The organism is Marinobacterium ramblicola (assembly GCF_019084545.1).
Taxonomy (GTDB): Bacteria; Pseudomonadota; Gammaproteobacteria; order Pseudomonadales; family Balneatricaceae; genus Marinobacterium_D; species Marinobacterium_D ramblicola.
This window is the reverse complement of sequence record NZ_JAHREP010000011.1, coordinates 1-57,671: the sequence shown is the minus strand read 5'-3', so window position 1 is coordinate 57,671 and position 57,671 is coordinate 1. Positions and strand designations below refer to the sequence as shown.

55 protein-coding genes (1 of these 55 running past the window's edge) are annotated in these 57,671 nt (G+C 61.4%); 33 read left to right on the top strand and 22 right to left on the bottom strand.

Annotation, left to right across the window (positions count from 1 at the left end; genetic code table 11):
- Positions 1-1,433, bottom strand: partial view of a transketolase gene (tkt, locus tag KQ940_RS10095; RefSeq protein ID WP_217413430.1) — the 5' portion only. 562 nt of this gene lie to the left of the window's left edge; only the first 1,433 of its 1,995 coding nucleotides appear in the window; its start codon is at positions 1,431-1,433; the stop codon falls past the left edge of the window.
- A 264-nt stretch (positions 1,434-1,697) separates the two neighbouring features.
- Here tkt and metK point away from each other — a divergent pair, with 264 nt between their 5' ends.
- From metK to KQ940_RS10035, 12 genes are all read left to right on the top strand, one after another.
- A complete protein-coding gene (metK, locus tag KQ940_RS10090) occupies positions 1,698-2,888 on the top strand; it encodes a methionine adenosyltransferase (RefSeq protein WP_217413429.1) in 1,191 nt (396 codons plus the stop codon).
- Between the two features lie 161 nt (positions 2,889-3,049).
- Positions 3,050-5,212: a putative bifunctional diguanylate cyclase/phosphodiesterase gene (locus KQ940_RS10085; RefSeq protein WP_217413428.1), complete on the top strand. Its 2,163-nt coding sequence runs from the start codon at positions 3,050-3,052 to the stop codon at positions 5,210-5,212.
- A gap of 86 nt (positions 5,213-5,298) precedes the next feature.
- Positions 5,299-5,775: an ImmA/IrrE family metallo-endopeptidase gene (locus KQ940_RS10080; protein ID WP_217413426.1), complete on the top strand. Its 477-nt coding sequence runs from the start codon at positions 5,299-5,301 to the stop codon at positions 5,773-5,775.
- A complete protein-coding gene (locus KQ940_RS10075; RefSeq protein ID WP_217413424.1) occupies positions 5,776-6,369 on the top strand; it encodes a hypothetical protein in 594 nt (197 codons plus the stop codon).
- Between the two features lie 320 nt (positions 6,370-6,689).
- On the top strand, positions 6,690-7,418 hold the full coding sequence (locus tag KQ940_RS10070; protein ID WP_217413423.1) for a 16S rRNA (uracil(1498)-N(3))-methyltransferase: 729 nt from the start codon (positions 6,690-6,692) through the stop codon (positions 7,416-7,418).
- Positions 7,419-7,439: 21 nt separating this feature from the next.
- Positions 7,440-8,393: a glutathione synthase gene (gene gshB, locus KQ940_RS10065; protein ID WP_217413422.1), complete on the top strand. Its 954-nt coding sequence runs from the start codon at positions 7,440-7,442 to the stop codon at positions 8,391-8,393.
- A gap of 7 nt (positions 8,394-8,400) precedes the next feature.
- Complete coding sequence (locus KQ940_RS10060; RefSeq protein WP_217413421.1) at positions 8,401-9,360, top strand: energy transducer TonB; 960 nt, start codon at positions 8,401-8,403, stop codon at positions 9,358-9,360.
- A 50-nt stretch (positions 9,361-9,410) separates the two neighbouring features.
- Positions 9,411-9,983, top strand: a complete 573-nt coding sequence (locus tag KQ940_RS10055) for a YqgE/AlgH family protein (RefSeq protein ID WP_217413420.1) — start codon at positions 9,411-9,413, stop codon at positions 9,981-9,983.
- A 15-nt stretch (positions 9,984-9,998) separates the two neighbouring features.
- Positions 9,999-10,475 carry a Holliday junction resolvase RuvX gene (gene ruvX / locus KQ940_RS10050; protein WP_217413418.1) on the top strand — a complete coding sequence of 159 codons (477 nt, stop codon included), beginning with the start codon at positions 9,999-10,001 and terminating at the stop codon, positions 10,473-10,475.
- Entirely contained in the window at positions 10,456-10,965 is a 510-nt protein-coding gene (pyrR, locus tag KQ940_RS10045; RefSeq protein WP_217413417.1) for a bifunctional pyr operon transcriptional regulator/uracil phosphoribosyltransferase PyrR, read from the top strand. The genes ruvX and pyrR overlap by 20 nt, the downstream gene beginning before the upstream one ends.
- Before the next feature lie 20 nt (positions 10,966-10,985).
- Complete coding sequence (locus tag KQ940_RS10040; protein WP_217413416.1) at positions 10,986-11,999, top strand: aspartate carbamoyltransferase catalytic subunit; 1,014 nt, start codon at positions 10,986-10,988, stop codon at positions 11,997-11,999.
- Positions 12,000-12,013: 14 nt separating this feature from the next.
- Complete coding sequence (locus KQ940_RS10035; RefSeq protein WP_217413415.1) at positions 12,014-13,288, top strand: dihydroorotase; 1,275 nt, start codon at positions 12,014-12,016, stop codon at positions 13,286-13,288.
- 54 nt (positions 13,289-13,342) lie between these two features.
- Here KQ940_RS10035 and KQ940_RS10030 read toward each other — a convergent pair whose 3' ends face one another.
- From KQ940_RS10030 to KQ940_RS10020, 3 genes are all read right to left on the bottom strand, one after another.
- A complete protein-coding gene (locus tag KQ940_RS10030) occupies positions 13,343-14,956 on the bottom strand; it encodes a methyl-accepting chemotaxis protein (RefSeq protein ID WP_217413414.1) in 1,614 nt (537 codons plus the stop codon).
- 453 nt (positions 14,957-15,409) lie between these two features.
- Entirely contained in the window at positions 15,410-16,573 is a 1,164-nt protein-coding gene (locus KQ940_RS10025) for a PilT/PilU family type 4a pilus ATPase (protein WP_217413413.1), read from the bottom strand.
- Between the two features lie 21 nt (positions 16,574-16,594).
- Complete coding sequence (locus KQ940_RS10020; protein ID WP_217413412.1) at positions 16,595-17,629, bottom strand: type IV pilus twitching motility protein PilT; 1,035 nt, start codon at positions 17,627-17,629, stop codon at positions 16,595-16,597.
- A gap of 86 nt (positions 17,630-17,715) precedes the next feature.
- On the opposite strand from KQ940_RS10020, the gene KQ940_RS10015 reads away from it, so the two are divergent.
- From KQ940_RS10015 to KQ940_RS09955, 13 genes are all read left to right on the top strand, one after another.
- A complete protein-coding gene (locus tag KQ940_RS10015; RefSeq protein ID WP_217413410.1) occupies positions 17,716-18,414 on the top strand; it encodes a YggS family pyridoxal phosphate-dependent enzyme in 699 nt (232 codons plus the stop codon).
- 15 nt (positions 18,415-18,429) lie between these two features.
- The gene (gene proC, locus KQ940_RS10010) at positions 18,430-19,269 is read left to right on the top strand and encodes a pyrroline-5-carboxylate reductase (protein ID WP_343222645.1); all 840 of its coding nucleotides are present in this window, start codon (positions 18,430-18,432) and stop codon (positions 19,267-19,269) included.
- 93 nt (positions 19,270-19,362) lie between these two features.
- Positions 19,363-19,905 carry a YggT family protein gene (locus KQ940_RS10005; protein ID WP_217413408.1) on the top strand — a complete coding sequence of 181 codons (543 nt, stop codon included), beginning with the start codon at positions 19,363-19,365 and terminating at the stop codon, positions 19,903-19,905.
- Positions 19,906-19,908: 3 nt separating this feature from the next.
- On the top strand, positions 19,909-20,223 hold the full coding sequence (locus KQ940_RS10000; RefSeq protein WP_217413406.1) for a DUF167 family protein: 315 nt from the start codon (positions 19,909-19,911) through the stop codon (positions 20,221-20,223).
- A 150-nt stretch (positions 20,224-20,373) separates the two neighbouring features.
- Positions 20,374-21,555 (top strand): homoserine O-succinyltransferase MetX, encoded by a 1,182-nt coding sequence (gene metX / locus KQ940_RS09995; protein WP_217413547.1) that lies wholly within the window; start codon positions 20,374-20,376, stop codon positions 21,553-21,555.
- The gene (gene metW / locus KQ940_RS09990; RefSeq protein WP_217413405.1) at positions 21,545-22,135 is read left to right on the top strand and encodes a methionine biosynthesis protein MetW; all 591 of its coding nucleotides are present in this window, start codon (positions 21,545-21,547) and stop codon (positions 22,133-22,135) included. The genes metX and metW overlap by 11 nt, the downstream gene beginning before the upstream one ends.
- A gap of 26 nt (positions 22,136-22,161) precedes the next feature.
- The gene (locus tag KQ940_RS09985) at positions 22,162-22,614 is read left to right on the top strand and encodes a DUF4426 domain-containing protein (RefSeq protein ID WP_217413404.1); all 453 of its coding nucleotides are present in this window, start codon (positions 22,162-22,164) and stop codon (positions 22,612-22,614) included.
- Between the two features lie 6 nt (positions 22,615-22,620).
- Positions 22,621-23,229: an RdgB/HAM1 family non-canonical purine NTP pyrophosphatase gene (gene rdgB, locus KQ940_RS09980; RefSeq protein WP_217413403.1), complete on the top strand. Its 609-nt coding sequence runs from the start codon at positions 22,621-22,623 to the stop codon at positions 23,227-23,229.
- A gap of 34 nt (positions 23,230-23,263) precedes the next feature.
- Entirely contained in the window at positions 23,264-24,406 is a 1,143-nt protein-coding gene (hemW, locus tag KQ940_RS09975) for a radical SAM family heme chaperone HemW (RefSeq protein WP_217413402.1), read from the top strand.
- 50 nt (positions 24,407-24,456) lie between these two features.
- Positions 24,457-26,322 (top strand): methyl-accepting chemotaxis protein, encoded by a 1,866-nt coding sequence (locus tag KQ940_RS09970; protein WP_217413401.1) that lies wholly within the window; start codon positions 24,457-24,459, stop codon positions 26,320-26,322.
- A gap of 272 nt (positions 26,323-26,594) precedes the next feature.
- Positions 26,595-28,148: a methyl-accepting chemotaxis protein gene (locus KQ940_RS09965; RefSeq protein WP_217413400.1), complete on the top strand. Its 1,554-nt coding sequence runs from the start codon at positions 26,595-26,597 to the stop codon at positions 28,146-28,148.
- Positions 28,149-28,299: 151 nt separating this feature from the next.
- Positions 28,300-29,439, top strand: a complete 1,140-nt coding sequence (locus tag KQ940_RS09960) for an XRE family transcriptional regulator (RefSeq protein WP_343222644.1) — start codon at positions 28,300-28,302, stop codon at positions 29,437-29,439.
- Positions 29,440-29,491: 52 nt separating this feature from the next.
- Entirely contained in the window at positions 29,492-29,929 is a 438-nt protein-coding gene (locus KQ940_RS09955) for a DUF4411 family protein (RefSeq protein ID WP_246589946.1), read from the top strand.
- A 12-nt stretch (positions 29,930-29,941) separates the two neighbouring features.
- Here KQ940_RS09955 and KQ940_RS09950 read toward each other — a convergent pair whose 3' ends face one another.
- The 6 genes from KQ940_RS09950 to lptM are packed head-to-tail and all read right to left on the bottom strand — an operon-like array spanning position 29,942 to position 34,499.
- A complete protein-coding gene (locus KQ940_RS09950) occupies positions 29,942-30,676 on the bottom strand; it encodes an HAD family hydrolase (RefSeq protein WP_217413398.1) in 735 nt (244 codons plus the stop codon).
- A gap of 3 nt (positions 30,677-30,679) precedes the next feature.
- The gene (gene xerC, locus KQ940_RS09945) at positions 30,680-31,588 is read right to left on the bottom strand and encodes a tyrosine recombinase XerC (RefSeq protein ID WP_217413396.1); all 909 of its coding nucleotides are present in this window, start codon (positions 31,586-31,588) and stop codon (positions 30,680-30,682) included.
- Between the two features lies 1 nt (position 31,589).
- Positions 31,590-32,291, bottom strand: coding sequence for a DUF484 family protein (locus KQ940_RS09940; RefSeq protein ID WP_217413394.1), 702 nt, complete (start codon positions 32,289-32,291; stop codon positions 31,590-31,592).
- Entirely contained in the window at positions 32,288-33,118 is an 831-nt protein-coding gene (gene dapF / locus KQ940_RS09935; protein WP_217413392.1) for a diaminopimelate epimerase, read from the bottom strand. Before dapF ends, KQ940_RS09940 begins: the two co-directional genes overlap by 4 nt.
- 2 nt (positions 33,119-33,120) lie before the next feature.
- Complete coding sequence (gene lysA, locus KQ940_RS09930; protein WP_217413391.1) at positions 33,121-34,377, bottom strand: diaminopimelate decarboxylase; 1,257 nt, start codon at positions 34,375-34,377, stop codon at positions 33,121-33,123.
- An 8-nt stretch (positions 34,378-34,385) separates the two neighbouring features.
- The gene (gene lptM / locus KQ940_RS09925; RefSeq protein ID WP_217413390.1) at positions 34,386-34,499 is read right to left on the bottom strand and encodes an LPS translocon maturation chaperone LptM; all 114 of its coding nucleotides are present in this window, start codon (positions 34,497-34,499) and stop codon (positions 34,386-34,388) included.
- 181 nt (positions 34,500-34,680) lie between these two features.
- Here lptM and cyaY point away from each other — a divergent pair, with 181 nt between their 5' ends.
- Entirely contained in the window at positions 34,681-35,007 is a 327-nt protein-coding gene (cyaY, locus tag KQ940_RS09920; RefSeq protein ID WP_217413389.1) for an iron donor protein CyaY, read from the top strand.
- A 121-nt stretch (positions 35,008-35,128) separates the two neighbouring features.
- A complete protein-coding gene (locus KQ940_RS09915; RefSeq protein WP_217413388.1) occupies positions 35,129-36,136 on the top strand; it encodes an NAD-dependent epimerase in 1,008 nt (335 codons plus the stop codon).
- Here KQ940_RS09915 and waaA read toward each other — a convergent pair.
- Together waaA and msbA are read right to left on the bottom strand one after the other, a co-directional pair.
- Positions 36,124-37,416 carry a lipid IV(A) 3-deoxy-D-manno-octulosonic acid transferase gene (waaA, locus tag KQ940_RS09910; RefSeq protein WP_217413387.1) on the bottom strand — a complete coding sequence of 431 codons (1,293 nt, stop codon included), beginning with the start codon at positions 37,414-37,416 and terminating at the stop codon, positions 36,124-36,126. The genes KQ940_RS09915 and waaA overlap by 13 nt on opposite strands.
- Before the next feature lie 12 nt (positions 37,417-37,428).
- A complete protein-coding gene (gene msbA, locus KQ940_RS09905) occupies positions 37,429-39,186 on the bottom strand; it encodes a lipid A export permease/ATP-binding protein MsbA (protein WP_217413386.1) in 1,758 nt (585 codons plus the stop codon).
- A 145-nt stretch (positions 39,187-39,331) separates the two neighbouring features.
- Here msbA and lpxL point away from each other — a divergent pair, with 145 nt between their 5' ends.
- From lpxL to KQ940_RS09890, 3 genes are read left to right on the top strand one after another with little or no spacing between them, the layout of a single operon-like run.
- Positions 39,332-40,267 carry an LpxL/LpxP family Kdo(2)-lipid IV(A) lauroyl/palmitoleoyl acyltransferase gene (lpxL, locus tag KQ940_RS09900; RefSeq protein ID WP_343222643.1) on the top strand — a complete coding sequence of 312 codons (936 nt, stop codon included), beginning with the start codon at positions 39,332-39,334 and terminating at the stop codon, positions 40,265-40,267.
- A gap of 14 nt (positions 40,268-40,281) precedes the next feature.
- Entirely contained in the window at positions 40,282-41,094 is an 813-nt protein-coding gene (locus KQ940_RS09895) for a glycosyl transferase (protein ID WP_217413385.1), read from the top strand.
- Between the two features lie 14 nt (positions 41,095-41,108).
- A complete protein-coding gene (locus KQ940_RS09890; RefSeq protein WP_217413384.1) occupies positions 41,109-42,203 on the top strand; it encodes a glycosyltransferase in 1,095 nt (364 codons plus the stop codon).
- 29 nt (positions 42,204-42,232) lie between these two features.
- Here the strand turns inward: KQ940_RS09890 and KQ940_RS09885 are convergent, their stop codons facing one another.
- The 9 genes from KQ940_RS09885 to KQ940_RS09845 all read right to left on the bottom strand — a co-directional run bounded on the left by KQ940_RS09885 (position 42,233) and on the right by KQ940_RS09845 (position 51,269).
- Positions 42,233-43,291: a hypothetical protein gene (locus KQ940_RS09885; RefSeq protein WP_217413383.1), complete on the bottom strand. Its 1,059-nt coding sequence runs from the start codon at positions 43,289-43,291 to the stop codon at positions 42,233-42,235.
- A 2-nt stretch (positions 43,292-43,293) separates the two neighbouring features.
- Positions 43,294-44,358 (bottom strand): ELM1/GtrOC1 family putative glycosyltransferase, encoded by a 1,065-nt coding sequence (locus KQ940_RS09880; protein WP_217413382.1) that lies wholly within the window; start codon positions 44,356-44,358, stop codon positions 43,294-43,296.
- A gap of 8 nt (positions 44,359-44,366) precedes the next feature.
- The gene (locus KQ940_RS09875) at positions 44,367-45,143 is read right to left on the bottom strand and encodes a hypothetical protein (protein ID WP_217413380.1); all 777 of its coding nucleotides are present in this window, start codon (positions 45,141-45,143) and stop codon (positions 44,367-44,369) included.
- A gap of 84 nt (positions 45,144-45,227) precedes the next feature.
- Entirely contained in the window at positions 45,228-45,908 is a 681-nt protein-coding gene (locus KQ940_RS09870) for a CatB-related O-acetyltransferase (RefSeq protein WP_217413543.1), read from the bottom strand.
- Positions 45,908-46,696 carry a hypothetical protein gene (locus KQ940_RS09865; protein WP_217413379.1) on the bottom strand — a complete coding sequence of 263 codons (789 nt, stop codon included), beginning with the start codon at positions 46,694-46,696 and terminating at the stop codon, positions 45,908-45,910. Before KQ940_RS09865 ends, KQ940_RS09870 begins: the two co-directional genes overlap by 1 nt.
- Complete coding sequence (locus KQ940_RS09860) at positions 46,680-47,780, bottom strand: glycosyltransferase family 4 protein (protein ID WP_246589958.1); 1,101 nt, start codon at positions 47,778-47,780, stop codon at positions 46,680-46,682. Before KQ940_RS09860 ends, KQ940_RS09865 begins: the two co-directional genes overlap by 17 nt.
- Before the next feature lie 5 nt (positions 47,781-47,785).
- Entirely contained in the window at positions 47,786-49,045 is a 1,260-nt protein-coding gene (locus KQ940_RS23075) for an O-antigen ligase family protein (protein ID WP_217413377.1), read from the bottom strand.
- Positions 49,046-49,086: 41 nt separating this feature from the next.
- A complete protein-coding gene (tviB, locus tag KQ940_RS09850) occupies positions 49,087-50,385 on the bottom strand; it encodes a Vi polysaccharide biosynthesis UDP-N-acetylglucosamine C-6 dehydrogenase TviB (protein WP_217413376.1) in 1,299 nt (432 codons plus the stop codon).
- Entirely contained in the window at positions 50,382-51,269 is an 888-nt protein-coding gene (locus KQ940_RS09845) for a mitochondrial fission ELM1 family protein (protein ID WP_246589945.1), read from the bottom strand. The genes tviB and KQ940_RS09845 overlap by 4 nt, the downstream gene beginning before the upstream one ends.
- 258 nt (positions 51,270-51,527) lie before the next feature.
- On the opposite strand from KQ940_RS09845, the gene KQ940_RS09840 reads away from it, so the two are divergent.
- On the top strand, positions 51,528-52,523 hold the full coding sequence (locus KQ940_RS09840; protein ID WP_217413373.1) for a branched-chain amino acid aminotransferase: 996 nt from the start codon (positions 51,528-51,530) through the stop codon (positions 52,521-52,523).
- Between the two features lie 98 nt (positions 52,524-52,621).
- Here the strand turns inward: KQ940_RS09840 and glnE are convergent, their stop codons facing one another.
- Positions 52,622-55,528 carry a bifunctional [glutamate--ammonia ligase]-adenylyl-L-tyrosine phosphorylase/[glutamate--ammonia-ligase] adenylyltransferase gene (gene glnE / locus KQ940_RS09835; protein ID WP_217413371.1) on the bottom strand — a complete coding sequence of 969 codons (2,907 nt, stop codon included), beginning with the start codon at positions 55,526-55,528 and terminating at the stop codon, positions 52,622-52,624.
- 390 nt (positions 55,529-55,918) lie between these two features.
- On the opposite strand from glnE, the gene KQ940_RS09830 reads away from it, so the two are divergent.
- Positions 55,919-56,944, top strand: coding sequence for an amino acid ABC transporter substrate-binding protein (locus KQ940_RS09830; protein WP_217413369.1), 1,026 nt, complete (start codon positions 55,919-55,921; stop codon positions 56,942-56,944).
- A gap of 78 nt (positions 56,945-57,022) precedes the next feature.
- Positions 57,023-57,671: ABC transporter permease subunit (locus KQ940_RS09825; RefSeq protein WP_217413367.1), on the top strand; the 649-nt coding region annotated here is incomplete at its 3' end.

Sequence of the window (57,671 nt, the reverse complement as noted above, 5' to 3'; positions counted from 1 at the left end):
TCGATCGGCTGGTGAGTCGGACCGTCTTCGCCCAGACCGATGGAGTCGTGGGTGTAGACGAAGATCACCCGCTGCTTCATCAGCGCGGCCATACGGACGGCGTTACGGGCATACTCCATGAACACCAGGAAGGTGGCACCGTAGGGGATGAAACCACCGTGCAGCGCGATGCCGTTCATGATCGCGCTCATGCCGAACTCGCGTACGCCGTAGTACAGGTAGTTGCCGTTGGCGTCTTCGCGGCTGACACCCTTGGCGCCGGACCAGAGGGTCAGGTTGGAGCCGGCCAGGTCGGCGGAACCGCCGAGGAACTCCGGCAGCAGCGGACCGAAGGCGTTCAGTGCGTTCTGCGAGGCCTTGCGGGAGGCGATGTTCTCGCCCTTGTCGGCCACTTCCTTGATCCAGGCATCGGCCTTCTCGACGAAATCGGTGGGCAGCTCACCGGACAGGCGGCGCAGCAGCTCGTCGGCCAGATCCGGGTAGGCGCTACGGTAGGCGGCCAGACGCTCGTTCCACTCGTTCTCGGCGTGGGAACCGGCTTCTTTCGCGTCCCACTCGGCGTAGATCTCGGCAGGGACTTCGAACGCCGGGTAGTTCCAGTTCAGCTGCTTGCGGGCCAGCGCGATCTCGTCGTCACCCAGCGGCGCGCCGTGGCAGTCCTCCTTGCCCTGCTTGTTCGGTGCGCCGAAACCGATGATGGTCTTGCAGCAGATCAGGGTCGGACGCTCCTGGTTCTCACGCGCCTGCTCGATGGCAGCGCGGATCTGGTCGGCGTCGTGCCCGTCGACAGCGCGGATCACCTGCCAGCCGTAAGCTTCGAAGCGCGCCGGGGTATCGTCGGTGAACCAGCCTTCCACTTCGCCGTCGATGGAGATGCCGTTGTCATCCCAGAACGCGATCAGCTTGCCCAGCCCCAGGGTGCCGGCCAGAGCGCAGGCTTCGTGGGAGATCCCCTCCATCATGCAGCCGTCGCCCATGAAGGCGTAGGTGTAGTGATCGATGATGTCGTAACCTTCACGGTTGAACTGTGCCGCCAGCACCTTTTCGGCGATCGCCATGCCCACGGCGTTGGTGATCCCCTGGCCCAGCGGACCGGTGGTTGTCTCGACACCCGGTGCGTAGCCGTACTCCGGATGACCCGCCGTCTTGGAGTGCAGCTGACGGAAGTTCTTCAGATCGTCGATGCCGAGGTCGTAGCCGGTCAGGTGCAGCAGGGAGTAGATCAGCATCGAGCCGTGGCCGTTGGACAGCACGAAGCGATCGCGGTCGAACCAGTGCGGGTTGCTCGGGTTGTGCTTGAGGAAATCGTTCCACAGCACTTCGGCGATATCCGCCATACCCATCGGGGCACCGGGGTGACCGGATTTGGCTTTCTGAACGGCGTCCATGCTCAACGCGCGGATCGCGTTGGCAAGTTCTCGACGAGAGGACATTTACTCTACTCCTGGGCCTGGCCCAATCTGCGGGTGAGAAGATCAAAAATGAAGGGCGCAATTTTCGCGCAGAAAACACTCAGCTTCAAATCCAATTGACCCGATTTGAGCCAAATTCATCCCTTATTGGGAAAAATTTCATGCGCTTTGCACCATCCGATTATGCTTTCCGCGCTCAGGGCCGTTAAAATGCCGGTTTTGAATCCCCGTTCGGCGCCGAATCGACCGCCGTCAACACACACGTTTTAAGGGTCCTGTGTACCGATGAGCGAATACAGCCTGTTCACCTCCGAGTCCGTGTCCGAAGGGCATCCGGACAAAATCGCCGACCAGATCTCCGATGCGGTGCTCGATGCCATCATCGCCGAGGATATGCACGCCCGCGTGGCCTGCGAAACCATGGTCAAGACCGGTGTCGCCATTGTCTCCGGCGAGATCTCGACCACCGCCTGGGTCGACCTGGAAGATCTGGTGCGCAAGGTGATCTGTGATATCGGCTACACCTCCTCCGATGTGGGCTACGACGGCGAAACCTGCGGCGTGCTCAACATCATCGGCAAGCAGTCGGTGGATATCGCCCAGGGCGTCGATCGCAGCAAGCCGGAGGACCAGGGTGCCGGCGACCAGGGGCTGATGTTCGGCTACGCCAGCAACGAGACCGACGTGCTGATGCCGGCGCCGATCACCTTCGCCCACCGCCTGGTGGAGCGTCAGGCCGAGACCCGCAAATCCGGCCTGCTGCCCTGGCTGCGCCCGGACGCCAAGTCCCAGGTCACCTGCCGCTACGACCACGGCAAGCCGGTAGCGATCGATGCCGTGGTGCTGTCCACCCAGCACAACCCTGACGTGTCCCAGGCCGACCTGCAGGAAGCGGTGCAGGAGCTGATCATCAAGCATGTCCTGCCGCCCGAACTGCTGCATAAGGGCACCCAGTATCACATCAACCCGACCGGCAAGTTCGTCATCGGTGGTCCGGTTGGCGACTGCGGTCTGACCGGACGTAAGATCATCGTCGACACTTACGGCGGCATGGCCCGTCACGGTGGTGGCGCGTTCTCCGGCAAGGACCCGTCCAAGGTGGACCGCTCCGCCGCCTACGCCGGTCGCTACGTGGCCAAGAACATCGTCGCCGCGGGCCTGGCCGACCGCTGCGAGATCCAGGTCTCCTACGCCATCGGCGTCGCCGAGCCAACTTCGGTGTCGATCAATACCTTCGGTACCGGCAAGATCAGCGATGAGCGGATCATCCAGCTGGTGCGCGAGCATTTCGATCTGCGCCCCTATGCGATCACGCGCATGCTCGACCTGCTGCACCCGATGTACCAGCAGACCGCCGCATACGGGCACTTCGGTCGCCAACCCTTTGAAATGACGGTGGGTAACGACACTTTCACCGCCTTCCCCTGGGAAAAAACCGACCGTGCCGAGATGCTGCGCCAAGAGGCTGGCCTCTGAGGCCGGTTAGGTCTAGACTGCTTCGAACCCGGCCAGTGTGCCGGGTTTTTTATCCCGACCGTCCGCGGTCGTGGAGAACAATAAAAATGGACAGTGGAGGCTGACAAACCGGCCTCTATTCGGGCCGCCCAATTCGACCCGCAGGAGCCAAGCTACCGCCGATGCGTAACAACAGACCCTTGCTATCGCTGAGCCATTTCAGTATCCGGCGTAAGCTGCTTTTGCTGGTCTCCCTGTCATTGTTCAGCATCCTGATCTCCACCGCCCTCGCCGCCCTGCTGCACCGAAACGATCTGATCGACGCCCGCCAGGACGAGATTCGCAGTGTCGTCGAGGCCACCGCCGGCACCATCGCCGACCTCCACGCGCGCTTTACCGCCAACCAGATGACCCATGACGAGCTGATTGCCCAGGCACGTACCTATCTGGACAGTGCCCGTTACCGCCAGGGCAGTTACCTGTTTCTGCTCGACGCCTCAGGGATGATGATCAGCGACGCCGGACGCCCGGAACTCGAAGGCACGGACATCTCCAACCTCAGGGACAGCCGGGGGGTGGGGCTGCTCACCGACCTGTTAACCCAACTGGGCAACCGCAACGAGGTGTTCTGGCGCTATCACTGGGCGGTCAGCGACGACCAGGGGCAGCTCGGCGGCGAAAGTGCCAAGGTCAGCTATGTCACGCGCATACCCGGTAGCAACTGGTTACTCGGTTCCGGCGTTCACCTGCAGGATATCGACCGCCAACTGATGGAGCGCTTGCTGACCCTGGCGATCCTGATGCTGATATTGCTGTTACTCACCCTGGCCACCGCGCTGGTGATCGCCCATAACATCAGCAACCCCATTGCCCAGCTCTCTCAGACGGCACGCCGGCTCGGCGAGGGGCATCTGGAGGGGGAGGTGTGCGGAACGCACCGCGGGGATGAGCTGGGCACGCTGGCCCGCGCCATCGAACTGCTGCAAAGCCAGGCCCAGGACGCGCTGCGCCTGCGCAAGCTGAGCGAACACGCCCGCTTCCTGGAGGAGTTCGATCCGGTCACACGGTTGTACAACCGCCAGGCGCTGGGCGAAGCACTGGAGCGTGAGATCAGCCGCCAGCAGCGCCATGACTCGCGCCTTGCGGTGCTGGTGATTCGCCTGGTGCTGCTGCGCGAGATCACCACCCAATGGGGACGGGAGTGCAGCAACCGGGTGTTGAACCTGATCGTCGAGCGCCTGCGACCCCACCTGCGGGTTGACGATGTTCTGGCGCGCCACGGCGAAGACACCCTGACGCTGATCCGCCCCGAGGCTGGCGACGATGAAACGTTGAAAGCCCTGCTAAGGGAGCTGCTCGACACCATCGCCACCCCGGTATCGGTGGACGGCCAGCCCTTCACCCTGCACGGCCGCATCGGGGTCAGCCTCTATCCCGGCGACGGCGATCAGGAGTTTCAGCTGATCGGGCGTGCCGAAGAGGCACTGCGTTCGGCACGGCGCGACGAGCGCGATTGGGTCTGGTTCAACGCCCTGACCACCGCCCCGGTCGACCAGCGCCTGACCCTGTGGCAGGATATTCAGGTCGCACTGGAGCAGGACCAGTTTTTCCTCGTGTTCCAGCCGATCTTCAATCTGAGCAGCAACCAGCCGGTCAGCGCGGAGGTGCTGCTGCGCTGGCGCCACCCGCAACAGGGGCTGATCTCCCCGGCGGTATTTATCCCCTTTGCCGAACAGACCGGTCTGGTCAAGCGCATCGACCTCTGGGTGCTCAACGCCGTCGCCCGCCAACTGCACCAGTGGTACGAACAGGGCTTGAGCATGCCCAGGCTGGCGCTGAACCTGTCAGGTATCAGTTTCCTGCGCCCCGATTTCGAGCAGTTGCTGAACACCGCCTTCTGCGGCGACCTGAAGCTACTGAAGCATCTGGAGCTAGAGCTGACCGAAGGTGTGTTGATCGAGGATATGGAGCGGATCCAGGAACAGATCGATGCGGTACGCCAGCTTGGCGTCCAGATCTCGATCGACGACTTCGGTACCGGCTACTCCTCGCTGAGCCGGATTCGCAACCTGGATATCGACCATATCAAGATCGACCGCAGCTTCATTGACGATATCGAATCCAGTCCGCAGAGCTGCAAGATCATCGAGGCGATCCTGCATCTGGCGCACGGTTTGCGCCTGAAAGTGGTCGCCGAGGGGGTCGAAACCGAAGCCCAGCTGCATGAACTGCGGCAGATGGGCTGCGACCTGGTGCAGGGCTACCTGCTCAGTCGCCCGCTTGAGCGCAGCGATTATGAAGCCCTGCTAAACGAGGATCTGGAGATCGACGCCGACATCCTCTGATCGCCATACACACGATAACGGTTGCGTAGATCATCCACCATCCACTACTATCACTGTATAAATAACCACCTATAGAGCCGGAATCCATGCCTCACTCCGTAGCAAGAGAGCTGATTGACCGATACTGGGACTACTCCCTGCCGGTAAATCCTGCCCGGATTGCCGAACGCATGGGAATTCAGGTGGTAACGGAATCCGACAGTTCCATCAGCGGGAAAGCGGAGATAACCCCCGACGGAGCGTTCATCAGCTTCAACCCGAACGATGCCGAAGTCCGGCGGCGTTTTACGCTGGCTCATGAACTCGGTCACCTCGCGCTGAACCACGTAACGCCGAGTTCGCCCTGCCTGCGAGACCCGTCGCAAAACTTCAGCCTGAGCAACTACGACGCAAAGGAATCCGAAGCGAACCGCTTTGCCGCCGAACTGCTGATGCCTGCAAAAGCGATCGAGATACTGATCGAGAAACGCGACATAACCGATTTTTCCGAACTGGCTCGTCAGTTCAATGTGTCCCTGCTGGCGATGGAATATCGTCTGAAGAATCTTGGATGGATACGATAGATGGCAAATGAAAGGGACGACGATTTAAGCAGTGACGCGCATCTAAGCTCTATCCCCGAGATCGATCTTAGCGAGGATATAAACAATCTTAGCAAGGATATCGAAGAAGCTCGGACGGAGCGCAAACACCGACGCTGGTTTCGGTTGTTCTCCTTTGGATTTGGCTGGACGATAGTCATCGTCGCCTACTGCCAAGCCTATGGCTTCGTAGACAACCTCGCAGTCCACCTGACCCCGGCACAACTGACCTCCGCTGCTGCAGATCCTCGGCAAGCCATTCCCTCCGGCTTGAACGCAGCCACCGACACAACAACTCAAACCAAACAAAGTGCACCGGTTCAAGACGCGACTCGTACCAAGGTCAAGCCAACGGAAACACGCCACATCTTCGCCGACCTGACACCGCTGCTCGTCACCACGTTGGTACTGCTGTTCCTGCTCCCGACCTCCATCACCGTGGCCCTGCTGCGTTTCTCCTTCAGTAACGGCAACGACAAGGGGGACGAGAAGGGTTCACCGTCAATCACAACACCCTCTCTGGAAACCCTGAAGGAATTTCTGAGCGAAATAAGAGCGTGGTTTAAACGGGGGTGATACTCCCGACGCCGCATCCATAAGGATGCCTGCCGGCCGGCACCGCGCTTTAGAGGGGGGGTGCCGATCGACAGATGAAGCCGGCACCGTACTTTCCGAAGGGCGATGCGGTCGGGTCTGGCTGACCCTCCGCGCCAGGGAGGGCGCGGCGGAGCCCCCATGGACGGGTTTAAGGCGTGTCAGACAGGCCCAACCTCATCGGCCTGAACAATCCTGTCATAACCTGAGGATAGTGCGATTGCCCTGCACCCGCTCCATAACACTCCGCTGCCGTAGCGGCTTATGGCATAATCCCCCTATTTGGCCAACAGACGAACCCTATGCGAATTCCCCGCGTTTACCATCCCGGCACGCTGACCAGCGGCGCCTGTATCGAGCTGGATGACAACGCCTTCAACCACTGCATCAAGGTGCTGCGTCTGGGTGAAGGCGCTTCGCTGACCCTGTTCAACGGTGACGGTCGCGAGTACCCGGCCGAACTGCTCGAGGTATCGAAAAAGCGGGCGATGGCCAGCATCGGCGAGAGCTGCGAACCGGGACGGGAGTCGCCGCTGCAGTTGATCGTCGGCCAGTCGATCTCACGCGGCGAGCGGATGGATTACGCGATCCAGAAAGCCACCGAACTCGGCATCGCCCGTATCTGTCCATTGTTTACCGAGCGCTGCGAGGTGCGCCTGAATCAGGAGCGCCAGGAGAAGCGCCAGCGCCACTGGCAGCAGATCGCGATCAGCGCCTGTGAACAGAGCCAGCGCTGCAAGGTGCCGGCGATCGACGAACCGCAACCGCTGTCCGACTGGCTCGGCAGCGTCGAGGCGGAACTAAAACTGGTGCTGCACCATCACACGGCCGAACCACTGGGCAATCTGCCCAAACCCGCGTCGGTGGCATTGTTGATCGGCCCCGAGGGTGGTCTGACCGAAGAGGAGGTCGCCCAGGCGCTGGACGCCGGATTCAGACCTGTGGCCTTTGGCCCCCGGGTGATGCGCACCGAAACCGCCCCGGTTGCCGCCGCCGCGGTATTGCAGTATCTCTGGGGCGATTTGGGCTAACTCAGACTATAGGATGACCAGATGACGATTAAAGTCGGTATCGTGATGGACCCGATCGAGTCGATCACCTTCAAGAAAGACACCTCGCTGGCCCTGCTCTGGGCCGCCCAGCGCAAGGGTTGGGAGCTGCACTACATGGAGCAGCGCCATCTGTTCCTGCGCGACGGCGTGGTGCAAGCCAGGATGGCACCGCTGCGCGTGGCGATGGATCCACAGAGCTGGTTCGAGCGCGACGACTACCAGGTCCGTCCGCTGGCCGATCTCGACGTGGTGCTGATGCGCAAGGACCCGCCGTTCAACAACGAGTTCATCTACACCACCCACCTGCTGGCCCTGGCCGAACAGGAGGGAGTACTGATCGTCAACCGCACCCAGGCGCTGCGCGACTTCAATGAAAAACTGTTCGCCACCCACTTTCCCCAGTGCTGCCCGCCGGTGCTGGTCACCCGCGATGAGCAGCTGCTGCGCGCCTTCCATGCCGAGCACAAAGACGTGATCCTCAAGCCGCTCGACGGCATGGGCGGCGCGTCGATCTTCCGCATCACCGAGGATGGCGTCAACCTGGGTGTGATCATCGAGACCCTGACCGATCATGGCGCGCAGACCATCATGGCACAGAAGTACATCCCCGAGATCGTCGATGGCGACAAGCGCATTCTGATGATCAACGGCGAGCCTGTGCCCTACGCCCTGGCCCGCGTCCCCCTGGCCGGTGAAACCCGCGGCAACCTGGCCGCCGGCGGACGCGGCGAGGGCCGACCGCTGACCGACCGCGACCGCTGGATCGCCGAGCAGGTCGGCCCAACCCTGCGCGAAGAAGGCCTGCTCTTCGTCGGCCTCGATGTGATCGGTGACTACCTGACCGAGATCAACGTCACCAGCCCCACCTGTCTGCGCGAGCTGGATGCCCAGTTCGGCCTGGATATCGGCATGCAGCTGATGGCGGTGATCGAACAGAAGCTGGCAGGATCCTGATACCGAGATGATGAAGCGAGAGAAACCGACATTGATCGACTGGCGCGAGCATAGCGTCGAGCGTTTTGGTTTCTTTCTGTTTCTGGCCGCCGCCCTGCACGGTGTTCTGGCGCTGGCCCTGAGTTTCGAACTGCCCGCACCACCACCGCTGCCGCATACGCTGGATATCACCCTGGCCCAGCACCAGCAGGAGCAAGCCCCGGAGAAAGCCGACTTCATCGCCCAGAGCAACCAGCAGGGCAGCGGCAGCAGCGAGGAGAAGCGCACGCCCACAACCACCGAGCAGGCCCTGTTCACCAGCGACGACGCCAAGCCTCAGTCGGCCCAAGCCGCCCCTGTACCACCGACGCCGAATCCGGAGCCAGTGGAAGCCACGCCACCGACGCCCGAACCGCCAGCCCCCAAGCCCGCGGTGACCGAACGTAGCGGCGGTCAGCAGGTGGTCACCACGACACAGAAGGTGAAAGCCAAGGCTGCGACACAAAACAAGCAGCAGAGCGCCGCCAAGCCGCAACCGAAAACCGGCAGCTCAACCTCGCTGCTGGCCCGCAGCCTGGAGATCGCCAACCTGCAGGCCCAGCTCGACAACGAACGCCAGGCCTATGCCAAGCGCCCGCGAGTACACCGCCTCAGCGCTGCCTCGACCCTGTCGCACGAAGATGCGATCTACCTGGACAACTGGCGACGGCGAATCGAGAAGGTGGGCAACCTGAACTACCCGGAGCAGGCCCGGCGCGAGAAGATCTACGGCGTGTTGCGGCTGCTGGTGGCGATCAAGCCGGATGGCAGCGTCGAGCATGTCGAGATCCTGGAATCCTCCGGTCATGCGATTCTGGATGACGCGGCGATACGCATCGTACAACTGGCGGCTCCCTTCCAACCCTTCCCGGTGGAGATGAGAAAACGTGCCGACCGTCTTGAGGTGATTCGTACCTGGAAATTTGAGAAACAGGCCCGCGTGTACTAATTGTTAAGTAACTAATCTATTGCCGATCCACCCAAGCCAGGGGTCGCTCTATGGCGCCTACAACCGGCCTGCGCAATCAGTTTCTGCTATCGATGCCCCACCTCGAAGACCCCAACTTCGCGCAGACCCTCACCTATATCTGCGATCACAGCGAATACGGCGCCATGGGCCTGATCATCAACCGCAGCGCCGGCATCCCACTGCAGGAACTCCTCAGCCACCTGGAGCTGCAGACGGTCGACGCGCAGCGCTGCCAACAACCGATCTACACCGGGGGCCCGGTGCACGAGGACCGCGGCTTTGTGCTGCACCAGATGGACGGCACGGCCACACCCTGGCTGTGCACCTACGAGGTCACCCCCGAGATCGGCCTCACCACCTCTCTGGATATTCTTGAAGCGATCGCCAAGGGCACCGGACCCAGCGAGTTTCTCGTCGCCCTCGGTTATGCCGGCTGGGGCCCCGGCCAGCTCGAAGCGGAACTCAGTGAAAACCTCTGGTTAAGCTGTCCGGCCAATTTCGATATAATGTTCCGGATGCCGGCCGAGGATCGACTCCAGGCCGCCGCATCAGTACTCGGAATCAATCTGAATCTACTGACGGCCAACGCCGGACATGCCTGAGCGCGCATACTATCGATGAGCTGTAACAATCTGCAGGTGATGGGTTTTGACTTCGGCACCACCCGTATCGGCGTGGCGATCGGCCAGTCCGTTACCGGCACCGCTTCCCCTCTGGAACCCCTGCGCGCCCAGGAGGGTAAACCGGATTGGCCCGCACTCGACGCGCTGGTCCAGGAGTGGCGCCCCGATGCCCTGGTGGTGGGTCTGCCGCTGAATATGGATGGCAGCATCAGCGAGATGGCGCGCCGCGCGCGCAAATTCGCCAACCGCATCCAGGACCGCTATCAGCTCCCCTGCTTTCTGATCGACGAGCGACTTACCACCGCCGAAGCCAAGCGGCTCCATCTCGACGCCGGCGGCGGCAGCAACTTCAAACAGGAATCGGTCGACGGCATCGCAGCGAGACTGCTGCTCGAAGACTGGTTCGGCAGCGATACCCGCATACCAAGTCATACCCGACTGGAGGATCTCTATGCTATCGGGAACCCTTAGCGTCGACGCGCTGCTGGAACGGATCTGCAGCGAAACCAAGGCGCAGATCGACCAGCGTCACCTCGACACCCCCATGATGATCGGCATCCGCACCGGTGGTGCCTGGATCGCCGAGCATCTGCACCGTGAGCTCGGCCTGGAAACACCGCTGGGGGTTCTCGATATCTCCTTCTACCGTGACGACTTCACCCAGGTGGGCCTCAACCCCAAGGTGCAGCCGTCGCAGCTGCCCTCTGCCGTCGAAGGTCGCCATATTCTGCTGGTCGACGATGTGATCATGACCGGCCGCACCATCCGCGCGGCGCTGAACGAGCTGTTTGACTACGGTCGTCCCGCCTCGGTGATGCTGATCACCCTGCTCGACCTGCAGCGCCGGGAGCTGCCGATCCAGGCCGACGTGGTCGGCGGCACCCTGGCCCTGGGCGCGGATCAGTCGATCAAACTCAACGGCCCCGACCCCCTGACCCTGACCATCCGCCAGCGCGACTGAGGCTATAGCGAGAGACCGCCATGTCTGACCTGATCAACACCTGTCCGATCCAACTGACCGACGCCGGCCAGCTGCGCCACTGCCTGACCACCGAGGGTCTGCCGCGTTCGCTGCTGACCGAGATTCTCGATACCGCCGACTCCTTCGTCGACATGAGCGAACAGCAGGTCAAGAAGGTGCCGCTGCTGCGTGGCAAGACCGTGGTCAACCTATTCTTCGAAGCCAGCACCCGTACTTTGTCCACCTTCGAACTGGCGGCCAAGCGTCTCTCCGCCGACGTGCTCAATCTGAATATCAGCACCTCATCGACGAAAAAGGGCGAGACCCTGAAAGATACGCTGATGACCCTGCGCGCCATGCACTCGGACATGTTCGTGGTACGCCACTCCGATTCCGGTGCGGCGCACTTCATCGCCAGCCAGGTCACCCCAGACGTGGCGGTGATCAACGCCGGCGACGGTCGCCATGCCCACCCGACCCAGGCGATGCTGGATATGCTGACGATCCGCCGCCACAAGGGCGAGTTCGAACCGCTCAAGGTCGCCATCGTCGGCGACATCCTGCACTCGCGTGTGGCCCGCTCGCAGATCCACGCCCTGCGCACGCTGGGCGCCGCCGAGATCCGTGTCATCGCGCCACTGACCCTGCTGCCGCGCAACATCGAATCGATGGGCGTCAAGGTGTTCACCGACATGGCGAGAGGTCTGCGCGATGTGGATGTGGTGATGATGCTCAGATTGCAGAAGGAGCGCATGGACAGCGCCCTGCTGCCGAGCGAGTCGGAGTTCTACAAGCTCTATGGTCTGACCACGGACAAGCTGGCGTTTGCCCACCCTGAGGCGATCGTCATGCACCCTGGGCCGATCAACCGTGGCGTGGAGATCGAATCCGCCGTCGCCGACGGTCCACGCTCGGTGATCCTGGACCAGGTCACCAACGGCATCGCCGTGCGCATGGCGGTGATGTCGATGGCGATGAGCGGTCAGCTGGCCGACAAAAATACCCAACCCGACGCCGACAACCTCAACGCATAAGGACCGAGCAGATTATGAACATTCTGATTCAGGGCGGTCGGGTGATCGACCCGGCCCAGCAGCTGGACCAGGTCGCTGACCTCTACATTAGCGGCGAGCAGATCCTGGCCATCGGCGAACGGCCGGAGGGGTTCGAAGCGGACGAGGTGATCGATGCCGGCGGCCTGGTGGTCTGTCCCGGTTTCATCGACCTCTGTGCCCATGTGCGTGAACCGGGTTATACCCAAAAAGGCAGTATCGCCAAGGAAACCGCGGCGGCGGCCGCTGGCGGCATCACCACGTTGGTGACGCCTCCCACCACCAGTCCGGTGGTGGATACCCCGGCCGTGGCCGAGCTGATCCAGGACCGCGCTGCCGAGCAGGGTCTGGCACGGGTGCTGCCGATGGGGGCGTTGACCCGTGGCCTGGAGGGGGAACAACTGGCCCCAATGCACGCGCTGGCCGGCTCCGGCTGTATCGCCTTTACCAACACCCGCCGCCCCATCGCCAGCACCCTGGTGCTGTTGCGTGCACTGGAGTATGCCGCGACCCATGACCTGCTGGTGATCTTCCAGGCCCAGGACGCCTCTCTGAGCCAGGGCGGCTGCATGCACGAGGGTTCCACCAGTACCCGGCTGGGACTGAACGGCATTCCGGAAGCGGCCGAAACCATCGAGGTCGCCCGCTGCCTGATGCTGGTAGAGCAGACCGGAGTGCGCGCTCACTTCGGCCAGCTCTCATGCGAACGCTCGGTGCGGCTGATCGAATCGGCACAGGAGCGGGGACTGAGAGTCAGCGCCGACGTGTCGATCCAGAATCTGCTGCTGACCGACGAGTCGGTCAGCGGCTTCGACGCCGACTACCACCTGATGCCACCGCTGCGCGGCCAGCTCGACCGCGCCGGGCTGCGTCAGGGGCTGGTCACCGACACCCTGCAGGCGATCTGCTCCGACCACCAGCCGCACGATGCGATCACCAAGCAGGCGCCGTTCGCCGCCACGGAGCCCGGCATGAGCAACCTGGAAACCCTGCTGCCGCTCTGCCTGCAGCTGGTCGACGAGCAGTTGCTGGCACTGCCGCAGCTGATCGAAAAGCTGACGCTGGGACCGGCACGCATCCTCGGCCTCGACGACGGTACGCTGGAGGTGGGTACCCAGGCCGATATCTGCATCTTCGATCCCGAAGAGCAGTGGACACTGGAACCGGAGCTGATGCGTTCCGGCGGCCACAACACGCCGTTTGCCGGACGTCGCTTCAAGGGCCGGGTACGCACCACCCTGCTCGGTGGCGAGATCGTCTACCGCGCCTGACCACGGAGAGGGCGCCCTGGGGCGCCCTTTTTCCCACGATCTGGATGACGGCTATCACTGCAGCTTGAAGCCGGCGACAACGCCTTGCAAACGATCAGCCAGTTCCACCAAACCTCGACCTGCGTCCGACGTTTCCCGAGCACCCTGAGCCGTGCGCTCGCTGACCAAACTGATCTGATTGATACTCTCCGCGACCTCGCCGGATACCGCGCTCTGCTCTTCTGACGCCGAGGCGATCTGCGCGGTCATCTCATTGATGCGGGCTACCGCCTGCTCAATCGTCATCAGACTCTCGGATGCCCTGCTGGTCTGAGCAATACTCTCCTCGGTCATCGCGCGCCCCAGCTCAATAGCCTGAACAGCGTTTCGTGCGCCCTTCTGGAGTTTTTCGATGATCTCCTGAATTTCGGCGGTCGAATCCTGCGCACGCGAAGCAAGTGAGCGCACCTCGTCGGCCACCACGGCAAAACCTCGCCCCTGCTCTCCGGCACGTGCAGCTTCGATAGCCGCATTGAGCGCGAGCAGATTGGTCTGCTCCGCCACCCCTCTGATCACATCCAGAACGCCGCCGATGCTCTCGCTATCCTGTTCAAGACCGGCAATCACGTCCGCTGCTTCGATAACCTTGCATACCAGCTCCTCTATGGTACGCACGGCCCTGCGTACCACCTCGGCTCCTGCTCGCGCTTCGTCGTCTGCCTGCTGCGCTGAGGCGGCAGCCTCTTCGGCGCTACCGGCGATCTGGTGAGCCGCTGCCGACATCTCGGTTATAGCCGATGCAACAGACTCGATTTCACGCCGCTGATTGTCGATGGCGCTTAAGGTCTGCTCCGTGTACTCCGTCATCTCTTGTGCCGCATGGTGGACCTGCGAAGATGATTGACTCACGCTGCCGAGCGCCTCCCTCAGTTGATTGCGCATCCCCTCGAAACCACGGCTGAGCAATCCCACCTCATCATCGCCTTCGCTGATGACTCGGGTACTGGTTAGATCCCCCTCGGCAATCGAGTTGAATTCGGCCACCACCTGCGGCAAGAGGCGGAGTGCACGGGCCATCATCCAGAAGATAAAACCCAGTGCGATCTGCAGCATGATAATCCCGCCGATAATCGCAAACTCGCCCCAGATCATATATTGTCTTTGGAGATCTCCCAGATAAACGGCATGGTGCTGTGACTCGGCTACAAACGTGTCGACTTTGTCCGAGAGTCGTTCGGCGGTTTCATCGAACTGGCCCATCATCCGGTTACCAGCCTCAGGCCCTCTGTCCACATATAAACGCGCCATCTGTATCCCGGTGCTGTAATACGCATCGAACAGGGGTAGCATCTCGCGGTATTTCCCCTCGTTTTCCGGGTCGATGCGTATCAGGTCATCGATCAACTTTTTGAATTTATCGGCATACTCCTGTGCCAGGTCGAAACCGTCATTCAAACCATCCTGTCCGCGAGTGGCGCTGATATCGGTCAACCACTGCTGCACCTGAACAACCGAAATCTTCAGCTGATGTGCCTTGTCGAGCACCGGAATCTCCCGAGCGTTCAGCGACTTTGCCAACGCCTCGATCTTATCGACGCCGACTATCACCAGCGCCAGCTCAAAAAACATAATCAGGGATAGCAGACCCGTCAGAACCGAGAACCGCTTAATCAATGATGAGTTTTTCATAATATGTACTGTCCGTAGTTTATGTTATGAAACATATCTATCTCTTAATTAATTATTAGGGATGATCGGTATCAGGATGGCGCTTTCCTACAGGTAAAAATCAGACACAAATATACACACTAACCACATGGATTACGAATAGGACTTTTCTGAAAAGAGTAGGAATATCTTTATAAAAGCCAAGAAAAGATCCAATCAAAACAGTTTAAAACGCAAAGCTGCTTATCCAATTTAAAAATGCATAATTCACGCACATTTAAAAGAGTGATATCGGATAACCGGATGCGTACAGACTGATTGGCTCGGCAATATCGGATTGCAGGCCGGCCCCGGCCAGTGACTGCCGCCACGGGCTTCGAAGTCAGGCGGTCAGGGAGGGCAGATGGCCGAAAAGGGGCGCGACTTCATCGAGGCCGCTGAACCAGCGGCCTGTTTGCTTCGATGGCAGGATAGTTACATCCCCTTCACATCCATATTGCCCTGAATGTTCAGGTCGTCATCCGCGTCCTGCAGCGTGAACGACGGCATATCGTCGGTCTCCAGGTCCGGATTGGTATCGGCGTTGAGCTTGATCATCAGACGCAGGTCGTTGGCCGAATCGGCGTGCGCCAGGGCGGTTTCGTAGGTGATGACACCATCTCGATACAGGGTGTAGAGCGCCTGGTCGAAGGTCTGCATCCCCAGGTTGGTGGACTTCTTCACCACCTCCTTGATCTCGTGCACCTCCGCCTTGCGGATCAGATCCTGAATCAGCGGGGTATTGATCATCACCTCGATCGCGGCACGACGCCCCTTGCCGTCCACCGTGGGCAGCAGTTGCTGAGCGATGATCGCCTTCAGGTTCAGCGACATATCCATCCAGATCTGGTTGTGATGCTCGGGGCCGAAGAAGGAGATGATGCGATCCAGCGCCTGGTTGGCGTTGTTGGCGTGCAGCGTGGCCAGACAGAGGTGGCCGGTTTCGGCGAACTGCAAGCCATACTTCATCGTCTCGGCGGTGCGGATCTCACCCATCAGGATCACGTCCGGCGCCTGGCGCAGGGTGTTCTTCAGCGCCACCTCGAACGACTCGGTGTCGATACCGACCTCGCGCTGGGTGATGATGCTCTTCTTGTGCGAATGGATATACTCGATCGGGTCTTCGATGGTGATGATATGGCCGGCGTGGTGCATGTTGCGGTAATCGATCATCGACGCCAGCGAGGTGGACTTACCGGTGGAGGTACCACCGACGAACAGGATCAGTCCACGCTTGGTCATCGCCAGATCTTTCAACACCGGCGGCAGGTTCAGCTCCTCCAGCGACGGAATATAGTCGTTGATCGAACGCAGCACCATGCCCGGCGAGTTGCGCTGCATGAACGCACTGACACGGAAACGGCCGATGCCGGGCGCGCTGATGGCGAAGTTACATTCGCTGGTGCCCTCGAACTCAGCCAGCTGCTTGTCGTTCATGGTGCTGTAGACCAGCGCCCGCGCCTGTGAAGGTTTCAGTGACTCACGGGTCAGCGGCTTGATGGTGCCATCCACCTTGATCGAGGGCGCCGCACCGGCGGTCACGAACAGGTCCGATGCGCCGCGTTCGTGCATCACCTTCAACAGTTGTGTGAAATCCAATGTTCTCTCTCCTTCAGCGCATCAGAACGAGCTGGGGTTCTTCGCTTTCTCGCGTGCGGTTTCGCGCGAGATAAGCCCTTTCTGCACCAGTTCGAGCAATGCCTGATCCATCGTTTTCATGCCGTAGGCGGCGCCGGTCTGAATTGCCGAGTACATCTGCGCCACCTTATCTTCACGGATCAGGTTACGGATCGCGGGCGTACCGATCATGATCTCATGCGCCGCCACACGTCCCCCTTTGGGTTTCTTCAGCAGGGTCTGGGAAATAACCCCCTGCAGGGATTCCGACAGCATGGAGCGGACCATATCCTTCTCCGCCGCCGGGAACACGTCGATTATACGGTCAATTGTCTTCGCCGCCGAGGTGGTATGCAGGGTACCGAACACCAGGTGACCGGTTTCCGCCGCGGTCAGCGCCAGACGGATGGTCTCCAGGTCGCGCATCTCGCCCACCAGGATGATGTCCGGGTCTTCACGCAGCGCCGAACGCAGGGCGTTGGCGAAGCTGTGGGTATCGCGGTGCACCTCACGCTGGTTGACCAGACACTTCTTGCTCTCGTGAACGAACTCTATCGGGTCCTCGATGGTCAGGATATGATCGGAACGGGTGTCGTTGACGTAATCCATCATCGCCGCCAGCGTGGTACTCTTACCGGAACCGGTGGGGCCGGTCACCAGTACCAAACCACGCGGTTGCTCGGACAGGTCGCGGAACACCTTGCCCATGCCCAGGTCGTCCAGCGTCAATACCTTGCTGGGTACGGTACGGAACACCGCCGCGGCACCGCGGTGCTGGTTGAAGGCGTTGACACGGAAACGGGACAGTTTGGGAACCTCGAACGAGAAATCGGTCTCGAAGTTCTCTTCATACTCCTTGCGCTGCTTGTCATTCATAATATCGTAGACAAGCGTGTGTACCTGTTTATGCTCCAGTGCAGGTAACTTGATACGGCGGACATCGCCATCGACACGGATCAGCGGCGGCATGCCGGCGGTCAAATGCAGGTCGGAAGCGCCCTGCTGTACGGCAAAGGCGAGAAGTTCGGTAATATCCATGGTTTGGGTCCGGAGCTTGTAACATTCAAAGTTCTGTTCTAGCAGAACCGCCCTGACATTCCAATGACAATAGCTAATTCTTGCTCATGAACACCAGCATATCAGAGAACATCGCTCAGGTTTCCACCCAGATAACCCGGGCCTGCCAGCTGGCGGGGCGGGCCAGCGACAGCGTCAGCCTGCTGGCGGTGAGCAAAACCCGTCCGGCCGAGGATATCCGCAGCGCCTACGCCTGCGGTCTGACCCGTTTCGGCGAGAACTATCTGCAGGAGGCACTGGACAAGATCGAACAGCTTGCCGACCTGCCGCTGGAGTGGCACTTCATCGGCCCGATCCAGTCCAACAAGACGCGGCCGATCGCCGAGCATTTCCACTGGGTACACAGCGTCGACCGGCTGAAGATCGCCCAGCGCCTGTCCGAACAGCGTCCAGCGGATCTGCCCGCGCTCAATATCTGTCTGCAGGTCAATATCTCCCGCGAGGAGAGCAAGTCCGGCTGTCTGCCGGAGCAGGCGCTGGAGCTGGCCCAGGCGCTGAGCGAGCTGCCTAATCTGCGTCTGCGCGGGCTGATGGCGATCCCCAGGGCCACCGAGGATGAACAGGATCAACGCCGCGCCTTTGCCGATCTTCGCCAGCTGCTGGAACGGCTGCAACAGGCGCTGCCTGGGCTGGACACCCTGTCGATGGGGATGTCCGGCGACCTGATCCCGGCCATCGCCGAGGGCGCCACCATCGTACGCATAGGCACGGCGCTGTTCGGCGCCCGTGTACCCAAGAACGCCTAACACCAGGATAAACTCGTGACCCTTGCTACCAACATGACTCCCACTATCGCATTCATCGGCGTCGGCAACATGGCCCGCGCCATCATCGAGGGCCTGCTGGCGACCGGTTACCCGGCGGATCGACTCTGGGTCACCGCCCGTAATGTCGACAAGTTGGCGGACCTGGCCGATCGCGGTCTGCACGCGACCAGCGACAACGACAGCGCCATCCTCAGTGCCGATATCGTCGTTCTCGCCGTCAAACCCCAGGGGATGCAGGCGCTGGGCGAGGCCCACCGCGACAGCGTGCAGCAGAAACGTCCGCTGCTGATCTCGGTGGCGGCCGGTATCAGCGCCGAGGCGCTGGAGCGTTGGTTCGGCGGAGACCTGGCAGTGGTGCGCTGCATGCCGAACACCCCTTCGCTGGTACAGACCGGCGCCGCCGGGTTGTATGCCAACGCCAAGGTATCGCCAGCGCAGAAAGCGCAGACCGAGACCATTCTCGGCGCCGTCGGCCTGACCCTCTGGGTAGAACAGGAAGCCCATATCGATGCCGTCACCGCCGTCTCCGGCTCCGGACCGGCCTATTTCTTCCTGATGATGGAGGCGATGGCCAAGGCCGGCGAGCAGCTCGGTCTGGATGCCGAGACGGCACTGAAGCTGACCCTGCAGACCGCACTGGGTGCCGCGCGCATGGCCAGCGAAAGCGAGCTGTCGCCGGCGGAGTTGCGCGCTCGCGTCACCTCGCCCAAAGGCACCACGGAACAGGCGATCCTGAGCTTCCAGGCCCAGGGTTACGACGCGATGGTACTGAAGGCGATGACCGCCTGCCGCGACCGCGCCCAGAGCCTTTGCGAAGAGCTCTGCAACGACTGAAACCCGGCGCCCTAACCGGTCCCCGTGGTTCAACCCTCGGGGCAAAGCCTCTATACTGGGCGCCCAAACTGAGCGACTGCTACAGGACCGCACATGGCACAGGATCCAATCATTCTGATTATCCACACCGTCGGCCAGATCTACGCCTTCATTCTCATCCTGCGTTTTCTGCTGCAGGTGGCCGGCGCCGATTACTACAACCCGATCTCGCAGGCCGTGGTACGTATCACCGGTGCACCACTCAAACCGCTGCAGAAGCTGTTGCCGCGGGCCGGACGTATCGATCTGTCGCCGCTACTGCTGGCGTTCGTCGTCTACGGCCTGACCCTGGTCGCGATGATGCTGGTAAAGGGTATCGCCGCCAGTGTACCGATGATCCTGCTGTACTCGGCAGTGACACTGCTCGACTCGATCCTGCAGATCTACTTCTGGACCGTCATCGCGGCCGTCATCATCAGTTGGATCGCGCCCGACAGCTATCACCCGGCGCCGCAGTTGATCCTGCAGATCACCGAGCCGCTGTTTAAGCTGGCGCGCAAGGTAATTCCGCCGATCGGCGGGCTGGATCTGTCGCCGATCCTGATTTTTCTGTTGATCCAGATCCTGCGCTCGCAACTGGCGCCGTTTACCTTCTGAGTCGTGGCACAGGACGCGTTTTATCGCTGGGACGGTGAGGCACTGATCCTCAACTGCCACCTGCAGCCCAAGGCATCAAAGGACGAGATTTCGGGTCTGCACGCCGACAGTGTTAAGATCCGCATCACCGCACCGCCGATCGAGGGTCGTGCCAATGCACACCTGATCAAGTTTCTGGCGAAACTGTTCGGCGTGCCGAAAAGCGATGTAAGTATTATCAGCGGCGAGTTGGGACGCGCCAAACGGGTCAGGATCGACCACCCGTCGCGCCTGCCCCCGTCACTTCCGATTGAGCCGCTGCCGATAGCGCGCGGCTGACTGATAAAGCGAACTGACAAAGAGAGTCTAAGGTGTACGCAAGCAAGTTCCTGATCCACTGTCGAGGGCTGTACTACGAGATGTGACGCTCAATCCGATCGTCTCAACATGGACCCGTTCGCCCCTGACAACCTGATCGAGAGCCAACACATGCCCAGCGTCATCCCCGCCGACTCGGTCGGCCTGGTTACTCCGCAAACCCTCCATTTCGACACTCCGCTCGCGCTCGCCTGTGGTCGCGTGCTGGAGCGCTACGACCTCGTTATCGAGACCTACGGCACACTGAATGCCGACGCCTCCAACGCGGTGCTGATCTGCCACGCCCTGTCCGGTCACCATCACGCCGCCGGCTACCACAGCATGGAGGATCGCAAACCCGGCTGGTGGGATTCCGCCATCGGCCCCGGCAAGCCGATCGACACCAACCATTTCTTTGTCATCGCCCTGAACAACCTGGGTGGCTGCCACGGCTCTACCGGCCCGACCAGCATCAACCCGGAGACCGGCAAGCCGTACGGACCCGACTTTCCGATCGTCACCGTGAAGGACTGGGTCAACTCCCAGGTGCGCCTGGCCGACCGCTTCGGCATTCAACAATGGGCCGCGATCGTCGGCGGCAGCCTGGGCGGCATGCAGGCGCTGCAGTGGTCGATCGATTACCCGGAGCGGCTGCGCGACTGCCTGGTGATCGCCTCGGCACCGAAACTGTCGGCACAGAACATCGCCTTCAACGAGGTCGCGCGCCAGGCGATATCCAAGGATCCCCAGTTCCATCAGGGCCACTACTACGAGCAGCAGGTGGTGCCCAAGACCGGCCTGGCGCTGGCCCGCATGGTGGGCCATATCACCTACCTGTCCGAAGACGGCATGCGCGAGAAGTTCGGCCGCGAGATGCGTTCCGGCAAACTCAGTTTCGACTTCAACCCCCAGTTTGAGGTGGAGTCCTACCTGCAGTACCAGGGCGAGCGCTTCTCCACTGCATTTGATGCCAACACCTACCTGCTGATGACCAAGGCGTTGGATTACTTCGACCCGGCCGCCGACTACGATCACGATCTGGTGGCGGCGCTGAGTCATGCCCAATGCCGCTTCCTGGTGGTCGCCTTCACCACCGACTGGCGCTTCTCGCCGGAGCGTTCGCGGGAGATCGTCGATGCCCTGGTTGCCGCCGGCAAGCAGGTCAGCTACGCCGAGATCGACTCGGCCCACGGCCACGATGCCTTCCTGATCCCGAGCCCCCGTTACATGGAGCTGTTTGCCGCCTATATGAACCGCGTTGCCCTGGGCATCAATACCGAGCCGCAACAGAAGGAGAACGCCGATGCGCGCTGATCTGGAGATCATTCAGCAGTGGATCGAGCCGAACACCCGGGTGCTCGATCTGGCCTGCGGCGACGGTGAGCTGCTGGCACACCTGAGCAGCAGAAAGGGCGTTCAGGGTTACGGCCTGGAGATCGACCACGACAACATCACCGCCTGTATCGAGAACGGCGTCAATGTGGTCGAGCAGGATATCGACAACGGCCTGGCCTCGATCCGCAACGCCAGTTTCGACACCGTGGTGATGACCCAGGCGCTGCAGACCATGCACCGGCCCGACCAGATCGTCGACGAGATGCTGCGCATCGGCAAGGAGTGCATCGTCACCTTCCCCAACTTTGCACACTGGCGCGCGCGCTTCTATCTTGCCTTCAAGGGCAGAATGCCGGTATCCAAGTTCCTGCCCTATACTTGGTACAACACGCCCAACATCCACTTCTGCACCTTCGATGATTTCGAGAAGCTATGCGTGGAGCGCAACATTCAGATCCTCGACCGGACGGTAGTGGACCACACCCTGCGTGACCGCTGGTGGATCCGGCTCTGGCCCAACATGCTCGGTGAGATCGCGATCTACCGCATCACGCGTTAGGTGTTTAGAGAACAAGGAGCAACATCATGGCCCTACTACGTACGCTGACCCACCTCGGCAGCGCCCTGTTTCTGAGTCTGCTGGCAGTCTCGGCCCAGGCCGAGCAGTCGATCTCCGATGGCAAGTACCAGATCCATTACAACGCCTTCAACTCGACCTTTATCACGCCGGAGGTGGCACAGCAGTACAACCTGACGCGCAGCTCGGTAAGGGCGCTGGTCAACGTCACCATCCTGAAAATAGAGGATGACGGCAGCAAGACCCCGGTGCGCGCCCAGGTACGAGGACAGGCGGCCAACCTGCTGCAGCAGGCGCAGCAGATCGAGTTTCAGCTGGTCGACGAGGGCCAGGCGCTGTACTACATCGGCAGCTTCCGCTTTACCGAGGAGGAGAAGCAGATCATCACGCTCGAGGTGCAGCCGGATGCCAACATGGCGCCCTACAACATCGAATTCGAGCAGACCTTCTACACCAACTGAGGCTTTATGATCGACCGTATCGTTTTGGCCAGCGGTAACCGCGGCAAGCTCAACGAGTTCAACCAGATTCTGGCGCCGCTGCAGGTCAGCGTCGTACCGCAATCCGACTTTGCCGTGCGCGAGGCAGAGGAGACCGGATTGAGCTTCGTCGAGAACGCCATCCTCAAGGCCCGTCACGCCTGCCAGGTGACGGGGCTACCGGCACTGGCCGACGATTCGGGTCTCGAGGTCGATGCTCTGCGCGGCGCACCCGGCATCTACTCAGCCCGCTACGCCGGCGAGGGCGCCAGCGATGAGGAGAACAACCGCAAGCTGATCACCGCCCTGGCCAATATTCCCGATGCCGAGCGCAGCGCCCGTTTCCAGTGTGTACTGGTGTTCATGCGCCATGCCGAAGACCCGACACCGCTGGTCTGCCAGGGCAGCTGGGAGGGTTTTATCCTGCACGAGCCGCGCGGTCAGAACGGCTTCGGCTACGATCCGCTGTTCCTGGTGCCGGAGCGCAACTGTGCCAGCGCCGAACTGTCCCCGGAGGAGAAGCACGCACTGAGCCACCGCGGCAAGGCGGTGCAACAGCTCATCGCCTCGATCGCGCCCTACCTGTCGCGCGCATGAATGCCGTTCGCACCCGCGACCTGTTGAGCCGATCATGACACTGCCGCCGTTAAGTCTCTACGTACACATCCCCTGGTGTGTACGCAAATGCCCCTACTGCGATTTCAACTCCCATGCCGTACGCAGCGAAACGCTGCCGGAGCGGGAGTATGTCGACGCCCTGCTGGCCGACCTGGACAGCGAGCTCGACGCCGCCGGCGGACGTCCGCTGCAATCGATCTTCATCGGCGGCGGTACGCCCAGCCTGTTCAGCGCCCGGGCGATCGACCATATCCTGCGCGGCGTCAACCAGCGCCTGGCGTTCGCATCCGATATCGAGATCACAATGGAGGCCAATCCCGGTACCTTCGAGCGCGCCCGCTTTGCCGACTACCGTGCCGCCGGCGTCAACCGCTTGTCGATCGGTATCCAGAGCTTCAACGACGCAGCACTAAAGGCGCTGGGCCGAATCCACTGCGCCGAGGAGGCGATCGCCGCCGCCGGCGCGGCCCGTGAACTGTTCCCGGAACTGAACCTGGACCTGATGCACGGCCTGCCCGGGCAGTCGCCAGAGGAGGCGCTGGCGGACCTTGAGCAGGCGATCGCCCTGGCGCCGGATCATATCTCCTGGTATCAGCTCACCATCGAGCCCAATACCGAGTTCCACGCCCGCCCGCCGACGCTGCCGCTGGATGAAGCGCTGTGGGAGATTCAGGAGCGGGGGCAGCAGTTGCTCGCCGCTGCGGGTTATCAACAGTACGAAGTCTCGGCCTACTGCCGCACAGGACACCAGGCCCGGCACAACCTGAACTACTGGCAGTTCGGCGACTATATCGGCATCGGTGCCGGTGCTCACGGCAAGCTCAGTGATCCAATCGGCGATGGTTTACGTATTAATCGTCGATACAAGGTTCGCCAGCCGACCGCCTACATGGACCCGGCACGAAGACTGGGCGGCGACCAATTGGTCGAGCGGCATGAGTTGGCATTTGAGTTCATGCTCAATGCACTGCGGCTGACCGCCGGTGTCGACATGCGACTTTTTGCCGAACGCACCGGGCTTGAGTTTGCCGAGGTCGAACCGATTATCAATTTGGCTCAACGCAAAGGATTGCTGGAGGAGAGCGCCAGCAGACTTGTCGCCACCCCTCACGGACAGTTGTTCCTGAACGACCTGCTGGCACTTTTCCTCGACTAACCACCTGTTCCATGAACCGGGACTGGCTCCCGCCGGCTGAGGCTCTCTACATGCTCATCAAGCACAAACTGGCTCTGCAGATTCTGCTGATCATCCTCGGCTTCGCCGCCATGATCGGCATCCAGCAATACACCTCGTCGCTCTATGAGCGTCTGAATGAGGTTCGCAACGCGCTGAATGAGATCGAGATCGACAAACTTAGTCTGCGCCGCCATGAACAGGATTTTCTCGCCCGTCACGACCTGAAATATGTGCAGCAGTTCGAGGAGGTTCACGGCAAACTGCAGGAGGACCTCAAAATCCTGGACCGGCGCCTCGCCAGCGCAGACATCGGAAACGGCAACATGAGTGCACTGCAATCTGCCCTGGAAACCTACGCCGACAGCTTTGCCGACGTCGTCAGAATCAGTCAGCAGATAGGGCTGGCGCCGAATGAGGGCCTCAGAGGCAGTCTGCGCGACGCGATCCATGAGGTCGAATCAACGCTGGACCGGGTGGATAATGCGCCGCTGATGGTGGATATGCTGCAGCTAAGACGCAGTGAGAAGGACTTCCTGCTGCGCAAGGATATGAAGTACCCGAAAGCCTGGCAGGAGAAGCAGCAGAAGATGCTGGCCGACCTGGCTGCCAGCGGCCTCGACAAGGATATACAGGCAGCACTCGGCAAAGGACTTCAGGTGTACCAGCGCGACTTCCTGGCCCTGGTCGAGGGGATGCAGCGCCTGGGCTTGAACCAGGACGAAGGCTATATCGGCGAGATGCGTGCGGCCGTGGCCAGTACCGATCAGCTGAGGGCGACACTGAACGAACAACTGGATATCGCCTTCGCGGCACGCGAGCAGCAGATCAACCTGATCACGCTGGCGGCGATTCTGGTGTTACTGGTCATCATCATTGTCCCGGCCTACTTTATCGGCCGCAGTATCCTCGAACCGATCGCGGCGCTGGCGAGGGTGATGAGCGGGGCGAGCGAAAACCGGGATCTGACCCTGCGTTACCGCTCCGAGCGTAACGACGAGATCGGCGCCATGGCGCAGGACTATAACCGCATGATGGACACCTTCCAGCAACTGATCGGCCAGGTACTGGGCACCTCCACGCAACTGGCTGCAGCGGCCGAGCAGTTGTCCGCAACCACTGCAGACACCTCGAAAGGCTTGCACACACAGCAGTCTGCGGTAATGCAGGTGGCCGCCGCGATCCAGGAGATGGAGAGCGCGATGCACGAGATCGCCAGCCATACCGAACAGACCGCCAGCTCCGCCCGCAACGCTCAGCAGGAGGCGGATCATAGCAACGCGCGGGTCGCCGGCAATATGGATGCCCTGCACCGACTGGCCAGCAAGGCGCGGGAAACCGCCGAGGTGGTGGCCGAGCTGCAGGGCGACAGCGACCGTATCGGCACCATGCTGGATGTAATCAAGGATATCTCCGAACAGACCAATCTGCTGGCACTGAACGCATCGATCGAAGCGGCGCGTGCCGGCGAGCAGGGGCGCGGTTTCGCCGTTGTCGCGGATGAGGTGCGCAACCTGGCCTCACGCTCGCAGCAGTCGGCGGAGCAGATCGACCAGCTGATCTCTCGCCTGCGCAGCCGTACCCGCGACGTCAGCGAAATGATGGAGGAAGCGGTAGCGGACAGCCAGCAGGGGGTTGCCAGCGCCAACGAAACGATGGAGGCGCTGGCAACGATCACCCGGGGCACCCGCAGCATCGTCGACATGACCACCCAGGTGGCATCGGCTACCGACGAGCAGGCCTCTGTCGCAGTGGATGTGACCCGCAATATCGAGGCGATCAGCGCGATAATCGAGCAGGCGTCCGGTCAGGTGGCGCAGAACGCCGACGCCAGTCGGTCGGTGGCTGAGCAGGCACAGGCGCTGCAGGCAGCGGTTTCCCGGTTCAAGAGCCGCTAGCGCGGCGTGCCGCCCTCAGTCTTGCCTGGCACAGGTCATGTCATCTGCTGATGTGACCTGGGCAGCAACATATCTAACTTGACAGTTGTGACATTAGCGTAATAATGAACACAGCTCTCGGCAAAGGATTGTTGGAGGATAGCGACTGTAGCGCATCCCGGCAGTCTTGGCCGCCGGGCTCTGAATGGCATGCCGGCACGTTTCCTCGACCGATACCCGCTGATATCGGCTTCTGAGCTACCGTCGCCCCATGTCAACGGAGATCTCGGAATATGAGCATTAAAGTCAAGCTTACTCTGCAGACGCTGCTGGTCATTATTGCACTGGCAGCCATGACCCTGATCCAGCTTTACTCTACTCATCAGCATGATCTGTTGGCCGAAGCACGCCAGGATCTGAGCCAGATCAGCAACGACAAGTTGCGCCTGCAACTGATCGAAAAGGAGTTTCTCCTGTTCGGCGACCGCGAGCATGCCCGAGCTTTCGAACCTCTGCACAAGGCACTGACGGCCGATCTCAGCACCCTGCGCACGCATATGCAGGCGAGCGAGATCGAGACCACGCATATCACCGAGCTGAACGCGGAACTGGAGGGCTACGCGGACAACTTCGCTCGCCTGACCCTCGAGGAGCAGAGCGGATCACCCCAGGCGCAGGCGATACTGGATAGCATGCACCGGGAACTGAATGACAGCGAAAAAACCATGGAGGCGTTGAGCAAGCAACTGACCGACCATTTCAATGCCAAGGAGCGCGGCATCAAGACCCTGACCCTGATTGCCGTCGGTGTGCTGCTGGTATTGATCATCGTGCCGACTCTGGCAATCGGACGCAGCATCCTGAAACCGATCGCCGCCCTCGCAGGCATCATGAAAAAGGCCCGCAACAACAAGGATTTGACCCTGCGCCATAGCGGTCACTCGAACGACGAGGTCGGCCGGATGGCACAGGACTACAACGAGATGATGGACGCCTTCCAGCAGTTGATCGGTACCGTCGTCGCCACCGCCGACCAGCTCGCCAGCGCGGCGGAGGAGCTGTCCGCCAACACCGAGGAGACCTCCGCCGGACTCTCGAGCCAACGCCACGAAGTGATGCAGATATCGGCCGCCATTCAGGAGATGGAACACGCAATGCAGGAGATCGCCGGCAACACGGAGCAGACCGCGAGCGGCGCCCGGGAAGCACACAGCGGTGCGGAAAGGAGCAACACGCAGGTAACCGCCAATATGGAGGCCCTGCACCAGATGGCCCGCAAGGCCCGGGAGACCGCGGAGTCCGTAGACCGATTACGTACCGACAGCGCCGAGATCGGCACCATGCTGGACGTGATCAAGGAGATATCGGAACAGACCAACCTGCTTGCACTCAACGCCTCCATCGAGGCGGCTCGGGCCGGCGAGCACGGCCGCGGCTTCGCCGTGGTGGCCGATGAGGTGCGCAACCTCGCCTCCCGCTCCCAACAGTCGGCGGTCAATATCGAGCAGTTGATCACCCGGCTGCAGAGCCGTACCGAAGATGTGGGGCGGTTGATGGGAGAAGCGGTGTCCGAGAGCGAGCGAGGCATCACCCGCGCCAACGAGACCATCGAAGCGCTCAGCAGCATTACCCGGGGCGCCCACCAGATCGTCGACATGACCACCCAGGTCGCCTCGGCCACCGAAGAGCAAGCCTCGGTGGCGGCGGAGATCACCCGCAACGTCGAGTCGATTAGCCTGAGCATCGAGCAGGCCGGCAGTCAGGTGGAGCAGAACGCGCAAGCCAGCCTGATGGTGGCGGAACAGGCGCAGGAACTCGCAACGGCGGTGGCCGCGTTCCGCTGTTGATAAACTGGCCTGCCAAGCGTCTCACCGGCTATCATACATCTGCTTAAAAACGCCAGACGATGGCCGTTAAATAGTCGTTACCCCGCAGGCATAGGTTGTTGGGTAACGGTCACATTACCCACAGATCAGGGAAAGACCAGGGAAAAAAACAGTGGCTACCGCAAATATCAACACAGAGATGCTGATCTGGGCTAGAGAGCGCTCCGGCATTCCTATACCTGAATTTGCCAAAAAATGCGGAGCAAGCGAGGAGCGCTTGACGCAGTGGGAATCCGGCGAACGCCCTCTGACATTCAATCAGGCCATGCGGTATGCGGAAAAAGCCCATGTGCCCTTTGGATTTCTGTTTCTGGAAAAACCTCCTGTAGAGGAGCTGCCGATCCCCGACCTGCGAACCCTGGATGGCAGAGGAGTCAATCGCCCCAGCACGGAGTTACTGGACCTGATCAAACTGATGCAGCAGCACCAGGAGTGGTACAAGGAATATCTGAAACAGCAGCTTGCTACACCTAATCCTATCGTCGGCAGTTTAACGGTAAAAGATGGCGTGTCGGCCATCGTGCAAGATATGAGGAGCAAACTCGGTGTCCGCGAGCACCCCGACCGGGGAAGGTGGGAAGAGTACTACCGAGATTTGGTCAACCGTATAGAAGCAATCGGTATTCTTGTCATGCGCCAGGGGAACCTTGGCCACTACACCAGACCTCTAAACGTCGAGGAGTTTCGAGGCTTTGCCATCGTGGATGATTATGCCCCGATTGTCTTTGTAAACCATGCCGATGCGCCGGGGGCTCGCCTATTCACCTTGATTCATGAACTCTGCCATATCTGGATAGGGCAGTCCGGTATATCCGATGGCGATAGTCGGAATCAACGCCGGGAAGAGGTGTTATGCAATGCCGTGGCGGCTGAATTCCTTGTACCTGAGGCCGAGTTCGTTGCGTTATGGCGCCAGGACCTGGATGACTGGCGTGACAATCTTGCGACGCTGGAAACACACTTTCACGTAAGTACCTGGGCTCTCGCCAGGCGTGCCTTGACCTTGGGTTATATTTCTCAGGACGAGTATGCCGCCTATATTGCAGGGCAGCAGGAAGCCTACAAAACCAGCAACCAAAAGGGTGGCCCAACGTACTATCAGACAAAGAAGGCGCAAATAAGCCGCCTCTTTTCCGAAGCGGTCGTCAACGAAGCCCTAAGCGGTCAGTTGATGTTACGTGACGCAAGTGACCTTCTGGATGGAATAAAGCCGGGCAGTATTGCCCGTTTTGCCAAGGAGCTCGGCATTTGAGATACCTACTGGACGCCAATACCTACAACAGGCCAAGAACCAATATTACGGAATGGATATCTGCCCTGCCTACTGGGAATGGCTGGACAGGCAGTTCCAGAACGGCGTGACCGGCAGTATCGACATGATTGGCAGGGAGCTCAGGGATGGGAACGATGAGTTGGCGGAATGGGTCAAACAACGCCCCGAACATTTCATCGGCAATGACGACACTGACACCCAAAAGATCTTTTCCGACATCGTGCAAGCAACCATGCTAGGTGATTATAACTTGGGCAACCGAGATAATTTCCTCGCCAAAGCGGACCCATGGATCATCGCCAAGGCGAAATCGATCGGCGCGTCGGTTGTCACGCACGAATCCTTGGCCGCGACCAACACAAGGAAAGTGAAAGTCCCCAATATCTGCCGACAGTTTGGGGTTCCCTGCATGAACACATTCCAATTTCTCCGGGAACTGGAAGCGCGATTTGTTTTAGCTCAACCCTGAATTCACAAGCATTTAAAGCGTGGCGCGGTGCTCTGCCCGCTGCCGCAGCCGCTCCACCGCGTCCGGAATCTCCGACAGACAGCTGACGGTTTCATCCGCCTGTGCCGGTTCCGGCCAGTGCTGCCCGGGCAGTTTGACCCAGATGGTCCAGTAGCCCAGTTCACGGGCGGCCTGGACGTCGTTGACCGGGTGATCGCCGATATGCACCACCTGCTCCGGGCGCAGGCCGGTATGCTCAAGCGCGCGCTGGAACATCAGCGGGTGGGGTTTGGCGGTACCGACACCATCGGCATTGAACTGGAAGTCGAACAGGTCGGCCAGGCCGGTCAGCGACACGTCGGCATTGCCGTTGCTCAGCGCACCGATCCGATAGCCCTCCTTCCGTAACTGCTTGAGCATGGTCATCGCGTGCTCGAACAGCTCCACCTGATGACGCGCCTGCATGAACACGTCGAACGCCTGGGCCGCCAGCGCTTCTGCCTCCTGCTCATCAAAACCGGACGCACGCAGGCCGCGCTCCAGCAGACGCAGGCGGACCAACGTCATGCTGTGGGCGATCTCCGGATACTCCGCCAGCAGCTCCGCCCGCATCCGCGAGCCCTCGACCAGGTCGGCGGGCTGATGCAGCTGGGTGAAGGTCCCGGCGTTCTGCTCCAGCCACTGCCAGAGGGTCAGGTTGGCCTGGCGGATCACCGGATCCACCGCCCATAGCGTGTCGTCGAGATCGAAGGTGACGCATTTCAACATGGGTTACTCCTCCTTCCGGCGTTTGGCGCGGGGGTGCGATTGCTCGTACACCTCCATCAGATGCTGGAAGTCTAGATGAGTGTAGATCTGAGTGGTGGCGATATCGGCATGTCCCAGCAGCTCCTGCACTGCGCGCAGGTCGGCACTGGACTCTAGCATATGACTGGCGAAGCTGTGGCGCAGCCGGTGTGGATAGACCCGACCGCTGACCCCGGTGTGTTCACCGTGGCGCTTCAGTCGTTGCTCGATGGCACGTACCCCCAGCCGTTCACCCTGTTTGCCGACGAACAGTGCGGTTTCATCCAGCGCCGCCAGCGCTGCCCGCTGCTTGAGCCAGCGCTGCAGCGCCGCGATCGCCTTGCGCCCGATCGGCAGCATCCGCGTCTTGCGCCCCTTGCCGGTGACCACCAGGCTGGCATCACGCAGATCCAGATCGAACAGGTTAAGGCTGACCAGCTCCGACACACGCAGACCCGAGGAGTAGAGCAGTTCCATCATCGCCAGATCGCGGATCACCAGCGGATCGTCGCTGCGCTGATCGAGCAGGGCACTCAGTTGATCCACGTCCAAGGTCTGCGGCAGGCGCCGTGACGCCTTCGGCGCCTGCACCGCCAGCGCCGGGTTCTGGCTCACCTTGCCCTCGCGACTGAGGTAACGGTAGAAGCTGCGGGTCGCCGATAGCAGGCGCGCCAGAGAACGTCCGGAGAGGCCGTTGCCGTGCAGCTGGGCCACGGCACGTCGCAGTTTGCGCTCATCCAGTGCGCGCCAACCGGCACAGCCCAGCTCTTCCAGTTGGGCTTCGAGCCGCTCCAGGTCGCGGCGGTAGTTGTTCAGGGTATGCGGCGACAGCTGGCGTTCGCTGTGCAGGTAACGCAGGAATCCCGCCAGCAAGCGTTCATCCCCGTTATCCATCTCAGCCCTGCCCCTGCTGATGCAGCAGACGCGCCAGGATGCGGCTGAGCACCTCGCCGACGTAGCTCAGAAACAGGGTACCCTGGCTGCTCTGAAAATAGTTCGGGTCGTAGCTGCCGATCGCCAGCAGGCCGAGGGTTTCGCCCTTGACCAGCGGCACCACCGCGGAGGACTGCACGCGCACGGCGCCATCCTGGAACAGGAAGCGGTTCATCGCTTCGGAGAGCCGGCCGCAGCTGGGCAGGTTGGTGTCGATCAGCGGCTGCACGATGCTGCATTCGCCGCGCGACAGTACTCTCAGGCCGTTGCAATCCAGCGCCTGCTCGCTAAACAGCACCAGTACCGTCTCATCGCCGTAGAAGTCGCGGCACAGGCTCTCCTCCACCGCCACGGCGACCTCGTCCAGCGTCTCGGCTTCGAGCAGGCCGAGCACCATGCGTTTGGTTTTCTCGAACTGACCGTCGTTGTAGCGCGCCGCCTCGATCAGCTCCGACAGGCGACCATGCAGCTGTTCGTTGCGCGACCGCAGCAGGGAGGTCTGTCGCTCCACCAGGGACACGGCGCTGCCGCGCTGGTGCGGGACATAGAGCTTCTCCAGCAGTTGCACATGATCGCTGAAGAAGTCGGGATGACGACCCAGATAGTTCGCCACCTGCTCGGCGCTCAGCACCTCTTCCGTCGTCTTTGCCAGCTCGTCCGTCATAGATAGATCTGCCCTTCAAAAACCGTTGTGGCCGGACCGGTCATCATCACCGGCTGCCCCTCTCCCGCCCAGCAGATCTCCAGATCGCCACCGGGCAGGTGCACCAGCACCCGCTCATCGAGCAGCCCGCGCAGACGCCCGGCAACCACCGCCGCACAGGCGCCGGTACCGCAGGCCTGGGTCTCGCCGGCACCGCGCTCGAACACCCGCAAGCGCACCTCTGAGCGGGACTCGATCTGCATAAAGCCGATATTGGCCTTTTTCGGGAAGCGCGGGTGGCACTCCAGTGCCGGTCCCAGCGTACTCACCGGCGCCCTGTCGACATCGTCGACCAGCAACACGCCATGGGGGTTGCCCATCGACACGGCGCTGAGCTCGACAGGCTGACCGTCGACCTCAACGTCGTAAATGGCCGCCTTTTCATCCGCAACAAAGGGGATCTGCGCCGGTACCAGCTCCGGTGCGCCCATATCGACCTCGACCTGCTGATCCGCGCGGATCGTCAGCATCGCCTCACCGCGTGCGGTCTCCACCGCGATACGATCACGCATCACCAGCTTCTTGTCGCGCACGAAACGGGCAAAGCAGCGCGCGCCGTTGCCGCAGTGCTCTACCTCGGAACCGTCGGCGTTGTAGATGCGGTAACGAAAATCCATCTCCGGCCGGGTCGGCGGCTCGACCAGCAGCAGCTGATCGAAACCTACGCCGCGATTGCGGTCGGCCAGCTGCCTCACCTGATCGGCGTTAAAACGGATGCGCTGGGAGATCGCATCGATCACCATGAAGTCGTTGCCCAGGCCATGCATCTTGGTAAAACGCACCAGCATGATTATCTATCCTTCGGCAACAGGTGTTCGCCGCGCATCAGGTCGCTGAGTTTTTCCCGCTCGCGCACCACGCAGTACTCGTTGTCGTCGACGATCACCTCTGCCGGACGCGTGCGGGTGTTGTAGTTCGACGCCATGACAAAGCCGTAGGCGCCGGCGGAGCAGACCGCCAGCAGATCGCCCGGTTGCAGGTTCAGTGCCCGGTCCTTGCCGAGGAAGTCGCCGGTCTCGCACACCGGTCCGACCAGATCCCAGTTTTTCGTCTCGCCCTCTTCGCGCAGCTCCACCGGAACGATCTCCTGGTAGGCGCCGTACAGCGAGGGACGGATCAGATCGTTCATGGCGCCGTCGATGATGGCGAAGTTCTTCTCCCCGGTCTGCTTCAGGAACTCGACCCGGGTCAGTAGCACGCCGGCATTGGCGGCGATGGAGCGGCCCGGCTCGAACACCAGCGCCAGCTTGCGCTCTCCGAGGCGCTCGACGATCGCGTCGATATACTCCGCCGGTGTCGGCGGCGTCTCATCGGTATAGCAAACGCCCAGGCCGCCACCCAGGTCCAGGTGACGCAGCACGATCCCTTCATCGGCCAGTTGGTCGATCAGCAGCAGCAGGCGATCGAGCGCATCAAGGAAGGGGCTCAGTTCGGTCAACTGGCTACCGATATGGCAGTCGATACCGACTACCTCGACATTGTCCAGGGCATGAGCACGACGGTAGACATCGAGCGCATGGTCGATATCGATACCGAACTTGTTCTCCTTCAGGCCGGTGGAGATATAGGGGTGGGTCTTGGCATCCACGTCCGGATTGACGCGGAAGGAGATCGGCGCCACCTGGCCCAGCTCGGCCGCCACGGCGTTGACCCGATCCAGCTCGGCGTCGGACTCGATGTTGAAGCAGTGAATACCCACTTCCAGCGCACGCTTGATCTCATGGGGCTGCTTGCCGAGGCCGGAGAACACCACCTTGGCCGGATCGCCGCCGGCGCGCAGCACGCGCTCGAGCTCACCGAGGGAGACGATATCGAAACCGGCGCCCAGGCGTGCCAGCAGGTTCAACACGCCGATATTGGAGTTGGCCTTGACGGCGTAGCAGACCAGCGCATCGCGCCCCTCGAGGGCACGGGCGTAATCCATGTAGGCACTCTCCAGCGCATCGCGGGAGTACACGTAAGTCGGCGTGCCGATCTCGTTGGCGATCCGGCTCAGCGATACCTCTTCGCAGAACAGACCGCCGTTGCGGTATTCAAAACTATCCATTCTCTCTCTCATTGCGCCTGTTGTTGGGTGTCGGCGGTCTGCGGGAGCGACAGCGGCCCCTTCTGGCCGCAGCCCACCAGCAGCAGGGTTCCCAAAATCAGAATCGGCCAGCAGTGTTTCATATCGGCGCATCCTCGCGTCCGCACCCGGCTACTCACTACTAGGAAGGAGCCAGGCGCACTCAAAATGTTAAACGCTGAATTATACCCTGAGCCGAGGGCCGATGAGTACCGGCGCGAGAGGATACCGGGACGGAAAAGCACGTTATACTGGGCGCCCACCCGCAGCACTGGAGAAGCGTTGATGACCGAATCGGAATTTATGGCCCAGGTTGACGAAACACTGCAGCGCGTCGAGGAGATCCTCGACGAGGCCGAGTCTGACCTGGATTATGAGACCAACGGCGGCATGATGACGGTCAAGTGCGAGAACGGCAGCCAGATCATCTTCACCCGTCAGCCGCCATTGAAGCAGCTGTGGCTGGCCACGCGTACAGGGGGGTTCCACTTCGATTACAGCGACGAGCAGCAGAGCTGGGTGCGCGACAGCGACGGCGCCGATCTGGGGGAACTGTTGACCCAGGCGTTTGCCGATCAGGCCGGCGAGGCGCTCGATTTCAGCGCAATCTGAGGCGGCGCGAACACACACCAATCGTCATCTGCCGGACGCTATACTCGGCGGCTGGATTTTCAACACGGGTTTGGCGCTGACCGACAGCCAGCGGCGCCAAAGGGACAGGTAAACGAGAGCGATGCGTATCCTGGTAACCGGCGTAGCCGGCTTTATCGGTGCCGAACTGGCCCACACGCTGCTGCAGCGTGGTGACGAGGTGGTCGGTATCGATAACCTGAACGACTACTACGATGTCAGCCTGAAACAGGCCCGCCTGGAGCGCCTGCAGGCGCTACCCGGGTTTCGCTTCATCCACGCCGATATCGCCGACAGCACACAGATGCAGCAGCTGTTCCAGCAGATCGACTGCTCCCGTGTCACCCACCTCGCCGCCCAGGCCGGGGTACGCTACTCGATCGAAAACCCGCTCAGCTACGGCCAGTCCAACCTGATCGGTTTTCTCAACATCCTGGAGGGCTGCCGCCATAACGCCATAGAACACCTGGTTTACGCCTCCTCCAGCTCGGTGTACGGCGCCAACGAAACGGTGCCGTTCAGCATCCACGATAACGTCGACCACCCGGTCTCGCTCTACGCCGCAACCAAGCGCGCCAATGAAGCGATGGCGCACAGCTACAGCCACCTTTACAACCTGCCCACCACCGGCCTGCGCTTCTTCACCGTCTACGGTCCCTGGGGCCGACCCGATATGTCACCGATGCTGTTCGCCGACGCGATCACCCAAGGCAAGCCACTGAAAGTATTCAACTATGGCCGTCACAAGCGCGATTTCACCTATATCGACGATATCGTCGAGGGTGTGGTGCGCTGTCTGGACCGAGTACCCGGCGGCGATCCCGACTGGTCCGGCATAAATCCCGACCCGGGGTCATCGCGCGCGCCCTGGCGACTGTACAACATCGGCGCCAGCCAGCCGGTGGAGCTGCTCTACTACATCGAGCTGCTGGAACAGGCGCTCGGTGCCAAGGCGCAGAAGGAGATGCTGCCGATGCAGCCGGGGGATGTGGAGGCGACCTACGCCGATGTCATCGAGTTGATACGCGACACCGGCTACCGGCCGCAGATCGCCATCGAAGAGGGGATCGAGCGCTTCGCGCGCTGGTATCTGGACTATTACAAGCGCTGATTGCGTTCGGCCGCTGACAGCTCACCCTCGACCAGCTGCTGCAGTCGGTCGAGGGCGCCGCGGTTGTCCGCCACGAAACGGCGCGCCGCCTGCGCCATCGCCGCACAGCGTTCGGCATTGCCGACCAGCTCGCGTAACGTCCGCAGCAGCCCCACCTCATCCGCGACCTGAACCAGCCCGCCGGCATCGCTCAGCGCCTGGGTAATCTGGGCGAAGTTAAAGGTATCCGGCCCCATCAGCACCGGTTTGCCCAGCGCCGCCGGTTCCAGCGGGTTATGCCCGCCGGTGCCGCTGAAGCTGCCGCCGACAAAGGCGATATCGGCGGCGGCGTAGATCTGCATCAGCTCACCGAGGGTATCGCCGATATAGATCTCGGTCTCCAGGCTCGGCGTTTCCGCCGCGCTGCGCCGGCAGACCCTGTCGCTGTAGCGTCTGGCCAGCGCGGCCACCGAGGCGAAACGCTCCGGGTGACGCGGTACCAGAATCAGCGCCAGGCTGGGCCAGTCGAGACAGAGCGCTTTCCACACCCGCAGCAGCAACTCATCCTCGCCCTCATGGGTGCTGGCGGCGATCAGCACCGGTCGGGTGTCGCCGAGCTGGACTCGCAGTGCGGCACCGGCGCCGATATCGGCCGGATCGGGCTCGATATCGAACTTGATACTGCCGGTGATCTTCAGTCTGTCGCTGGGCAGTCCCAGCTGATGCAGGCGCTCACCATCGGCATGCGACTGCGCGGCCACCAGGGTCAACTGCTCCAGCATCGGCCGGGTCAGGGCGGCAAAACGGGCATAGCCGCGGGCCGAGCGCGCCGACATCCGCGCGTTGGCCAGCAGCACCGGAATGTCGCGCCCGGCACAGCTATGCAGCATATTGGGCCAGAGCTCGGTTTCCACCACAACGCAGAGCAACGGCTTGCTGCGCTCAAGAAAGCGAGCCCAGAACCAGGGCAGGTCCCAGGGGCAGTAGCGATGGGTCACCCGTTCACCAAACAGCGCCTGAACCCGCTCGGCGCCGGTCGGCGTCATCGTGGTGATCAGCACCGGTCGCTGTGGATAACTCTCCAGCAGCCGCTGCACCAGCGGCGCGATCGCCAGGGTTTCGCCCACCGATACCGCATGGATCCAGACCGGCTTCGCACTGAACTCCGGGGCAGGAATGAAACCCAGACGCTCCTTCACACGCTGACGATAGGCGGGGGCCTTGCGCCCGCGCCACCACAAGCGTGCCAGCACCAGGGGCAGTGCCAGAGTGAACACCAGGGTATAAAGTCGACGCGCCAAGCGGAGTCTCCGTCAGTCCTGGAACTGCATGGCGTGCAGCCTGGCGTAGGCGCCGCCCTGGGCCAGCAACTGCTGATGGCTGCCCTGCTCGACGATCCGCCCCTGCTCCATCACTACGATCAGATCGGCGCTCTCGATGGTGGAGAGCCGATGCGCGATCACCAGCGTGGTGCGACCCTTGACCACCTCAGCCAGCGCGGCCTGGATATGGCGCTCGGACTCGGTGTCCAGCGCCGAGGTCGCCTCGTCCATGATCAGGATCGGCGCATTCTTCAGGATCGCCCGGGCGATGGCGATGCGCTGACGCTGGCCACCGGAGAGCAACACGCCGTTCTCGCCGACATGGGCGTGGATACCGCCGGGTTGGCGCTCGAGAAATTCGGTGACATGGGCAGCTTCGGCCGCGGCCAGAATCTGCGCCTCGTCGGCACCGGCCATGGCACCGTAGGCGATATTCTCGGCGATGCTGCCGTCGAACAGCACCACCTGCTGATTGACCAGCGAGATCTGCCGACGCAGGCTGTCGAGCCGGATCTCCTGCAGCGGCACGCCGTCGAGTAGGATCTCGCCCTGCCAACCGTCGTTGAAGCGCGGGATCAACGAGGCCAGGGTGGACTTGCCGCTGCCCGAGCGCCCCACCAGCGCCACCGTCTTACCGGCCGGCAGTGTCAGGTTGATATCGCACAGCGCCTGGGTCTCGGTACCCGGATAACGGTAGCTCAGGTTGCGCAGTACCAGTTCGCCGCGAACCGCCTGCAGCTCCCGCGTACCGCTGTCCTGCTCGCCTGGCTCGTCGATGACGCCAAACAGGCTCTCCGCCGCCGCTATCCCCTTCTGGATGATCGGGCTGACCTCGGTCAGTTGGCGCACCGGCTTGGTCAACATGCCGGCAGCGGTGAGAAAGGCGACGAAACCGCCGGTGGTCATGCCGCCCAGCACCACCGGATCCATCGCCATGAACAGTAGGGTGGCCATCGCCAGCGCGATCAGCAGTTGCACCGCCGGGGTATTCAGCGACTGGGTCACCACCAGTTTCATCGACTGGCGCTTGTTCTGTTCGCTGGCACGCTGAAAGCGCTGCTGCTCCGCTTGCGCGCCGCCGAAGATGCGCACCACCTGAAAGCCGCGAATCGCTTCGGAGGCGACCGAGGTGATGTCACCGACCGAAGACTGGAGATGGCGACTGAGCTTGCGCATCCGCTTCGATGCGATCGACACCACGATGCCGATAAATGGTCCTGCCGCCAGGAAGATCAGCGTCAACTTCCAGTTCAGGTAGACCATGTAACCAAGCAGACCGACCACGGTCAGCCCCTCACGGATGCTGATCTTGATCGCGTTGGTGACGGCGCCGGTGACCTGCTCCACGTTGTAGGTCAAACGGGAGAGCATCTCACCGCTGGGGTTCTGGTGGTAGTAGTGTGTCGGCAGTCGCAACAGGCTCTCGAATACCCGCGTGCGCAGGGTGTGCACGGTCTCCCGCGCCACGTAACTCATGCTGTAGTTGCCGATGAACGCACCGATACCGCGCATTAAAAAGATACCGATAATCGACAGCGCCAACCACAGGCGCTGGTCGAAAGCGTTGCGTTGCACTGCATCCACGACCATCTCCAGCCACTTGGCCGCCAGTGCCTGGCCGGCGCCGTAGATGGCGTAACCGACAAAGCTGGCCAGGAAACCGTACCAGAGCGGCTTCACATGGATCAGGATGCGGCGGTAGATATGCCAGCCGCTGTCTTGGCCGGCTGTTTTGGTCGAATCGCTCATAGGCTCACACATCTCGGACTGAGCGGGCATTGTACAGGGCTAAACGCCGCGATTGCCACGTTCCCCCGCTTACCGGGCCTGACACCGACGACAAAAAAAACGGTACAATCCACCACGCCATCAATCTCAGACAATTGGATCTCACGTGTCCAAGGACTCAGCTACCGACAGCAATCGCTTCCTGCATCCGCGCTACTGGCCCACCTGGATCATGCTGGCCGGACTGCGCCTCGCATCGCTGCTGCCTTACCGCCTGCAACTGCGGATCGGGGCGCTGCTGGGCGCGCTGCTATACCGCTTCAACCGCCACCGCCGACAGGTGACCGAAACCAACATCCGACTGGTATTTCCCGACCTGGAGCCGGCTGCTCGTCAACGCATGGTGCGTGATGTGTTCCGCCACAACGGCATCGGCCTGCTGGAAACGGCGATGGCCTGGTGGATGCCGCTGGATCGGCTGCCGCAGAAGATCATCTTCAAGGGGCGCGAGCATCTGGAGCAGGCGCTGCAGCAGGGCAGGGGCGTGATCCTGCTCGGTGCCCACTTCTCCACGCTGGACCTGGGCGGCCTGCTGTTCGCGCAGCATTACGAGGTGGATGCGATGTACCGCAAGCACAACAACCCGCTGATGGACCTGTACATCCGCCGGGGGCGCAGCCGCTATTTCGGCCAGGCGATCGAACGTTCCGATATCCGTTCGATGATCCGCGCCCTGCGCAAGAACCGCATCGTCTGGTACGCTCCGGATCAGGACATGGGCTCACGCAACTCGGTCTATGCCGACTTCTTTGGCGTGCCGGCTGCCACGATCACCGCCACCAGCCGCATGGTCAAGCTTAACGACTCGCCGATCCTGATGCTGGCCCAGCACCGCCTGGCCGACGATTCAGGCTATGAGCTGGAGCTGTTCCCGGTCATCGAGCCGTTCCCCAGCGGTGACGCCGAAGCGGACGCGGCACGCATCAATGCCGAACTCGAGCGCGCGATCCGCAAGGATCCGGCGCAGTACATGTGGGTCCACCGCCGTTTCAAGACCCATCCCAAGGGCAAGAATTATCTCTATCGACAAGGCGACTCTTAATGGGTGTTCAGGCAATGAGCGATCAGGTCAAACAGGTCATCTGCATCAAGTGGGGCACCCGCTACGGGCCGGAGTATGTCAACCGTATCTACTCGATGGTGGAACGCAACATCACCCCGCCGTTCCGCGTCATATGTCTGACCGACGACGCCGAGGGGGTTCGCGAAGAGGTGGTCTGCCGCCCCCTGCCCGAGCTGGGCTGCCCGAGGCCGACCAATGCTCCGGGCAAATGGCCGAAGACCGCACTCTGGGGCAGGTCCCTGTTCGATATCGAGGGTGTGGTGCTGTTCATCGACCTGGACGTGATCATCACCGGCAATCTGGATGAGTTCTTCAGCTACGGTGACCCAGAAGATGTGATCCTGGCGCGCAACTGGGTCAAGCCGCTGGAACGCCTGGGCCAGACCTCGATCTTCCGCTTCGAGATCGGCCGCCACGCCTACATGCTGGAGAACTTCCAGAAGGATCCGGAGGGGATCGCCGGCAAATACCAGTTCGAGCAGCGCTACGTCACCAACTGCGTCGAAGGCGGGGTGAAGTTCTGGCCCCGTGGCTGGGTGCGCCACTTCCGCATGGACTGCCTCGGGCCTTGGCCATTGCGCTACCTGCGCCCGCCCAAGCTGCCCAAAAACTGCCGGGTGGTGATCTTCCCCGGCAAGCCCGACCCCGCCGACGCCATGCTTGGGCGCTGGTCCGACCAGGTGCCGGTACGCGGCAGGCTGGAACATATCAAGGCAGCCCTGAGTGGCGAATGCGGCGCCAACCGTTACCGCTTTCTGAAGCGGTTCTTTTTACCGGCCGACTGGATCAAACAACACTGGCGCTAGACGGGGGCTGACGGATGCACGCTCAAAAGCACGATAACGATACTCCCTTGCGCCTGATGCAGCTGATGCTGTCGAGCCAGAACGGCGGCGCCGAAACCTTTTTTGAAAAGCTGACCCTGGCGCTGGCCGATGCCGGTGTGCAGCAGTGCGTGGTGATCGAACCGGATGAGCGCCGGGAAGCCCTGTTCGCCGGGCACCCCAATATCGAGGTCAAGCTGCTGCGCTTTCGCGGTCTGCATGAGCCCCTGGGGCGTGTGCGCCTGAACCTGCTGATGCGGCGCTGGCAACCGGATGCGATGCTGACCTGGATGAGCCGGGCGATCAAGCGCGCCCCGACCGGCTACTGTCCGCTGGTCGCCCGTCTCGGCGGCTACTACCGGGTGGAGCGCTACCGCAAGAGCGATCGCCTGATCGGCAACACCCCGGATATCGTGCGCTATCTGCGCGACGAGGGGATCCCGGCGGAGAAGACCCAGTGTATCCCCAACTTTGGCGAAATCGCGCCCTGCGAGCTGGATAGCGACACCGCCCGCGCCCGACTGCGTGAGGAGCTGAAGATCCCGGCAGAACATCGGGTGCTGTTGGCGCTGGGCCGCCTGCACGAAGCCAAGGCCCACGACACACTGATCGATGCCCTGAGCAAGACCGAAAACACCAGCCTGCTGATCGCCGGCGATGGCCCGTTGAAAACACAGCTTGAGGCGCAGATTGCGCGCCTCGGGCTGAACACACGGGTGCACTTGCTCGGATGGCGGCGGGACACCGGCTACCTGTTCAAGGCCTGCGACATCTCGGTCTTCCCCTCGCGTTTCGAGCCGTTCGGCAACGTGGTGGTGGAGAGCTGGGCGCAGCAGCGCCCGCTGATCGCCGCCGCCTCGGCCGGACCCGGCTGGCTGATCACGGATAACAGCGACGGGTTACTGGTACCGATAGACGACAGCGACGCTCTGGCCGAAGCGATCAACCGCCTGGTAGCGGACCCCGCATTGGGCGAGCGACTGGTGGAAGCGGGCTATCGCACCTATCGGAAGACGTTCTCCCGCGAGGCGGTTACCGATGCCTACATCGCCATGTTTAAAGAGGTGATTGCGCGTTATCACAAACGCTAACCGGACACTTGATAAACAGACCCCTAAGCCTACTTTCTGAACAGGCTTAGGGTTCTGTCTCTGACGGTCTTCAGCGTCAGCATCTCGCTGTCGATCAGATGCAGCATGATCTCCGTCTCCAGTTCGGTATCGACATCGATCACATCGCTTACCCGCTGGAACTGATGCGGGTCTATGCTGGCGGTGCCGACGCGATCATAGTCGATACCCGGAAACTCGATTCCGTACCGCTCTCTCAGACCGAGCAGCTCCGCACTGGACTCTCTGATCGATGCGGCGATCCCGGGACACAGTTCAGGTTTACGTTTGCGCCCCGCATCCTTTTCAAAGCGGATAATGCTCTCCCTGATCCGCTTGATCTTATGCTTGGGCAGAGTCTCACCCCGGTTGGCCATGAAGCGCTGGTACTTATTGAGAATCGAAATAGCCTCCGGCGAGATCGTCTCATTTTTGATGATGGTTTTGATCTGGCCCGGCGCTATGTTGGATGACAACAGCCTAGTGCTCAGGTCGTAGACCACATCGCCGTTGACAAGGCTGGTTCTGTCGAAGGCGATGACCCTGACCGACGTGCCGAAAACCCGCTCGATGGTGGCGAGGTAGTCCAGCTCTCGCATCTCGTCAGGCGGGAAAAACTCGCACCGCGTCTTGATCGACTGCTGCAACAGCGACAGATATTTGGCCGCCGGCTCCCTGACGTAGAAAACGAATTCGACCTGATCGAAAATGTCGGCCAGGTAGGTCTTCATCTTCTGTAGCGCCGACTCGTCCAGCTGGTAGAAGGTTTCCGAACTGATCAACACCAGATCAGGATTGGTTTTTTTGACCTGCTCGCGCACGGAATCCCAATATTTCTTTGAGAGCTTCCTGATCTTCCGGTAACCGCCCGCCTTTTTGACATATTTGGGCAGCATCAGGCTGTCGTCTTGAAACAGGATCTGGAGTATGTGGTGGGCGCTGCGCGAAAAAGGCGTATCGGGGTACAGGATGCCGTGCTTGGCCAACAGGGCGCGGCTTTGATGATAGGAACTCTGGATCGCGGTACTGCCCGCCTTCCCGGAGCCACAATGGATCACTAATTTGGTCATACCTATTCAGCCCGCCCTGCCCGGTTTTCAGTTGTACGCTCGACCATCCCGGTTACCCGATCAACAAGCTCCCTGCCCAGACGATCGAGCCCCACAGGGGCCTCCCCCTCCATCGCGTCGGGCTGATAGCCCGCCAGTTGCGTCAATGCACAGCGCTGTACACCCTGCAACTGGTGGAAACCGTTGACGATCTCTTCGAAATAGGAGCCCTTGTCGATACGCAGCTCCGACGGCGTCAACAGGGTTACCGGGCGACCACTGCACAGCGCTTCGCTGGCCATGGTCAGGCTGTCCTGGGTCACCAGCACCCGCTGGGCGGCCGCCAGAAAGGGCAGCATCACCCGCTTCGGCTCACGGTTGTAGAGCACCAACTCCACCAGGTTGTCTCTGTCCAACTCCTCGTCCAACAGCTGCTCCACTTCAGGCGGCGTGCGCCTTGAGGTGGTGATCAACCAGCGAACGCCAAGCCGCTGCGAGAGCGCATTCACCCCCGCTACCAGCCCCTGCCAGTCCGCATCACTGTAGTGATGGCTCTTGCTGTTGGCGCCGATCAGCAGTGCCCAACAGGGGGATGATGGTTTGCCCTGTTGCCAGTAACGCTCGCCTGCGGCGGCAACGCGCTCCGGTGTCACCGAGTTGGGGATCAGGCCGCTAACCAGCGAAGCCGTGCGATAGTCCCGTCTGGTCGGCGAGACGATAAGATCGAACCAGCGGTCGGGAAAGGGGTCCGGCACGCCGACAAAGATATTGCCGGCCCGGTATCGACGTTTGAGCACCAGGCTGGCAAAGGCACTTTTGCCACCGGAGGAGATGATCAGGTCGGGGGGCCGTGTTGGCTGCGACTCCAGCACACTGCTCAGGGCGAGGCACGCCTCGTTCAGCCAGGCGGCCGGAATCGCGATCAACTTGCGCATCAGGCCGCGAAACAATCCCGGCAGGCGGTTGCGCACGCAGATCTTTTCACGCTGAATCCTCAGCCCCTGCCGCTCCAGCAGATCGACTATCCCCTCGGACTGGGCACAGTGGCCCGGCGAGCCCTCATCGAGGATCAGGATATTAATGGCCACCCCGGGCACTATCCCTCGACACCCTTGGCCTGGGCTTCCGCATCGTCCCAGATACGCTGGATCCAGCGTGCCGGGCGGATATGCTTATAGAGCTTCTTGTATGCCTTCTTCACCGGCCAGTTGCCCTGCACCGCATCGTGCGGGTTGGGGTCACCGGGGAAGGCGACCACGCGGGCGGTTGGCGGCAGTACCGGCTCCTGCCAGAAGCGGGCAGGCCAGGAGGGTACACAGTGGGTTTTGAACAGCACACACCACTCATCCGGCCAAAAGGTCAGCTCCTTCACATTGCGGGAGATGTAGGTCTGTGAGTTGCGGAACTGCTCGAAAATGCTCGACTGGTTCGCGATCAGATTGTCGAACAGGTACTCGTCGGCCCCGACCCGGAAACGGTACGCCGAGGTATTGCCTATCCCCTTGCCGGGCTGGGTCCAGTTCTGCATCACGACAAAGGTCTTGTCCGGCTCGAACTCGAAAAACGGATCGAGCGAGGCGCTGACCACCACATCCAGGTCGAGGTACAACCAGTCGCCCTCCAGCCCAAACAGGTGCTCGCTACGCCGATACAGGGTCAGTTTGCGCCAGCCCAGACGGCACTTGGGTTCCGGCAGGTCGATGGTGGGGCAATCATGACACTCCACCTCCTGCCGAATGCCAGTGCGGTTATCGGTCAGGCAGACGAAACGCAGCGGCCCACTGACCTGCTGCCGCACCATGGCATAGAGGCGGTTGACGTAGTCGGCACCGTACAGCGTGCCCCACTTCATACAGATCACTTGTTTGGTCATTACAGACAGTGTCCCAGAGTTTGATTTGACGCGCCCGCGTCCTTATCATCAGTTCGTCTTTCGATTCCAAGTCGCATCCTAAACTCAGTCGCCGCTTATGCCGACCTTTCCCCGGCCCACGTCGATCACGGCATAGGTGGCTCTCTGCGGTGCCAGATCCGCAAGCTGCTCCAGAAAGCGCTGTGGATGCTCATAGTCCAGTGCGCGAAGTTCGGTCAGCGGATACTGCCACCAGGCAGAGTTCAACAGCGCCTCAGACAACTCAGAACCGAACCGGGGCCGGATCGGCCGTGCCGGGTTACCGCCGACGATCTGGTAGGGCGGCACATCCTTCGTCACCACCGCATTACGCGCAATGATCGCACCGGTTCCGATCGAGACGCCCGCCATCACCACGGCCCCGTCACCGATCCAGACATCATGCCCGATTCGGGTTAACCCCGGATTCGGACGGTGGGAGACACACAGTTCGTGGCTGGTGGATGCCCAGTCCAGCGGATGGCCCCGGCCATCCTGGCCAATCGTCACCTGCCGGCCGAACGAGCAGAAGCGGCCGATCTCGGTGACGAAATGCAGTTCCCCGCTACGGATATAGCTGTGTGCACCGATGCGGATGAGTTCAGGCGCTTCCTTGAGTACCTGCACGCTACCCAACTTCGCCGGCGCTTCAAGCCTCAGCACACTCCGGCTGTCGATCAACTCCGCTCGACTGAGCTTGATCCCCAGCGTTTTCGCCCTGCGCCTTTTCAGCGCGTTCAGCAGCATCACCGGCCACTCCAGGCTTTCTGGATAAAGGAGGCGCGCTTCCAAAAACCGTAGGCGTGCTCCGCCACATCCTCTGGATCCGGCTTGCCGTGAAAGATGATGATCGCCGCCCGTTCCGGCAGGGGGGTGTCCAGGCGATCCGGTGCCTTCAGCCCGAGTTGGCCAAGGCCCAGTTTTTCGGCCCAGCGCCAGCACTTGGAATCCAGGCTTTTCTTGTAGGAAAGTACGCGATCCGCCGGCCAGTTGCCCGCCTCGGGAACGCAGGCGTAGATCCACTCCTGATCGCCATTCAACTCCTGCATGATCCGCTGCTGATCGGCGAGAAAGCCGTCCCAGATATGGGCATAGCGGCCGATACGAAAACGCATCACCGAGCTGTTCCACATCGGATTGCGCGACCAGTTACCGATGATCAGGAAATCGCCGGGCTGATCGACGAGGAAATCGATCTCGTCGACGATCACCACGTCCAGGTCCAGGTAGATCATATCGCCCTGAAGCCCGTAGAAATCGCTCTGGAACAGCGACAGCTTGTACCACCAACCGTGCAGTCCGCTCTCCTGCAGGGGTAACACCTCAACGCCCTCGGCCAACCCGCGACCATCTTCGGTCATACAGAAAAAACGAAACGGCCGATGCAGATGCCGACGCACCATGCGATACAAGCGGTTGACGTACTCGGCCGGATACTTGGTACCCCATTTCAGGCACACCACATTGACCGGCTGGTTCTGTTCACCCGCCCCGCTCATATCCGGGCGTTCGCTGTTTTCAACCATCGTCACCATCCAGGCACTCTCGATAACAACTCAGTGTCTGCTGCAACATCTGCTGCTGCAGGAACGGCATATCCCCCGGCGCCTGGGGATGCGCCAGCAGATCGGTCACGACCTCTCTCAATCTGGCCTGATCTCGACAGGGCACCCTGCCGGCCGGGAAAACGGCATCCAGGATCTCCGCCACACCGCCGTGAGCATAGCCGACAACAGCCGCACCCAGGCTCAGTGCCTCGGCGACGGTTCGACCAAAGGACTCGGGCTTGGTCGACAGCGACAACACTAGATCCGACACGGCATAGATCTCGCGGATATCCGACCTGGCACCGGTAAATGTAATGGCGTCCTCCAGCCCTTCGCTGCGCACCCGTTCCCTCAGCTCACGTGCATACGCCTGTCGCTTGGGATCCTCGCCCCCGACAATCAGGCCATGGACCGGCAGCTTATCGGCGCGCAGATCACGGATCAGGTCGATGAAATCATGGTGGCCCTTGAGCCGGGTCAGACGCCCCGGCAGTGTCAGCACCCGCTGTCCGTCGAGCTGCGGGTACTGGTTTCGCCACTCTTGCAGCCAGTCATCGCCAGGCCGGTTGCCGCGCTTGAACACCTCAGGGTCGATGCCACGGAAGATGACCCGCACCCGCTGCTTATCGGTCTGCGGGTAGTTCTGCTCGATATAGGTTTTCACCGTATCCGACACGGCAATAACCCGCTCGCCGCGGCACATGATGCTGCTGTACCGCCCGACCGAGTAGAGTCCATGCACGGTGGTCACCAGATGGGGCCGCTCGTCGGGCTTCAGCCCTCGCCATGCCAACCAGCAGACCCAAGCCGGCATCCGCGAACGCAGGTGCAGGATATCCGGTTTTTCCCGGCGCAACAGCGCCCGCACCTGCCAGATCTGTGTGAAGGTCAACGGCGACTTTCGGCCGATATCCAGACAGATATGGCGGCTGCCCTCACGCTCCAGTTGCTGAACCAGCGCTCCGCCGGCAGACAGCACCACCGACTCATGCCCCTGCTGAACCAGGTACTGGGCAATCTCCAGGGTACCGCGCTCGACGCCACCGCCGTCCAGCGCGGGCAGCACCTGCATCACCTTCACGCAGCACTACCCGTCTGTGCAGGCGCCCCGCGCCCGAGGCACAAGGCGATAAACCCGACAACGGCAAACACCGCGATCTTCTCCGGATGCTTCAGCGCCACCTCGGTCAAGCTGAAGGTGGCATAGGCCACCACCAGGCTAAGGCCGATGTAGCCCGCCCACTCCGTCTCGCGACTACGGATCATGCTGACAAATTTTCGCGCGGGTACGCCGAGCAGGGTCAGCAGCGCAGCGAACCCGATCAGTCCTCGCATCGCCAGCTCCTGAAAATACTGGTTGTGGGCATGGGCGCTCGTCGGCAGGTACTCGATCAGCTCCTCGGGGAACCGACCCTGCTCGACCCACTCCTCCTTGTACTGCATGAAGCGCTCCTTGCCGGCGCCGAACACGGGGTGCTTCATCGCCACCGACACGGCATATTTCCACATCAGAATGCGAAATCCGATGGAGCTGTCATAGCTGCTGCCACTGGCTTGCGCCGACAACGCCGGTACCAGTTCATCGTCAACCTTTGAGATACGCTTGAGGGCACCCGACTCAAAACCGACAAAGCCGGTAAGGCAGGTCGCCGCCACCAGCGTAAACACGACTCGCCTGGCAGAGAACGCCTTGTGCTTATACAGATAAAACGCAAAGATCAGCAGCAGCGGCACCATCGCCAGCATCACGCCACGAGTTTGGGTCAGGCCCGCTGCGCCGAGGAAGACTGCCGCCGAGAGGTAGAGCAGCCAGCGCCGCCAGCCATTGGTGAAGGCACAGGCCAGGTAGGTGCAGAGCACCGACAGACTCAGTGCATACATGCCGAAAAAGATCGGGTTGGTAAAGCCACCGAATCGATAGCACGTCTGCCAACCACATTGATAGCCGATCAACACCAACATCTCAAACGCCGCCAGAATACAAAGTGCGGCCAGATAACGGGGCTGAAGCCTGATCACCGATGCGGCGTAAATGAACAGCGAAAAGGACAGGAACATCCGTATGGTGCTCATATAGCCGTCACCGACCAGATAGGCGACCACCAGCACCAGCGAGTACAGCGACATCGGTAACAGCAGCGCCTTTACGGAGCCGGCGCCCCAACTGGAGATTGCGGCGCGATGGCCGAGGCAGAAAAGCAGCGCCAGCACGATCAGTGGCTTCAGGTATTGATCGCCGACGGGCAGGAAAAACATCAGATTGATCACATAGCCGAGCACGAGGTAGACGCTGATGGTCGCCAGTTGCTCGAGCCGCTGCTTGCTAAATAACGACACCCGTCGGGACACGCTTGTCACGGAAAACCTCTCGTCCTTGATCACAGTCTCAGATCCGCCTCACCAGCGGGCAGCACATATTTCAGATCGTACAGCACATGCTCCTGCTTGCCCCAACGACGGATCGCCTCGGCACCCAGCTCGTGGAACTGCTGATGGGCCACGGCCAGCACGATACCGTCGTAGCTATCGGCTTCCATCTGCTTCAGCGGCTCGATGCCATACTCCTCCAGTGCTTCCGCCGGGTCGACCCAGGGATCGTACACGTCCACCTCGGCACCGTACTCTCGCAGGGCATGGACGATATCCACCACCCGGGTGTTGCGCAGGTCGGGGCAGTTCTCCTTGAACGCCAGGCCCAGGATCAGAATGCGGCCGCCGGCCACATGGATACGCCGCTTCAGCATCGCCTTGACCATCTCGTCGGCCACATAGGCGCCCATATTGGAGTTGATCCGCCGCCCGGCCAAAATCACATCGGGGATGTAGCCCGCCGACTGCGCCTTGTAGGTGAGGTAGTAGGGATCGATGCCGATGCAGTGTCCGCCGACCAGGCCGGGGCGAAACGGCAGGAAGTTCCACTTGGTGCCGGCCGCCTCGAGTACCTCGAGGGTATCGATGCCGAGCTTGTTGAAGATGATCGCCAGCTCGTTGACCAGTGCGATGTTCAGATCGCGCTGGGTGTTTTCGATCACCTTGGCCGCTTCCGCCACGCGGATGCTGCTGGCCTTGTGGGTACCGGCGGTGATAATCGAGCGGTAGAGCTGATCCACCAGCTCGGCCACTTCAGGCGTCGAACCGGAGGTCACCTTTTTGATCGTAGTGACGCGATGCACCTTGTCGCCCGGGTTGATCCGCTCCGGGCTGTAACCGGCGAAGAAATCACGGTTATACACCAGCCCCGACACCCGTTCGATCACCGGGATGCAGTCCTCTTCGGTGGCACCGGGATAGACGGTGGATTCGTAGATCACGATGTCGCCCTTGCCGACTACGCGACCGAGGGTTTCCGAGGCCTTGATCAGCGGCGTCAGATCCGGCTGCTTCTGGCCGTTGATCGGCGTGGGTACGGTGACGATATACACATTGCAGCTCTGCAGCACCGTCGCATCGGCACTGAACTGCAGTTGGGTAGCGGCACCCAGCTCGTCGTCCTCGACCTCAAGCGTGCTGTCATGCCCGCTTTCCAGTTCACGAATCCGGTCGACGTCGATATCGAAGCCCACCACCGGGTAGTGCTTGCCGAACTCAACGGCGAGTGGCAGACCGACATAACCAAGGCCAACAATGCCTATTCTAATTCCGTCCAACGATAACCGGCCCAGCGCGGCAAGACTCATAACCACCCTCTATTCAAAATCAATTCGGCACATCGACCCGCTTCATCGAACATCCTGGCCGGCGGTACCAGCTCAACCGACCGCCCCGCCTGGTAGCGGCTGATCACTCCTTGGTCGGCAAGTGACATCAACCCTCGATACAGCCGCCCCTGACGGGTCCAGGGCACGGTCAACGTGCCCACGGCACAGCCGGCACTGAGCGCCTCATATACCATCGACACGCTGTCCTCGCTGACCCAGCACTGCTCCGTGCCGGCCAACTGCGTGGGCAACCAGCCCGGCTCCGTCGCCTCCACCGGTATCACCTCGACACCCTGTAGGGCGTTCAGCTGCTGCAGGGTCGATGGCGGTGTGCGGCGCGACGTGGTCAAGCGCCAGCGAACACCCTCGGACTGCGCAATGATACTACGCAGCTGCTCGATCAGCTCGGTTTCATCCCAGTCGTTGCTCTTCGACGGGCCGCCGATCAGCATCATGCCGCTGCCGGCGACCTTGTCGCCCGGCCGCATCCGATTCAGCGCGCCACGGGTCACCACCAGGTTGTCGCGCGATGGCGGCTGGTCGTGTTCCGGCACCAGGCACAGGTCAAAACAGGCCGCAGGCAGGGTCGGCTTCATCAGTACCACCACCGGCACTCGCCAGAGGCACTTGAGCGCCAGCAGCGTCAGATGGGTAGCATGTCCGGCACCGATCACCAGCTCGGGCTTAGGGCCCAAGGCGTCCGCACGCCGCATCAGCAGGATCTGCAGCGCCGACCACCGCGGCAGCGGCGCCATCTCGCGGATCTCCACCTGCCCTCGCCGACGCTGCAACGCCTCGGCCAGCCCCAGCGACTGGTTGCGATGTCCCGCCTTGCCGTCACTGATGATCAGAATCTGCGTCAACTTTACCCCTTTCGACTGCCGCCCGAATGCGGCCGGTCCCAGCGCGCATATGATAAACAATTCCGCCTGCGCTGGATATTCCGACTCAGTTCTCGCGCCCCTCAAGGCGCATCCAGAAACGACTATTTCGACTTGGAGCAATTCCATTTTTTGCGTGGATGCATACAATCTACTCTCTTGTTCATGCGCTTTCGGCCGGCGATTAGCACCGGATCAGGCGCACCGTCTCGTTCACTGTGTAGATTAGGGTGGTCTGCTATGTCCGCGTTTGGCTCCGTTTTCATGCCAGAAATGGCGATCTCTTGGTTCGACGGTTCCCATTGGAGCGAGAGCCAGGTGGTGGCCAGTAACAGTCTGCAGCTGCATGCCGGCGCCCACGTGCTGCACTACTCCAGCACCTGCTTCGAGGGGCTGAAGGCGTTCCGCCATGAAGATGGCTCAGTGAAGATCTTCCGTATGGACCGCAACATCGCCCGCATGGTGCAGAGCTCCGAGCTGCTCGCGCTGCCGAAGCTGGACCCGGCGCAGATGGCGCAGATGATCACCTCGATCGTCAGCCGTTTTGCCTCTGACGTGCCGGAACCGCCGGGATCAATGTATATCCGCCCGACCCATATCGGTACCGAACCGGCGATCGGCAAAGCCGCGGTGCCAACACTGGAATCCTGTTTCTACGTACTGCTGTCTCCGGTGGGCGATTACTTCTCCGGCGGCGACCGTGCACTGCGCCTGTTGATCGACGACAAAAACATGCGCTGCCCGCCGCACATGGGCATGGTCAAGAGCGGCGGCAACTATGCCGGCGCCCTGCAGCCGACGATGAAAGCCCGTGCCGAGTTCAAGGCCGACCAGGTGCTGTTCTGCCCCGGTGGCGACGTTCAGGAGACCGGCGCCGCCAACTTCCTGCTGATCGACGGCGACGAGATCATCACCAAGGCGCTGGACTCCAGCTTCCTGCACGGCGTCACCCGTGACTCCATCCTGACTCTGGCGCGGGACATGGGGATGAAGGTATCCGAGCGCCAGCTAACCGTCGAGGAGCTGCTCGAGCGTGCCGCCAAGCCCGGTTGCGAAGCGGCCCTGTCCGGCACCGCGGCGGTGCTGACGGCGGTCGGTACGTTGATCCACAACGGTAAGGAGTACAACGTCGGCAATGGCGGTATCGGCGAAACCACCCTGCGTCTGCGCCGCGCGCTGAACGATATCCAGTGGGGCCGCAGCGAAGACAAGTTCGGCTGGCTGCTCGATATCTGAGTCAGCGATACCCTGGATAGAAACCGGGCTCGTAAGCCCGGTTTTTTGTATCTGTCATCTGCGGTCGCTCGCATGCACCCAGCGGCCTCAGAAGATGGTCAGGACTCCATCAATTCGGCCCAGTACGCACTGATCCGCTCGCGGTATTCACTGAGCTGATCGCCACTGACCACCGTCGGCTGATTCTGCAGCGTCCGGCGATGGTTGAAGGCGCGATAGGCCTTGTAGATCTCGCGCAGCTCCTCGGCCTGCTCCGGCGTCAACAATCCTTCCTGCTCCAGGGATTCCAGCATGCGGATGTTGTCGCTCCAGCGCATCAGCTCCGGATGGCGATGGGCATGGGCCAGTACCAGGTACTGCACCATGAACTCGATATCGACCAGACCGCCACGGTCCTGCTTCAGGTTGAACTCCTGCCCCTCCTTCGCGGTCGAGGTACCCAACTGCTGCCGCATCTTCTCGCGCATCTCCCGCACCTCGGTTTTCAGCACCTCGGGATCGCGCTCACGCCCCAGAATCGTCTCACGCACGGCGTAGAATCGCGCGCCCAGACGCTCACTGCCGCTGACCACCCGCGCACGCGCCAGCGCCTGGTGCTCCCAGGTCCAGGCATCGTTCTGCTGGTACTGCTCAAACGCCTGCAGCGTGCTGACCAGCAGCCCTGAGTTGCCGGAGGGCCTCAGCCGCATATCCACCTCATACAGCTGTCCGGAGGGGGTCAGGGTGCCGAGGATATGGATGATGCGCTGCCCCAGGCGGGTAAAGAACACGGGGTTGGGCAGCTCGCGCTGGCCGCCCTTGGTCATCAGGTTGGCATCGGCATCGTAGATGAACACCAGGTCCAGGTCGGAACCGTAGGAGAGTTCGATGCCGCCGAGCTTGCCGTAACCGACGATGATGAAATCGGGATCGCAGGGCTCACCCGCTACGCGCTGGGGCACGCCGTATTTGCCGGTCATATCGCGCCAGGCGATCTCCAGCACCGCATCGAGGATCACCTCGGCCAGCCAGGTCAGGTAATCGCTGACCTTCATCAACGGCAGCGCGCCGGTGATATCGGAGGCGGCGACACGCAGCACATGGGCGTGCTTGTAGTAGCGCAGGGCCTCCATCAACTGCTCGGTGTCATCCTCCGGGATGCGCAGCAACAGTTGCCGCAGCTCGTCATTCAAACGGCTCTTGTCCGGCGGTGTAAACAGGGTGCGCGGGTCGATCAGTTCATCGAGCAGGCCCGGCTGGCGGGAGATCTGATCGGCGAACCACTGGCTGGCCGAACACAGACGCACCAACTGATCCAGCGCACCCGGGTTCTCCGCCAGCAGCACCAGATAGGCTGAGCGGCGCAGCACCGCCTGGATCAGCAACAGCACACGCTCCAGCGTCACTTCCGGATTCTCGCTGCGTCCCACCGCCTGCAGCAGCCGGGGCAGCACCGCCTGTAATCTGACCTGCGCCACCTGCTGCAACATCTGCACGGTACGCAACTGCTGCAGGTTGCGCAGCTGCTGTAAGGCCCGTGAGGGATCGGTAAAGCCCAACGACTGCAGGAACTGCTCGCTGGGCTCGCTCTCCAGTTCCTCGTCCCACAGCCGGTGCCAATCGACACTCTGCTGCTCTCGCTCCCTGTCAGACTGCTCCTGCTGCACCGGCGCTATCACCTCGGCAAAATGGCGGGAGACGTTGCCCCGGTAACCGGTCAGGGCGTCGCTGAAGCCTGCCCAGTCGCCAAACCCCATCACAAACGCCAGCCGCGCCTGACCCAATTCGTCGTGCGGCAGCTCCTGGGTCTGGCGGTCGGCCAGCGCCTGCAGCGCATGCTCGGTATCGCGCAAAAAGCGATAGGACTCAAGCAGCTCATCGACCACCTCCGGCGGCATGCCGACACACTCCGGCAGCAGCGGCAGAATGGCGCTCAGCTCGCGCTGCTGCAGGCGCGGATCGCGACCACCACGGATCAGCTGGAACGCCTGGGCGATAAACTCCACCTCACGGATCCCGCCGGCACCGAGCTTGACGTTCTGGTCCCGGTTCTTGAGCTTCACCTCACGGTTGATCAGCGCCTTCATCTCGCGCAGGGACTCGAAGGCGCTGAAATCGATATATTTGCGGTAGACGAACGGCCGCAGCAGGGACAGCAGTTCGGCACCTGCCTGTTGGTCGCCGGCCACCACCCGAGCCTTGACCATGGCGTAGCGCTCCCACTCTCGACCCTGGTCCTGGTAGTAGTTTTCCATCGCATCGAAACTGCAAGCCAGCGGGCCGACACTGCCGAACGGCCTCAGCCGCATATCGACACGGAACACGAAACCGTCCACCGTAGTGTTGTCCAATGCCTGGATCAGCTTTTTCCCCACCCGGGTGAAGAACTCCTGGTTGGACAGGGTGCGGTTGCTGCCGTCGGTCTCGCCGTTCTCCGGGTAGGTGAAGATCAGATCGATATCGGATGACAGGTTGAGCTCGAAGGCGCCGAGCTTGCCCATGCCCAGCACCACCATCCGCTGCTCGACCGGGCTGCCGTCAGCGCCTGGCCCCATCGGCCTGCCCCAGCGCTTGACCGCATCCTCATGCAACCAGTCCAGGGTCAGGTCGATCAATGCATCGGCCATCTCCGACAGGCTCAGCGTGGTTTCGGTCAGATCGGCGCGGCGGCTCAGGTCGCGCCAGATAATGCGCACCATCTCGCGGCGCCGAAACAGCCGCAGACGCCTGTTCAGCTCCGCTTCCGAGTCACAGCCGTTCAGGCACCGCTCGGCACGCCGGCGCATCTGCCCCTTGAGATAGGGTTTTTCCAGCTCGCCGCTCTGCCACAACTCAGCCAACAGCTCTGGCTGGCGCTCAAGCTGTTCGCAGAGGTAATCGCTGCCTATCAGCACGGGGGGGAGGTCTTTAACGATCCCGTCCGGATAGCTGCCGATACCCTCAACCGCCGGCAGGATCCGCTTCCAGTTCCGCTCCAGACAATGGTGCAGAGAAGCCGGTATAGCAACTTGGGCGGGATCAAACATTCGCTGCGTCTCCTTGGAGCCTTTAGGTATCACTCTACTTTAAACCAGAACCGGCGCAGGCGAACAGATGCACCAAAATTGCGCAGTGCCGCGCGACGGCTGTGCAATATCAGCCAGACGGACTCTCGGTCAGAACTCAGCCCAGCCGGGTTAACTCATTGGTTGGTTGGCTGTTTCGTCATTTTACGACTACACATATATATGCTAATAACCTGACCATTACGCCAACCCAGGAATAGTTCACAGCAGAGCTGAATCTATTCGCAGGGATAACACCGAATTCACGATGGTCTGGAACAGGTTTTGCTAACTGACTTCTCAGTCAACAACAGGGAAAAGAAGCTCCTTTAATGAGCTTTGCGAAAAAACTCACCAACGAGGATGTAAATAATGTTGAGAAAAACCTTACTGGCTACCGCAACCCTCTCCATCACCCTGGCCGGCTTTGCAAGCCAGGCGCAGGCTGAAGGCACGCTGGATGCGGTCAAGGCACGCGGTTATGTTCAGTGTGGCGTGACTTCAGGTGTACCGGGCTTCTCGGTGCCTGATGAGCAGGGCAACTGGCAGGGCCTGGATGTGGATGTGTGCCGCGCCGTGGCCGCGGCTGCGCTGGGCGATGCCAGCAAAGCCAAATACATCCCGCTGAACGCCAAGGAGCGCTTCACCGCGCTGGCCTCCGGTGAGATCGATGTGCTGTCCCGCGTGACCACCTGGACCCTGACCCGCGATACCCAGCTCGGTATCAACTTCGCCGGCGTCAACTACTACGATGGCCAGGGCTTCCTGGTCAAAAAGGAGCTGGGGCTGAAAAGCGTCAAGGACCTGGACGGTGCCACCATCTGCGTACAGTCCGGTACCACCACCGAACTGAACATGGCGGACTACTTCCGCACTCATGGTCTGAAGCATACCCCGGTGGTGTTCGATACCAATGAACAGGCCGCCACCAGCTTCGATACCGGCCGCTGCGATGCCTTCACCACCGACCTGTCCCAGGCGTTCGGTCTGCGTACCCGCATGCAGGATCCGGACTCCGTGGTCGCACTGCCCGAGGTGATCTCCAAGGAGCCGCTGGGACCTGTGGTACGCCAGGGTGACGACCAGTGGTTCAACATCGTCAAGTGGTCGCTGAACGCGATGATCAACGCCGAAGAGCTGGGCATCACCTCCGCCAACGTGGACGAGATGAAGTCCAGCGACAACCCCAACATCAAGCGCCTGCTCGGCGGTGAAGAGGGATTGTCCAAGGGGATGGGTATCTCTGAAGACTGGGCCTATCAGATCGTCAAGCAGGTGGGCAACTACGGTGAAGCCTTCGACCGCAACGTGGGCAAGGACTCTCCGCAGAAGATCGATCGCGGCCTGAATAACCTGTGGAACAACGGCGGCATCATGTACGCCCCGCCGATCCGCTAACCATCCGTTCGTCACACGGGGCCGATCACCGGCCCCGTGCTTCCACCCAACGCTTTACGCAGGCTGGAGAGACAACCGATGCCAACGGATCGATCCAACACCCCCGCTACAAATGACAACCATGTCAAACCCTGGAACGACCCGGCCAAGCGTGCGCTGGTGTTCCAGATCCTGCTGGTGCTGACCCTGGGCGCCTTCGCCTGGTTCATCATCGACAACACCCTGAACAACCTCGAACAGCGCGGCATCACCACCGGCTTCTCCTTCCTGTCGCAGGAGGCGGGCTTCGGTATTCCACTGTCGCTGATCGAGTATACCGAGGCCTCCAGCTACGGCCGCACCTTCTTCGTCGGCCTGCTCAACACCGTGCTGGTCTCCGTGCTCGGCATCATCGCCGCGACCATCCTCGGCTTTATCCTCGGTGTCGCCCGGCTGTCCGACAACTGGCTGATCGCCAAGCTGTCGGCGCTGTATATCGAGATCTTCCGTAACATCCCGCTGCTGCTGCAGATCTTCTTCTGGTATTTCGCCGTGCTGCGCGCGCTGCCGCAGCCGCGCCAGAGCATCGAGTTCCTCGGCAGCTTCCTCAACATCCGCGGCCTGTCGATGCCGGCGCCGGTGGCCGAACCCGGCTTCCACCTGATCTGGGCGGCGCTGGCACTGGGTATCGTCGCCAGCTGGTTCGTCACCAAATGGGCGCACAAACGCCAGGACGCCACCGGCAAGA

Excerpts from the sequence above, each read along its gene's own strand:
- KQ940_RS09970 (WP_217413401.1), top strand. The coding sequence starts at position 24,457 with ATGCTCATCAAGCACAAACTGGCTCTGCAGATTCTGCTGATCATCCTC.
- xerC (WP_217413396.1), bottom strand. The coding sequence starts at position 31,588 with ATGGATAACGGGGATGAACGCTTGCTGGCGGGATTCCTGCGTTACCTG.
- KQ940_RS09860 (WP_246589958.1), bottom strand. The coding sequence starts at position 47,780 with ATGCAGGTGCTGCCCGCGCTGGACGGCGGTGGCGTCGAGCGCGGTACC.
- KQ940_RS10015 (WP_217413410.1), top strand. The coding sequence starts at position 17,716 with ATGAACACCAGCATATCAGAGAACATCGCTCAGGTTTCCACCCAGATA.
- KQ940_RS09950 (WP_217413398.1), bottom strand. The coding sequence starts at position 30,676 with ATGTTGAAATGCGTCACCTTCGATCTCGACGACACGCTATGGGCGGTG.
- KQ940_RS10055 (WP_217413420.1), top strand. The coding sequence starts at position 9,411 with ATGGCGCCTACAACCGGCCTGCGCAATCAGTTTCTGCTATCGATGCCC.
- KQ940_RS09965 (WP_217413400.1), top strand. The coding sequence starts at position 26,595 with ATGAGCATTAAAGTCAAGCTTACTCTGCAGACGCTGCTGGTCATTATT.
- KQ940_RS09940 (WP_217413394.1), bottom strand. The coding sequence starts at position 32,291 with ATGACGGACGAGCTGGCAAAGACGACGGAAGAGGTGCTGAGCGCCGAG.
- KQ940_RS09870 (WP_217413543.1), bottom strand. The coding sequence starts at position 45,908 with ATGCTGCTGAACGCGCTGAAAAGGCGCAGGGCGAAAACGCTGGGGATC.
- KQ940_RS09985 (WP_217413404.1), top strand. The coding sequence starts at position 22,162 with ATGGCCCTACTACGTACGCTGACCCACCTCGGCAGCGCCCTGTTTCTG.
- KQ940_RS10085 (WP_217413428.1), top strand. The coding sequence starts at position 3,050 with ATGCGTAACAACAGACCCTTGCTATCGCTGAGCCATTTCAGTATCCGG.
- hemW (WP_217413402.1), top strand. The coding sequence starts at position 23,264 with ATGACACTGCCGCCGTTAAGTCTCTACGTACACATCCCCTGGTGTGTA.
- KQ940_RS09895 (WP_217413385.1), top strand. The coding sequence starts at position 40,282 with ATGAGCGATCAGGTCAAACAGGTCATCTGCATCAAGTGGGGCACCCGC.
- KQ940_RS09885 (WP_217413383.1), bottom strand. The coding sequence starts at position 43,291 with ATGACCAAATTAGTGATCCATTGTGGCTCCGGGAAGGCGGGCAGTACC.
- dapF (WP_217413392.1), bottom strand. The coding sequence starts at position 33,118 with ATGCTGGTGCGTTTTACCAAGATGCATGGCCTGGGCAACGACTTCATG.
- KQ940_RS10005 (WP_217413408.1), top strand. The coding sequence starts at position 19,363 with ATGGCACAGGATCCAATCATTCTGATTATCCACACCGTCGGCCAGATC.
- KQ940_RS09830 (WP_217413369.1), top strand. The coding sequence starts at position 55,919 with ATGTTGAGAAAAACCTTACTGGCTACCGCAACCCTCTCCATCACCCTG.
- metX (WP_217413547.1), top strand. The coding sequence starts at position 20,374 with ATGCCCAGCGTCATCCCCGCCGACTCGGTCGGCCTGGTTACTCCGCAA.
- metW (WP_217413405.1), top strand. The coding sequence starts at position 21,545 with ATGCGCGCTGATCTGGAGATCATTCAGCAGTGGATCGAGCCGAACACC.
- KQ940_RS09875 (WP_217413380.1), bottom strand. The coding sequence starts at position 45,143 with ATGACCAAACAAGTGATCTGTATGAAGTGGGGCACGCTGTACGGTGCC.
- KQ940_RS09890 (WP_217413384.1), top strand. The coding sequence starts at position 41,109 with ATGCACGCTCAAAAGCACGATAACGATACTCCCTTGCGCCTGATGCAG.
- KQ940_RS09955 (WP_246589946.1), top strand. The coding sequence starts at position 29,492 with ATGGATATCTGCCCTGCCTACTGGGAATGGCTGGACAGGCAGTTCCAG.
- glnE (WP_217413371.1), bottom strand. The coding sequence starts at position 55,528 with ATGTTTGATCCCGCCCAAGTTGCTATACCGGCTTCTCTGCACCATTGT.
- tviB (WP_217413376.1), bottom strand. The coding sequence starts at position 50,385 with ATGAGTCTTGCCGCGCTGGGCCGGTTATCGTTGGACGGAATTAGAATA.
- KQ940_RS10030 (WP_217413414.1), bottom strand. The coding sequence starts at position 14,956 with ATGAAAAACTCATCATTGATTAAGCGGTTCTCGGTTCTGACGGGTCTG.
- lysA (WP_217413391.1), bottom strand. The coding sequence starts at position 34,377 with ATGGATAGTTTTGAATACCGCAACGGCGGTCTGTTCTGCGAAGAGGTA.
- rdgB (WP_217413403.1), top strand. The coding sequence starts at position 22,621 with ATGATCGACCGTATCGTTTTGGCCAGCGGTAACCGCGGCAAGCTCAAC.
- KQ940_RS10080 (WP_217413426.1), top strand. The coding sequence starts at position 5,299 with ATGCCTCACTCCGTAGCAAGAGAGCTGATTGACCGATACTGGGACTAC.
- cyaY (WP_217413389.1), top strand. The coding sequence starts at position 34,681 with ATGACCGAATCGGAATTTATGGCCCAGGTTGACGAAACACTGCAGCGC.
- KQ940_RS09840 (WP_217413373.1), top strand. The coding sequence starts at position 51,528 with ATGTCCGCGTTTGGCTCCGTTTTCATGCCAGAAATGGCGATCTCTTGG.
- KQ940_RS09915 (WP_217413388.1), top strand. The coding sequence starts at position 35,129 with ATGCGTATCCTGGTAACCGGCGTAGCCGGCTTTATCGGTGCCGAACTG.
- metK (WP_217413429.1), top strand. The coding sequence starts at position 1,698 with ATGAGCGAATACAGCCTGTTCACCTCCGAGTCCGTGTCCGAAGGGCAT.
- gshB (WP_217413422.1), top strand. The coding sequence starts at position 7,440 with ATGACGATTAAAGTCGGTATCGTGATGGACCCGATCGAGTCGATCACC.
- ruvX (WP_217413418.1), top strand. The coding sequence starts at position 9,999 with ATGAGCTGTAACAATCTGCAGGTGATGGGTTTTGACTTCGGCACCACC.
- KQ940_RS10060 (WP_217413421.1), top strand. The coding sequence starts at position 8,401 with ATGATGAAGCGAGAGAAACCGACATTGATCGACTGGCGCGAGCATAGC.
- KQ940_RS10075 (WP_217413424.1), top strand. The coding sequence starts at position 5,776 with ATGGCAAATGAAAGGGACGACGATTTAAGCAGTGACGCGCATCTAAGC.
- KQ940_RS10040 (WP_217413416.1), top strand. The coding sequence starts at position 10,986 with ATGTCTGACCTGATCAACACCTGTCCGATCCAACTGACCGACGCCGGC.
- KQ940_RS10035 (WP_217413415.1), top strand. The coding sequence starts at position 12,014 with ATGAACATTCTGATTCAGGGCGGTCGGGTGATCGACCCGGCCCAGCAG.
- KQ940_RS09865 (WP_217413379.1), bottom strand. The coding sequence starts at position 46,696 with ATGGTGACGATGGTTGAAAACAGCGAACGCCCGGATATGAGCGGGGCG.
- KQ940_RS10020 (WP_217413412.1), bottom strand. The coding sequence starts at position 17,629 with ATGGATATTACCGAACTTCTCGCCTTTGCCGTACAGCAGGGCGCTTCC.
- KQ940_RS10070 (WP_217413423.1), top strand. The coding sequence starts at position 6,690 with ATGCGAATTCCCCGCGTTTACCATCCCGGCACGCTGACCAGCGGCGCC.
- msbA (WP_217413386.1), bottom strand. The coding sequence starts at position 39,186 with ATGAGCGATTCGACCAAAACAGCCGGCCAAGACAGCGGCTGGCATATC.
- lptM (WP_217413390.1), bottom strand. The coding sequence starts at position 34,499 with ATGAAACACTGCTGGCCGATTCTGATTTTGGGAACCCTGCTGCTGGTG.
- pyrR (WP_217413417.1), top strand. The coding sequence starts at position 10,456 with ATGCTATCGGGAACCCTTAGCGTCGACGCGCTGCTGGAACGGATCTGC.